General features: G+C 37.5%; 73 protein-coding genes (1 of these 73 running past the window's edge). 3 read left to right on the top strand and 70 right to left on the bottom strand.

Annotated elements, in window-relative coordinates:
- From QZ055_RS00670 to QZ055_RS00365, 62 genes are all read right to left on the bottom strand, one after another.
- On the bottom strand, positions 1-218 hold the beginning of the coding sequence (locus tag QZ055_RS00670; RefSeq protein ID WP_295823976.1) for an ABC transporter permease. Its footprint begins 994 nt before the window's first position; the window shows 218 of its 1,212 coding nt (coding positions 1-218); the start codon lies at positions 216-218; its stop codon lies off the left edge, out of view.
- A complete protein-coding gene (locus QZ055_RS00665) occupies positions 211-933 on the bottom strand; it encodes an ABC transporter ATP-binding protein (protein WP_295823974.1) in 723 nt (240 codons plus the stop codon). Before QZ055_RS00665 ends, QZ055_RS00670 begins: the two co-directional genes overlap by 8 nt.
- 12 nt (positions 934-945) lie before the next feature.
- On the bottom strand, positions 946-2,028 hold the full coding sequence (locus tag QZ055_RS00660; RefSeq protein WP_295823972.1) for an efflux RND transporter periplasmic adaptor subunit: 1,083 nt from the start codon (positions 2,026-2,028) through the stop codon (positions 946-948).
- Positions 2,029-2,195: 167 nt separating this feature from the next.
- On the bottom strand, positions 2,196-3,110 hold the full coding sequence (locus QZ055_RS00655; RefSeq protein WP_295823987.1) for an ATP-dependent 6-phosphofructokinase: 915 nt from the start codon (positions 3,108-3,110) through the stop codon (positions 2,196-2,198).
- On the bottom strand, positions 3,082-3,996 hold the full coding sequence (locus QZ055_RS00650; RefSeq protein ID WP_295823970.1) for a shikimate kinase: 915 nt from the start codon (positions 3,994-3,996) through the stop codon (positions 3,082-3,084). The genes QZ055_RS00655 and QZ055_RS00650 overlap by 29 nt, the downstream gene beginning before the upstream one ends.
- Positions 3,997-4,121: 125 nt before the next feature.
- A complete protein-coding gene (locus QZ055_RS00645; RefSeq protein ID WP_295803888.1) occupies positions 4,122-4,550 on the bottom strand; it encodes a hypothetical protein in 429 nt (142 codons plus the stop codon).
- Complete coding sequence (locus tag QZ055_RS00640; protein WP_295823968.1) at positions 4,519-5,109, bottom strand: fimbrial assembly protein; 591 nt, start codon at positions 5,107-5,109, stop codon at positions 4,519-4,521. Before QZ055_RS00640 ends, QZ055_RS00645 begins: the two co-directional genes overlap by 32 nt.
- Positions 5,093-5,947, bottom strand: coding sequence for a hypothetical protein (locus QZ055_RS00635; RefSeq protein ID WP_295803893.1), 855 nt, complete (start codon positions 5,945-5,947; stop codon positions 5,093-5,095). The genes QZ055_RS00640 and QZ055_RS00635 overlap by 17 nt, the downstream gene beginning before the upstream one ends.
- Before the next feature lie 9 nt (positions 5,948-5,956).
- Complete coding sequence (locus tag QZ055_RS00630; RefSeq protein ID WP_295823966.1) at positions 5,957-6,310, bottom strand: hypothetical protein; 354 nt, start codon at positions 6,308-6,310, stop codon at positions 5,957-5,959.
- A gap of 34 nt (positions 6,311-6,344) precedes the next feature.
- Complete coding sequence (locus QZ055_RS00625; RefSeq protein ID WP_295823965.1) at positions 6,345-6,809, bottom strand: hypothetical protein; 465 nt, start codon at positions 6,807-6,809, stop codon at positions 6,345-6,347.
- A 107-nt stretch (positions 6,810-6,916) separates the two neighbouring features.
- Positions 6,917-7,273 carry a hypothetical protein gene (locus QZ055_RS00620; protein ID WP_119206199.1) on the bottom strand — a complete coding sequence of 119 codons (357 nt, stop codon included), beginning with the start codon at positions 7,271-7,273 and terminating at the stop codon, positions 6,917-6,919.
- 7 nt (positions 7,274-7,280) lie between these two features.
- Positions 7,281-7,742 carry a hypothetical protein gene (locus QZ055_RS00615; RefSeq protein ID WP_295823964.1) on the bottom strand — a complete coding sequence of 154 codons (462 nt, stop codon included), beginning with the start codon at positions 7,740-7,742 and terminating at the stop codon, positions 7,281-7,283.
- A complete protein-coding gene (locus tag QZ055_RS00610; RefSeq protein WP_295231119.1) occupies positions 7,697-8,278 on the bottom strand; it encodes an A24 family peptidase in 582 nt (193 codons plus the stop codon). Before QZ055_RS00610 ends, QZ055_RS00615 begins: the two co-directional genes overlap by 46 nt.
- 191 nt (positions 8,279-8,469) lie before the next feature.
- Positions 8,470-8,640 (bottom strand): hypothetical protein, encoded by a 171-nt coding sequence (locus QZ055_RS00605; RefSeq protein WP_295793294.1) that lies wholly within the window; start codon positions 8,638-8,640, stop codon positions 8,470-8,472.
- A gap of 177 nt (positions 8,641-8,817) precedes the next feature.
- Entirely contained in the window at positions 8,818-8,985 is a 168-nt protein-coding gene (locus QZ055_RS00600) for a hypothetical protein (protein ID WP_295823962.1), read from the bottom strand.
- 64 nt (positions 8,986-9,049) lie between these two features.
- Complete coding sequence (locus tag QZ055_RS00595) at positions 9,050-9,535, bottom strand: hypothetical protein (RefSeq protein ID WP_295823961.1); 486 nt, start codon at positions 9,533-9,535, stop codon at positions 9,050-9,052.
- A 97-nt stretch (positions 9,536-9,632) separates the two neighbouring features.
- Entirely contained in the window at positions 9,633-10,292 is a 660-nt protein-coding gene (locus QZ055_RS00590; RefSeq protein WP_295823960.1) for a hypothetical protein, read from the bottom strand.
- A gap of 5 nt (positions 10,293-10,297) precedes the next feature.
- Positions 10,298-10,489 carry a hypothetical protein gene (locus QZ055_RS00585; RefSeq protein ID WP_295823958.1) on the bottom strand — a complete coding sequence of 64 codons (192 nt, stop codon included), beginning with the start codon at positions 10,487-10,489 and terminating at the stop codon, positions 10,298-10,300.
- Entirely contained in the window at positions 10,486-11,031 is a 546-nt protein-coding gene (locus QZ055_RS00580) for a hypothetical protein (protein ID WP_295823956.1), read from the bottom strand. The genes QZ055_RS00585 and QZ055_RS00580 overlap by 4 nt, the downstream gene beginning before the upstream one ends.
- Before the next feature lie 2 nt (positions 11,032-11,033).
- Positions 11,034-11,519 (bottom strand): hypothetical protein, encoded by a 486-nt coding sequence (locus QZ055_RS00575; protein ID WP_295823955.1) that lies wholly within the window; start codon positions 11,517-11,519, stop codon positions 11,034-11,036.
- Positions 11,519-13,996 (bottom strand): glycosyl hydrolase family 28-related protein, encoded by a 2,478-nt coding sequence (locus tag QZ055_RS00570; RefSeq protein ID WP_295823954.1) that lies wholly within the window; start codon positions 13,994-13,996, stop codon positions 11,519-11,521. Before QZ055_RS00570 ends, QZ055_RS00575 begins: the two co-directional genes overlap by 1 nt.
- Before the next feature lie 61 nt (positions 13,997-14,057).
- Positions 14,058-22,142: a hypothetical protein gene (locus QZ055_RS00565; RefSeq protein WP_295823953.1), complete on the bottom strand. Its 8,085-nt coding sequence runs from the start codon at positions 22,140-22,142 to the stop codon at positions 14,058-14,060.
- A gap of 8 nt (positions 22,143-22,150) precedes the next feature.
- Positions 22,151-24,319 carry a C40 family peptidase gene (locus QZ055_RS00560; RefSeq protein WP_295823951.1) on the bottom strand — a complete coding sequence of 723 codons (2,169 nt, stop codon included), beginning with the start codon at positions 24,317-24,319 and terminating at the stop codon, positions 22,151-22,153.
- Positions 24,319-24,939 (bottom strand): hypothetical protein, encoded by a 621-nt coding sequence (locus QZ055_RS00555; protein ID WP_295823949.1) that lies wholly within the window; start codon positions 24,937-24,939, stop codon positions 24,319-24,321. The genes QZ055_RS00560 and QZ055_RS00555 overlap by 1 nt, the downstream gene beginning before the upstream one ends.
- Entirely contained in the window at positions 24,932-25,414 is a 483-nt protein-coding gene (locus QZ055_RS00550; protein WP_295823948.1) for a phage protein Gp13 family protein, read from the bottom strand. The genes QZ055_RS00555 and QZ055_RS00550 overlap by 8 nt, the downstream gene beginning before the upstream one ends.
- The gene (locus tag QZ055_RS00545; protein ID WP_295823946.1) at positions 25,404-27,722 is read right to left on the bottom strand and encodes a hypothetical protein; all 2,319 of its coding nucleotides are present in this window, start codon (positions 27,720-27,722) and stop codon (positions 25,404-25,406) included. The genes QZ055_RS00550 and QZ055_RS00545 overlap by 11 nt, the downstream gene beginning before the upstream one ends.
- Before the next feature lies 1 nt (position 27,723).
- Entirely contained in the window at positions 27,724-28,317 is a 594-nt protein-coding gene (locus tag QZ055_RS00540; protein ID WP_295823944.1) for a hypothetical protein, read from the bottom strand.
- 50 nt (positions 28,318-28,367) lie between these two features.
- Positions 28,368-28,595 (bottom strand): hypothetical protein, encoded by a 228-nt coding sequence (locus QZ055_RS00535; protein WP_295823938.1) that lies wholly within the window; start codon positions 28,593-28,595, stop codon positions 28,368-28,370.
- A gap of 10 nt (positions 28,596-28,605) precedes the next feature.
- A complete protein-coding gene (locus QZ055_RS00530) occupies positions 28,606-28,959 on the bottom strand; it encodes a hypothetical protein (protein WP_295823936.1) in 354 nt (117 codons plus the stop codon).
- A gap of 21 nt (positions 28,960-28,980) precedes the next feature.
- Positions 28,981-29,976 carry a major capsid protein gene (locus QZ055_RS00525; protein ID WP_295823933.1) on the bottom strand — a complete coding sequence of 332 codons (996 nt, stop codon included), beginning with the start codon at positions 29,974-29,976 and terminating at the stop codon, positions 28,981-28,983.
- Between the two features lie 16 nt (positions 29,977-29,992).
- Positions 29,993-30,628, bottom strand: coding sequence for a hypothetical protein (locus tag QZ055_RS00520; protein ID WP_295823931.1), 636 nt, complete (start codon positions 30,626-30,628; stop codon positions 29,993-29,995).
- A gap of 5 nt (positions 30,629-30,633) precedes the next feature.
- On the bottom strand, positions 30,634-30,939 hold the full coding sequence (locus QZ055_RS00515; protein ID WP_295823929.1) for a hypothetical protein: 306 nt from the start codon (positions 30,937-30,939) through the stop codon (positions 30,634-30,636).
- Positions 30,940-32,661 carry a portal protein gene (locus tag QZ055_RS00510; protein ID WP_295823927.1) on the bottom strand — a complete coding sequence of 574 codons (1,722 nt, stop codon included), beginning with the start codon at positions 32,659-32,661 and terminating at the stop codon, positions 30,940-30,942. It lies immediately after the preceding gene.
- A 2-nt stretch (positions 32,662-32,663) separates the two neighbouring features.
- Complete coding sequence (locus QZ055_RS00505; protein WP_295823926.1) at positions 32,664-32,846, bottom strand: hypothetical protein; 183 nt, start codon at positions 32,844-32,846, stop codon at positions 32,664-32,666.
- A 4-nt stretch (positions 32,847-32,850) separates the two neighbouring features.
- Positions 32,851-34,320 (bottom strand): terminase, encoded by a 1,470-nt coding sequence (locus tag QZ055_RS00500; RefSeq protein WP_295823924.1) that lies wholly within the window; start codon positions 34,318-34,320, stop codon positions 32,851-32,853.
- Positions 34,292-34,744: a terminase small subunit gene (locus QZ055_RS00495; protein WP_295823922.1), complete on the bottom strand. Its 453-nt coding sequence runs from the start codon at positions 34,742-34,744 to the stop codon at positions 34,292-34,294. Before QZ055_RS00495 ends, QZ055_RS00500 begins: the two co-directional genes overlap by 29 nt.
- 289 nt (positions 34,745-35,033) lie before the next feature.
- A complete protein-coding gene (locus QZ055_RS00490) occupies positions 35,034-35,234 on the bottom strand; it encodes a hypothetical protein (RefSeq protein ID WP_295823920.1) in 201 nt (66 codons plus the stop codon).
- Positions 35,235-36,274: 1,040 nt separating this feature from the next.
- On the bottom strand, positions 36,275-36,733 hold the full coding sequence (locus QZ055_RS00485; RefSeq protein WP_295823918.1) for a hypothetical protein: 459 nt from the start codon (positions 36,731-36,733) through the stop codon (positions 36,275-36,277).
- A 1-nt stretch (position 36,734) separates the two neighbouring features.
- Positions 36,735-37,409, bottom strand: a complete 675-nt coding sequence (locus QZ055_RS00480) for a hypothetical protein (RefSeq protein WP_295823917.1) — start codon at positions 37,407-37,409, stop codon at positions 36,735-36,737.
- A complete protein-coding gene (locus tag QZ055_RS00475) occupies positions 37,406-37,621 on the bottom strand; it encodes a hypothetical protein (protein ID WP_295823915.1) in 216 nt (71 codons plus the stop codon). The genes QZ055_RS00480 and QZ055_RS00475 overlap by 4 nt, the downstream gene beginning before the upstream one ends.
- Positions 37,618-37,875: a hypothetical protein gene (locus tag QZ055_RS00470; RefSeq protein WP_295823914.1), complete on the bottom strand. Its 258-nt coding sequence runs from the start codon at positions 37,873-37,875 to the stop codon at positions 37,618-37,620. The genes QZ055_RS00475 and QZ055_RS00470 overlap by 4 nt, the downstream gene beginning before the upstream one ends.
- A 44-nt stretch (positions 37,876-37,919) precedes the next feature.
- Positions 37,920-38,156 carry a hypothetical protein gene (locus tag QZ055_RS00465; RefSeq protein WP_295823912.1) on the bottom strand — a complete coding sequence of 79 codons (237 nt, stop codon included), beginning with the start codon at positions 38,154-38,156 and terminating at the stop codon, positions 37,920-37,922.
- Positions 38,156-39,514: a YadA-like family protein gene (locus QZ055_RS00460; protein ID WP_295823910.1), complete on the bottom strand. Its 1,359-nt coding sequence runs from the start codon at positions 39,512-39,514 to the stop codon at positions 38,156-38,158. Before QZ055_RS00460 ends, QZ055_RS00465 begins: the two co-directional genes overlap by 1 nt.
- Positions 39,515-39,551: 37 nt before the next feature.
- Positions 39,552-39,989: a dUTP diphosphatase gene (gene dut / locus QZ055_RS00455; RefSeq protein ID WP_295823908.1), complete on the bottom strand. Its 438-nt coding sequence runs from the start codon at positions 39,987-39,989 to the stop codon at positions 39,552-39,554.
- Between the two features lie 8 nt (positions 39,990-39,997).
- Positions 39,998-40,267, bottom strand: coding sequence for a hypothetical protein (locus QZ055_RS00450; RefSeq protein WP_295823906.1), 270 nt, complete (start codon positions 40,265-40,267; stop codon positions 39,998-40,000).
- 1 nt (position 40,268) lies between these two features.
- Positions 40,269-40,613, bottom strand: coding sequence for a hypothetical protein (locus QZ055_RS00445; RefSeq protein WP_295823904.1), 345 nt, complete (start codon positions 40,611-40,613; stop codon positions 40,269-40,271).
- Entirely contained in the window at positions 40,613-41,083 is a 471-nt protein-coding gene (locus tag QZ055_RS00440; RefSeq protein ID WP_295823902.1) for a hypothetical protein, read from the bottom strand. Before QZ055_RS00440 ends, QZ055_RS00445 begins: the two co-directional genes overlap by 1 nt.
- A gap of 7 nt (positions 41,084-41,090) precedes the next feature.
- Complete coding sequence (locus QZ055_RS00435; RefSeq protein ID WP_205112357.1) at positions 41,091-41,483, bottom strand: hypothetical protein; 393 nt, start codon at positions 41,481-41,483, stop codon at positions 41,091-41,093.
- A 2-nt stretch (positions 41,484-41,485) separates the two neighbouring features.
- Complete coding sequence (locus QZ055_RS00430) at positions 41,486-41,947, bottom strand: methyltransferase domain-containing protein (RefSeq protein ID WP_295823896.1); 462 nt, start codon at positions 41,945-41,947, stop codon at positions 41,486-41,488.
- 9 nt (positions 41,948-41,956) lie between these two features.
- Positions 41,957-42,343, bottom strand: coding sequence for a single-stranded DNA-binding protein (gene ssb, locus QZ055_RS00425; protein WP_295823894.1), 387 nt, complete (start codon positions 42,341-42,343; stop codon positions 41,957-41,959).
- An 11-nt stretch (positions 42,344-42,354) separates the two neighbouring features.
- On the bottom strand, positions 42,355-42,534 hold the full coding sequence (locus QZ055_RS00420) for a hypothetical protein (protein ID WP_095066081.1): 180 nt from the start codon (positions 42,532-42,534) through the stop codon (positions 42,355-42,357).
- Between the two features lie 11 nt (positions 42,535-42,545).
- Positions 42,546-42,764 (bottom strand): hypothetical protein, encoded by a 219-nt coding sequence (locus QZ055_RS00415; protein ID WP_295823882.1) that lies wholly within the window; start codon positions 42,762-42,764, stop codon positions 42,546-42,548.
- A complete protein-coding gene (locus QZ055_RS00410; protein WP_295823880.1) occupies positions 42,765-43,409 on the bottom strand; it encodes a hypothetical protein in 645 nt (214 codons plus the stop codon).
- Positions 43,384-44,178 (bottom strand): hypothetical protein, encoded by a 795-nt coding sequence (locus QZ055_RS00405; protein ID WP_295823878.1) that lies wholly within the window; start codon positions 44,176-44,178, stop codon positions 43,384-43,386. Before QZ055_RS00405 ends, QZ055_RS00410 begins: the two co-directional genes overlap by 26 nt.
- Positions 44,160-44,390, bottom strand: a complete 231-nt coding sequence (locus tag QZ055_RS00400; RefSeq protein ID WP_295823875.1) for a hypothetical protein — start codon at positions 44,388-44,390, stop codon at positions 44,160-44,162. The genes QZ055_RS00405 and QZ055_RS00400 overlap by 19 nt, the downstream gene beginning before the upstream one ends.
- A complete protein-coding gene (locus tag QZ055_RS00395; RefSeq protein WP_295823873.1) occupies positions 44,383-44,658 on the bottom strand; it encodes an HNH endonuclease in 276 nt (91 codons plus the stop codon). Before QZ055_RS00395 ends, QZ055_RS00400 begins: the two co-directional genes overlap by 8 nt.
- Entirely contained in the window at positions 44,639-45,190 is a 552-nt protein-coding gene (locus QZ055_RS00390; RefSeq protein WP_295823872.1) for a hypothetical protein, read from the bottom strand. The genes QZ055_RS00395 and QZ055_RS00390 overlap by 20 nt, the downstream gene beginning before the upstream one ends.
- Positions 45,187-45,810, bottom strand: coding sequence for an ERF family protein (locus QZ055_RS00385; protein WP_295823869.1), 624 nt, complete (start codon positions 45,808-45,810; stop codon positions 45,187-45,189). Before QZ055_RS00385 ends, QZ055_RS00390 begins: the two co-directional genes overlap by 4 nt.
- 7 nt (positions 45,811-45,817) lie before the next feature.
- Positions 45,818-46,306: a siphovirus Gp157 family protein gene (locus QZ055_RS00380; RefSeq protein WP_295823866.1), complete on the bottom strand. Its 489-nt coding sequence runs from the start codon at positions 46,304-46,306 to the stop codon at positions 45,818-45,820.
- A 62-nt stretch (positions 46,307-46,368) separates the two neighbouring features.
- Positions 46,369-46,584, bottom strand: a complete 216-nt coding sequence (locus QZ055_RS00375) for a hypothetical protein (RefSeq protein ID WP_295823863.1) — start codon at positions 46,582-46,584, stop codon at positions 46,369-46,371.
- Positions 46,577-46,879, bottom strand: a complete 303-nt coding sequence (locus tag QZ055_RS00370; RefSeq protein ID WP_295823862.1) for a helix-turn-helix domain-containing protein — start codon at positions 46,877-46,879, stop codon at positions 46,577-46,579. The genes QZ055_RS00375 and QZ055_RS00370 overlap by 8 nt, the downstream gene beginning before the upstream one ends.
- A gap of 34 nt (positions 46,880-46,913) precedes the next feature.
- Complete coding sequence (locus QZ055_RS00365) at positions 46,914-47,108, bottom strand: hypothetical protein (protein WP_295823860.1); 195 nt, start codon at positions 47,106-47,108, stop codon at positions 46,914-46,916.
- 160 nt (positions 47,109-47,268) lie between these two features.
- Between QZ055_RS00365 and QZ055_RS00360 the strand changes: the two genes are divergently transcribed.
- The 3 genes from QZ055_RS00360 (at position 47,269) to QZ055_RS00350 (ending at position 49,304) form a co-directional block, all read left to right on the top strand.
- Entirely contained in the window at positions 47,269-47,622 is a 354-nt protein-coding gene (locus QZ055_RS00360; protein ID WP_295823859.1) for a helix-turn-helix domain-containing protein, read from the top strand.
- A gap of 345 nt (positions 47,623-47,967) precedes the next feature.
- Positions 47,968-48,225 carry an ImmA/IrrE family metallo-endopeptidase gene (locus tag QZ055_RS00355; RefSeq protein WP_295823856.1) on the top strand — a complete coding sequence of 86 codons (258 nt, stop codon included), beginning with the start codon at positions 47,968-47,970 and terminating at the stop codon, positions 48,223-48,225.
- 8 nt (positions 48,226-48,233) lie between these two features.
- Positions 48,234-49,304, top strand: coding sequence for a tyrosine-type recombinase/integrase (locus tag QZ055_RS00350; protein ID WP_295823854.1), 1,071 nt, complete (start codon positions 48,234-48,236; stop codon positions 49,302-49,304).
- Here QZ055_RS00350 and QZ055_RS00345 read toward each other — a convergent pair.
- The 8 genes from QZ055_RS00345 to QZ055_RS00310 all read right to left on the bottom strand — a co-directional run.
- Positions 49,297-49,671, bottom strand: coding sequence for a prepilin-type N-terminal cleavage/methylation domain-containing protein (locus tag QZ055_RS00345; protein WP_295823852.1), 375 nt, complete (start codon positions 49,669-49,671; stop codon positions 49,297-49,299). The genes QZ055_RS00350 and QZ055_RS00345 overlap by 8 nt on opposite strands.
- 52 nt (positions 49,672-49,723) lie before the next feature.
- Positions 49,724-50,899 carry a type II secretion system F family protein gene (locus tag QZ055_RS00340; RefSeq protein WP_295823850.1) on the bottom strand — a complete coding sequence of 392 codons (1,176 nt, stop codon included), beginning with the start codon at positions 50,897-50,899 and terminating at the stop codon, positions 49,724-49,726.
- 8 nt (positions 50,900-50,907) lie between these two features.
- Positions 50,908-51,927, bottom strand: a complete 1,020-nt coding sequence (locus QZ055_RS00335) for a type IV pilus twitching motility protein PilT (protein ID WP_295823849.1) — start codon at positions 51,925-51,927, stop codon at positions 50,908-50,910.
- Complete coding sequence (locus QZ055_RS00330; RefSeq protein WP_005386289.1) at positions 51,911-52,921, bottom strand: GspE/PulE family protein; 1,011 nt, start codon at positions 52,919-52,921, stop codon at positions 51,911-51,913. Before QZ055_RS00330 ends, QZ055_RS00335 begins: the two co-directional genes overlap by 17 nt.
- 187 nt (positions 52,922-53,108) lie before the next feature.
- Positions 53,109-54,392 carry a phosphopyruvate hydratase gene (gene eno, locus QZ055_RS00325; protein WP_024065658.1) on the bottom strand — a complete coding sequence of 428 codons (1,284 nt, stop codon included), beginning with the start codon at positions 54,390-54,392 and terminating at the stop codon, positions 53,109-53,111.
- A gap of 114 nt (positions 54,393-54,506) precedes the next feature.
- A complete protein-coding gene (gene gpmI / locus QZ055_RS00320) occupies positions 54,507-56,033 on the bottom strand; it encodes a 2,3-bisphosphoglycerate-independent phosphoglycerate mutase (RefSeq protein ID WP_295823846.1) in 1,527 nt (508 codons plus the stop codon).
- Between the two features lie 13 nt (positions 56,034-56,046).
- Positions 56,047-56,817, bottom strand: coding sequence for a triose-phosphate isomerase (gene tpiA / locus QZ055_RS00315; protein WP_295783879.1), 771 nt, complete (start codon positions 56,815-56,817; stop codon positions 56,047-56,049).
- 1 nt (position 56,818) lies between these two features.
- Positions 56,819-57,671, bottom strand: an 853-nt coding sequence (locus QZ055_RS00310; protein ID WP_295823844.1) for a phosphoglycerate kinase, incomplete at its 5' end; no start/stop codon positions are given.

Genomic DNA, 57,671 nt, shown 5'->3' with positions numbered 1-57,671 from the left:
CGAACCCCCGGTGTACGCGGTGCACCAGGCATAACCATCAATAGATTAGAGCCTAAGCTAGAAATAGAATTTTGGATATCTTGCTTTACACCATTACCAATAGATACTAAGGCAATTACGGCAGCAACACCGATAATAATGCCTAACATGGTTAAAATGGATCGCATTTTATTAGCAATGAGGGATGCCCATGCCATTAAGAAACTCTCTTTATACATGTGGCACCTCCTGTACAGGCGTCATATTTAGGTTTCGGGAATCCTCTACAATTAATCCATCACGCAATACTACATTACGACTTGCATAGGTTGCAATTTCAGGTTCATGTGTAACAAGGATGATGGTACGCCCTTCATCGTAAAGGCCTCTGAAAATATTCATAACATCAATAGTTGACTTGGAGTCAAGGTTACCTGTTGGTTCATCGGCCATGATGATGGCAGGATTATTTGCCAACGCACGAGCAATGGCCACACGTTGACGTTGACCGCCAGACAACTCAGATGGCAAGTGATCCATACGTTCGCCAAGGCCAACGGAAGATAATAATGCAGCAGCTCGTTCATTACGCGATTTTTTATCCATCCCTGCATAAATCATAGGGAGTGCTACATTTTCTAAGGCTGTTAATTTTGTTAATAAGTTGAAACTTTGGAATACAAAGCCTATTTGTTTATTTCGCACAAAGGCCAATTCATCATCGGATAAGGTAGCTACCTCATCGCCATTAAGGCGGTATGAACCTGTCGTTGGTCTGTCTAAACAGCCAAGAATGTTCATAAATGTAGACTTACCAGAACCAGAAGGACCCATAATAGATACAAATTCGCCTTTATTGACCTGTAAATCAATACCATGTAAAACAGGCACCGATAATTTACCATTTACATAGGTCTTTGTAATCCCTTGTATATCGATTACTGCTTGATTCATATTCACCTACTATTAGAATGGTCCACGGCTATTATTCTTAGGTGCCGTTACATCACCGCTTACGATGATTTCATCACCTTCAGATAAACCTTTTAAAATTTGTACATTAGTATCCCCAGTTACACCTGTAGAAACAGCTGTACGTACTGGTTGACCATCTTTAATAACATATACGTATTCACCTTGCTTATCTGTACGCACTGCCGTAAGAGGTACTACTAAGGTGTTTTTAATATCTTCACCAAAGATGGTTGCACGAGCCGTCATAGATGGTAAGAAGTTGTTGGAAATATTTTCAGGAATTTGAACCTTTACAGTATAGTAAACAACACTGTTGCTTGTAGCACCCATGTTACCTTTTGTACCCTTTGCGATTTCAGATACATAGCCTGTGAAAGTTTCACCTGGTTTAGAGTCTACAGTAAATTCTACTTTAGCACCTTGTTTGATACTACCAATATCTGTTTCATCTACAGTTAAGTAAATTTCTAAGTCACTTAAATCTGCAATAGTAGCGATAATCATTTGTGTAGAAATACCAGTACTGATAGTTTGACCAGCTTTCAATGGTGTGCCTATAACAGTGCCAGACATTGGTGCTGTAATTGTAGCATCACTTAAATCTGCTGCTGCGCGGTCATACGTAGATTTTGCACGTTCATAAGATGTTACAGAATCATCATAGGTTTGTTGAGCGATAGCATTTTGTTCTGCTAATGCTTTATAACGATTCATATCAAGTTCTGCCTTAGCCAAAGCTGCCCGTGCATCATCTGCAGAGGCTTGCAATTGACGTGTATCAATATAAGCGATAACTTGACCAGCTGTAACTTGATCATTTTCTTTTACTAAGACTTTTTCAAGCTTACCAGCCACATTCGTAGAAACGTCAACATAATTAACAGGGTTAATAGTACCAGTTGCACTAATACTAGTTTTTACATCACCCTTTTCTACCTTACCAGTAGTATATAAGTTTTGTGTTTGCTTAGAACCTTCGCTATGCATGTAGTAGTATGTACCACCACCAAGAACACAAAGAACAACAGCACCTGCAATAATGCGTTTACGATGCTTTTGCAAAAATTCTTTCATTATAATCTCCTTATATTAAAATGAAGATATTGGCACAACATGTATCGTTCCTAACAATACTATTAGTATTGTTAAATTATACAGTACCAATTACTTTTATGCAATATAATTTCATTAATGAATAATTGATGATAAAAGAAAATGACCCTTGCGGGTCATTGATAGTTTTAACTACTTAAAATGGATAACAATGTATAATCCTTTTCATTAATAGGAAATACAAGACTTTCAGCCTCTTGATAGGAAATAGGACGAATATGACCATCAATATATCCAATTAGTCGATTATCAGTACCATTCATCAATAACTCAATACAATTTTCACTCATACGCGCCGCTAAAATAGCATCGAATGCAGAAGGACCTCCACCGCGTTGTAAATATCCTAATACAGTCAAACTGGGATCAAATTCCGTATGCTCCTTAATAAAGGATTTTACTTCTCCACTATTATATGCACCTTCAGCAACGAGTATCACACTATATTCTTTACCACGTATCTGTGTTTCCTTTAAATGACGACAGACCTCATGTAAAGGCATAGGATTTTCAGGAACGAGTACAATTTCAGCACCACAGGCAAGGCCAGCTTTAAGTGCAATATGACCTGCTTTACGCCCCATTACCTCTACAATGGCTACCCGTTCATGTGAATTAGATGTATCACGAATTCTTCCAACAGCATCAACCACAGTATTGAGAGCCGTATCAAATCCTAGCGTATATTGAGTGCCACCCATATCATTATCTATGGTGCATGGAATTGTCATTGTAGACATGCCAAGCTTAGCTAAACTCGTAGCGCCTCGCATAGAACCATCGCCACCGATAACAATAAGGTGATCAATATTATGAGCTTTCAAAATATCGTAAGCTTTACGCTGAACATCTTCATTTTGAAACTCAGGAAAACGAGCTGTTTTTAGCATGGTACCGCCTTGAGTAATAATACCACCTACAGAACGGTTTGCTAAAGGAACAAATTGTTCTTCCATAATACCTAAATAGCCACGTTCAATACCGAAAACTTCAAAGCCTTCATGAATGGCTTTTCTAGTTAGCGCTCTTATGGCGGCGTTCATTCCAGGTGCGTCTCCGCCGCTTGTTAGTATTGCGATTCTTCTCATATCCATTACCCCCTTGTGGTGTACGTTGTTTGGATATAGTTTCTTTCTTATGTCCTGTAACCGCTTGATTAGATTTCTTATGTTTGCGATGTTTGTCATTACCAGCTTTATAAGAAACTGCCTTATTAGATGGTTCTTTTTTTAAGACTATTTGCTTAGTTTCTGTATCATTAGAAATCCTTTTATTAAAGCATTGTGTTTTAGATAAGCTGGGATTATCTAATTTATTTCTTAGAAAATTATTAAATTGTAATTCTTGAGATGGCTCTTTACCATCTCTATTTTCCGTATCATTGGGTTGACGTCTTGCTTTAAATTGAACACCTGAGGTAACTAACTCATCCTCAATACGTTGCATAAAATCATAGGTCCGACCATTTGTTGTATCTAGTACAAAATCACACTGCTTATACACCGGTTTCCAGGATTGTATCATAGCATGTACAAAGGCATGAACATTGTTATAATCCATGGTTGGCCGTTTCCCAATACGGCGATTCACACGACTGACAATGCGAAATTGTGCAGCTCGGATACCAATGATATAAGAATATTTCTTCAATATCTTTAATGTGCGATGTTCAATGGGAAAATTACCACCTACGGAGATGACTGCTTCGTGATATAAGCAAACCTTTTTCAGTACATCCATTTCTGCACGTCGGAATGCTTTTTCCCCAATTTTCTTGAATATTTCAGCAATAGGCAACCCAAAACGACTTTCTAATACGCGATCGGTATCTACAAATTGCCACCCCTTGCGTTCCGCAAGATTACGACCGAAATGGCTCTTGCCACTCCCCATAGAACCGATGAGCATAATATTTCGTTTTATTATCATGTATTATGTGCCCCTTATTATTTCATATCCTTCATTGTACTATAAAATGTCACAAAAACAAAGACAGACTATAGAATAACAATCTATAATCTGTCTCTATTAATATTACTATATAAGAATATATATTAAGACCTCATAATCGGTTTTACTGCACAATGTACATACACTACATTGCCTTTCCGTTCTATGTCCTCGATTTCTATACGGCGTGAAGGGTCTTTTGCTTCAACAGTATTAACCCAGTTGATAAGACGTTCTGTACTTCCTAATACATTTAACTCTAATACCCCTTCATGCTCATCAGTACTAACAATCATTAATGGTTCTCCTTGCAAAGACTCAAAAATACTAGTATTAGAACTCGTGTTCGATAGCTTGTTTTCTGTAAAAGACGCTAGTAATTTCGCTTCCTTAGATGCGATATAATCTGACTCAGCCTGCATTTGGATAACATAGTTTTCTTGTCGTTCTTTCAAATGAGTCGCTTTGTGATTTAAGTTAATATACCCATATAGTGAAATACTAATGATGATACCCCACACTAGTATGATCATTACTATCTTCTCTACTGGATGTGTTGTGCTCTCCTTTAGATCCTTCCATATGGAATGTATATATACCTTGATCTGCTTTAACTGTTCCATGACAATCCATTCCAATTAACCTTTGTTGAAGACTAGCTATAAATTTACGGCATGCTTCATCACTATGGCCTATACCATCTACACTAATATGTTCATCTTTTATATTGAGGTGTTGTAAACTAATTCCTTGCTCCATAGCTATATCAAGGACATATAAAACGATAGTATTTTGAAAAATAGGTTTTTTATTTTTCCCCGAACTATTCTTAAGTATTTTATTTTTAACTGATGCTATATCCTCATACTGTTTTTCAATTGACTGATACTGCGGATTTTCCAATAGCGTCAATAGTTCTGCCTTTTCAGTCTTATATTGTTCATAGTTCGACAAGCAACAACCAATTGCTATTAATCCTACTATTCCGTATACAATACTCATACCATATAGATAATAACGATATTTATGCCATAAACTATGCCAACGTAACGATCGAGGCATTAGATTAATATATCTACCATCCCAAGCCAATCCATTTAAGCCCCCTTGCGGCCATACCAATGGCCATATCCCAATCTAATTGTCCTTGCTTACATCGATTACGACCACGTCCTAAGAATAATAATGGAATATACTCTGTTTCTCCATATATAGAGATAATAGCTTCCATATCCTTTTGTTCCTCATCGGTTAATTGATCTAACCCATACAACTTAACCCCTTGTATTTCATCTACACCAAATTCTTGCAATCTAGATTCTAGTACCTCCATAGCTTCTGATACATCACTGCTACTAATAGGGACAATCCGTTCTTGAATACATATATCATTCCACCATAGCCATAAGTGTAGATGATCCTTTTCTACGACTCCAGTCACGGTACCACTACGCCGCATCAAGCTGTAACAAATAGGAATAGGCCAGAAATCGATTACGTCCACCGGTGCATAGGTGTCTCGTATACCTTGTTTTAAAAGTTCTAATGAATGACGCTCTACAGCAACCATAAACATATGGTAATTATGCCTTGGATATTCCCTACGACATGCATCCATTTGGAAACTGTCGCCATCAAAGGTAAAGTAATCCTCTACATTCCATTTGATGAACTCCTTCATATCAAAATCGTGAGGATCATAAGGTGCTACATGCATTTGTGTATCAATATTAGCTACAATGCTGTAAGCTCCATCATCTAAATCATACATTTCTATAAATTTTCTAACATCCTCATCAATAGATGCACTGCGTTTCATTTCTAGTGCATCGGTAATGACCATCGTTTTATTTTCTACATGAGCTGTTACACATACAATACGTTCATCTGTAATACATACACCAGTATGTATTTTCTTTTTCCGTTTCATAGATTCACCTCAATATGGTTTTATCTTCATAACATGCATAGTATGATCTGTATCTACTGTCACATACATATGTACACGACTTACTATTTCCTGATGTTTCAATTTTCCATAACTCATAACATGACGAGGATTCTCACGGGATGGATCGGCCTCAATAGTAATTTCCACATCCGCATCATCAGCTACAATTAGCTTTCCTTGAAAGTCCCATGTATTACCGGCCTTACAGTAGCCTACAAACCAATGTGCTCCACTTTGCGCTGCATAATGAGCCTCTTCTAAATGCAATTCATCTACTGCATTACTTTCACAAATTTGACCAATACGCAATCCCATAAAGGCTAATACTAATAAAAAGGACATTGTAAATATGGCTACATATGTAATAAACCCAGCATTATGGGCTCCCATGTTCATGACTTGTTTCCTCATTATCTTTATACCAATCATATATACTACTTTGACCTATGGCGACTTCATATATAGCTAAGCCTCCATATCCAGCAGTATATTTTTTATCACCAGTAAATCGATTCGTAATATACCAGCGCATATGGACTACTCCGCTCTCATCCATACTAAATGGATGTTCTTGTGTGTACCCAACATTTCGTTTATCCTTTGTGCCGATAATACGGCTGCCGCTAACAGGTTGTAAACTGCCATCTGTAAGCTTTCTATACAAAGCATGGCGTTGTAATGTTAGTGTAGTCCGCTTAGTGTCGTGAATATATAAGGTACTATTTCGATCCTCTACCGTTATCGGTACAGGATTCCATATGATTTGAGCTACCACCATGCGCCGCGTATAACGACCATCCTCCATCATAGAAACGCTATCTACAAATTTTGCATTCCACATAACCCCATAAAAAACTATACCTAACAATAACGTTAAAACGATGGTAGAAATAGTTATACTGATGAGTGTGGAATACAAAATAAAACCTCTTTGTGCATCATGAGTCCTCACCGTATTTCCTCCAAGTCGAGAGATAAGGTATACACAACAGATTCATTATCTATGGCCTGCACAGTTAATCGTTGTAGGACAATGCCATTTTCTACGATAGGCTCTACATGTGATTTATATGTAATCGATTCACTGGGACTCATAATAAATTGAGAGTTATGTATACCTTCTTGAATATGTCCCGTTTGATAATACGTAGACTTACTTTCTTCTACATATGTTATGGTATCTTGTAATATATGATCCCAATAGTAAGCCTTATAGATTGTTAAGGTAGCCATCCAAAATACAGATAATATAACAGGCAAGATAAACATAATAATAGCTGTTGATACTAGGGCATCTCCATACATAAAGCCCTTAGTGTACTTCTTCCCATCGAATACGTCCCGTTTGTACAGATATCCATATACGATTTCTCTCACCACTTTCTCGATCCCGTAAAATAAGTTCCGTTCCATCATAAGGTAATCCTAGAGAAGAAAAAGAGATAACCGTTAAGGGTTGTACATTTTCAATCCCTACAGGTAAGGAAATATTAACTGTATGATGATGAGCATCCTCCTCTAAGGTATAGCTGTCTTTATTTAATATGAATAACATACGCCCTTTTCCATTAGACTTATGCCCAAGCATAGACCAAAGTTGAACCTTTTTTAACATATATACTACTTCTTCAGTACTTCCATTTAGAGTATAGCGGCTAGGCGTTGTTACAATGGGCAAAGACATAGAAATAAGAAGTAAAAATAAGCTAATTGCAATAATCCACTCAGCTAACAAAGAACCGTATTGATGATGTATAGGTTGTGCCTTAACCATTGGTACAACACCTCCATATAGGATCCGCCATGTAAGGCACACCAACCACCAAAGCATAGAAAGGGACCAAATGGAATGTATCGATTACGATAGCTTGTTAGTAAGAGATAGAGAGAACCAACACAAAAGGCTACGTAAAAGAAGCATACAATCTCCCACGGCGTAAGCCACATGGCAATAGCAGAAAACCATTTCACATCGCCTAGTCCAAAGCCTTTATGACTCATAAGACGAAGTCCATATGTAATAGCACCTACACTCATAACACTTATAATCGTTATAAGCATAGACTTATCATTTATAAGGCTATACACTATACCACCTAAAACAAGCACTAACGCCCCTTCATCAGGCAATATATAGTAATGCATATCGATGGTAGCACCTGCTATGATGATGAGTGAAAATACAGCATACAAAGCAACGTGAATAAAGGATATTGCTCGTGATGAAAGTATAATAGGCAATACAATGGATGCTAAATACACGATCAGTGCTATAACATAATGAGTCCCTTTCATACCTTTTCCTTCCATAAAATCAACTGTACATATATTAATGTAAATATAACTACTGTATAGCTATTAATATAACTACATATGTAAATGCAAATATAAATTTACATTCCAATCATCAATCCATGCACATTAACTATTAAGACTTAAATATTAAATAATAACTATTAAGTATTAAATATTAAGTACTAAATACTAGATATCAATTACGATTAAGGTGCATCAGGGGCTTTAACTACAACTGCCTTCGCAGTACCACCATTAACCGCTTCATAAGTAATGGTATATTCCTTATCTTTTGCAGTTTTAACATGTTCTGTAAGATAGCCTTCTTTATATAGATTTTCTACAGTTGGCGGTGTATCTACATTCTTGTCAATCATAAAAGGTTATATCTTATTAATTTATTTCAAATTTCAAAATACGTTGTAATAATCAAAGTTTTGTATCATGGTTTAATAAAACCACTTACACAAAACACAATATTTAAAATTCATTTTTTGACGAATTTTTGACGGCAATAAAAAAGAGGGTAGCAATTACGCTACCCTCTTTTTGTTTTATTTATCTAGTTCTACTAAGCGGTGCAATTCACCATTAACAAACCACATTTCACAACGCACGTTGTCTTGGTCAACCAAAGTTGCCATATATAACCCCTCTTGATTTGGTTGAATATCTTCTGCGAATTGATGTGTTTTTCCATCGAATGTAAATACTTGTGCCATAATGTTTCCCTTTCTTAGTGAATAAGTAGTTGTTACAAGCCGTGTAACTCGGAGATAGATTAGATCACCATGCCTTTACTGTATAAAGTACACTACCACCTTTAAATTGTGTTCCCTCAAAATGCCCTAGCATTTCAACTCTACCAGCTTGATAGCCGATAGTTTCATACATCTTTTTATCAATCACAGTAACACCAGCTTTTATCTTATGTTCTTTATTTAGATTTATTTTATACACATCAACTTTTTGTTCCTCTGTATTAGCAACTACAGCCGTTCTATCAGTTTTTTCAGTCGCTGCTTTAGGTAAATTAGGGTTGCTATGTGCAATATCCTGTTTAACCTTTTCTGCAGCTTTTTCTACAGTCGGTGCTTGTGTGTAATAAGTCGCTACTGGTTGAGTTTTTTCCCTAATGGAAATAACTTCTTTTGCTTGTTGTTCTGTAACATGAATTGCCTTGGCCAATTCCTTTGGAGATTTAGATTGTTGTTGTGTGATTACAACTGGTTTTTCAACCTGTTTCTGTTTATACAAATGATAGCATCCCATACACACTAACATAAATACCAACATAGGAATTAGCACCTGTGCGGTGCGTTTATGTGTTTTTATATAAGTTAGTACCTTACGTAGATAAAACATTCACCTATGCCCCCTCTACCTCTTCCATTAGCATTTTTAAAGCCTTAAACTTTTCATCAGCAAATCGATTATTTAGACTTTCACGTAACACGCTACTATTCCATTCAAGGCTCATGCACGTATCATAGATACCAGCGATAAGGTCATAATCAAAACGCTTATCATCGATATAGGATAGATTTGTTAATTCGATATCTAATGCTTTTTCCATTAACTTCAACGCATCATTGAACATATTAACGATTTCACCAGTACCATACTGTACCGCTCGACTCCACACTACATCCTTTAATGCATTGGAATGTTTTTCCACATTAAACATATTCTGTCTTAGGTACTCACACGCTACATCATAGTAAGCACTTTTAATATAGTCATGCTGCATTTTCTCAAAGCCTACCGCATCAAGCGTACCCAACTCTTGCCACTTAGCAATAAAGCCATCAGAATTGATTTCACCACTATCAATCAAGGCTCTTGCGTAGTCCTTGTAAAAGCCATCTTGCTTTAACCCCCATCCAAGAAATGCATCAACACTACCACAATTACTTGCTAGTTGGTATGTACCATAAGAGATACCGCCAGCATCATTGATGCCACTAGATACACACGCTGGATCACCATTACTTTCATATTCAGCACTCAACTGTCCTAATTCAGCCATTGTAATTACTCCTTTTCTTTGTCATTGCTGCCCCCATTCATATATTGGGAACGCTTAACACCACCAGTAGCACCGATATAACCGCCTAACACACCAACTATTACACTTGCCAAATCTTTCTGTTCAAGATAAATAGTCATGATTAATGCAGTCGCTAGTGCTACTAAGGTTATAGTATCCTCATAATGTATCTTCATTTAATCGCATCCTTTATTGATTTAACGAACGCTATCAACTCTTTAAACAAATTCATCGCACGTTGAAACCATATACTTTCCACAAATTCAAGTTCAATCATGTTTTCAACTATACTTGCTAACTCAACCACGATAGGTACTAGATATATTAAGGTGGATAGAAATACATCAATTCTGCCTAATACAGGAACATCTACATCAGGCAATATCAACATGATAAATGACAATAAGAAAAGCCAAGGATAAGATTTAACTAACTTCTTAGTCATATCTGCCCTTAGCTTTCCGCTTACTAAAAATCTATGTATCTTGCCATTGATTTCGACTGGCGCCCAACCTCGCCAAATGATGGCCATGAAAGTATTCTTTAAAGTACACTCTCTATTCGTGGCTAGATTGTAGTTACGTGCCTCAACTAAGACACGCAACAATGTATCAATAAAAACCAACACAACACTCGTAAATATAGCTAGTGATATTCGCACCGCCTCTACTACGTTAAACCCCTCTGCTAAAAAAGGTGATAATACAACTTCAATCATACTTACTCCCCAATTCGTTCTATCTTAATTTTTAGTAAATGCCTAGTGAGGTACACCCAATCTCTCCACCCATTAACATTAAATGTTGCTTTTTGTGCGCCCTCTACGTTATTACCTAAACTTACATTAACTTCAATATCTGTTGATGTAGCAATCGTAAATTCATTTGTTTTATCATTTTGTCCATTAACAGTCGCTCTATACCTACCTTTAGGTAAGTACACAAACATTTTTTCTGTACCCCTAATGTCTGCAGGGTACTTTTGCCAATTCCAAGTAGTAAATAAAATAGGACTTGTTTGAACATAACTCTTAGCACCATTAGATGTGCGTTGCACCACAAGGGCGGTTTTATCCGCCCCTAATCGTGCATAATATGTTTTACCATTAATAACTATTGGTAGTCGCTTTTCGCCTACATCACGCAAGTTATCAGTTAGTTCAAATGTTAGTGTATCGTTCCATTTCTTAACTTTTAAGTTAGGCATTATTCAACATACACCTCATTTCCACCATTAGCACTCCACAATTTCAATCGGCTATTTAAGGATGTTTGAACCCTGCCCCAAGACTTCCATGTGCCAGCCATGAACATACGATGATATGTTTCACCATTAAACGCATGGAATGTTTGGTCTATCATCGCACCTTTGCCAAAATTCATTACGATTAACATGCCTTGTTTATGGCTACGTGGTGGGTTGTTAGCACCGCCATCAAAATTGATTTCGATTGCACCTTGTGTTGTGAGTGTGTTCCAGTCTGTAGCCGCCTCAATTTTCGTATATGGAAAACCTAATTGGTCTACTTCTGTTTTCTTAACAAAGTTATCGTCTATATCCTTTTTCTTATAAATTGCCGTTCCGTAATGTTTGGTGGTAAGTACTGTGAAACTATCTGTACCATCATAGTGCTTAAATTCCTTACCTTTAATAAACGTATTAACGGAGTTATCGCCAAGTTCTACGTTACCAGCGGTAGACACCTTAGCCATACCAACACCATGACCATCAGGTTTATAACCCTCAATCAAAATGTTATTAGCCATTTTAAGTGCGCCATTCAATGTACCGCCAGTTAGTTTCAAGTAATCAAGCGTTGCCAATCGTGCAGTATTGATAGAGTTTTGATAATCTTTATTTGGATCACCAACATAAATATCAACTTGGTGTCTCTTATTAGGTTTTTCTGTTAAGACCGCAAAATAGAATTTTCCGTTGTAGTAAGCTATATCTTCAATTTCAGTAGTTCTATTGATTTCAATAATCTGTTTAACTGTGCCAAATGGTGTACATTCTACTAAACTACCCAAAGTAGCACTCATAATGCATCCATTTAACATGAAAGCACCATTGTTATTAAAATCATCGTATTGGTAATCAACTTGATATGTTTTCATTTTCACAAAATCATCATTGTATAAGTTGATTTCACGCAAGCGTTGTTGACCGCTAATAGGTACGATACTTACATAAGTACGTGTGATTGGGTCATAGCCAATATTAAATACACGTTCATTCAATGTGATAGTACGTTCATATTGCATTGTGTCTGCATTAAGTACTGTTAGGTTATTACCATTTTTTAAGCCATTGGCAAGATAAATTTTGTTAGTGTTCTTGTTATAGCACATAGTGTTACAATGCCCCATCTTATCTGGGTCATTAAACTTATACGTACCTACAATTTCAAACGTGGATGAATTGAGTTCGTAGAGTACTTGATTAGTACCATCGCTATTGATACAAGCTAATACGAACACGTTCTTTTTATCATTGTAAGTGAACCCTTGGCATTGGTTCACCTCATCGCCGTATTGGATGTTTTTTACAAACGCAATGTTATTTGCACCTTTAAGCATTGGTGTTTCAGTCGGATAGAACGGCTTGATATTGCTATAAGTACCCATATCCATTACGCTATCGACTGTGTTAAACGATAGATGCTCATTGATTTTGTAGATGCCATTAGGTATCAACAAGATTTTATTTTTTAGATTATCGTTAGCACGTTTAAATGCTGCGGTATCATCTGCTACACCATCGCCTACCGCCCCAAAGTCTTTTACGGAAACAATGCCATACAAGCTATCTTTAGGAATAAACTTTGTATCTGCCTCTGTTTTTGTGATTAAGCCACCGCCATTAGGCAATGCAATTTGTTCTGCTTTAGCTGCTGCGACTTCAGCACGTTTAGCAGCATCTGTTGCCTTGATAGCATTACTTGCTATTGATGTTTGTTTATTATCAATGTCATTCTTTAAGGTCTTAGCTTGGTCTACAAGATTATTAATATCTCGTTTATCAACGGTTGTTTGACCTGCATAAGCCTTTGCATCTCTGACTAATCGTTCTGCGGTCGCAACATTAGTTGAGGATGTATCAAGTGCGGTATTAGCCGTGGCCAATTTATCATCAACAGTCGATGCTATTGTTTTGATTTCTTCGCCCAATCGGTTGATTATATCTGCGTTAGCATTAATTTTATCGGACTTTTCAGAAATAACATTCATTGCATTAATTGCATCATTAGCAGCTTTTACGGAACGCTCTACAATATCTTTTGCAACTTCATTAGCGTTTTTGTCGCTATCCACTCGAATTTTTAAGGAGCGGTCTAGTTCCGCTTTCATTTCCTGTAAAATGAGTATGATCTTATCGGTTGCGTGTTCGATATTCTCGAATGGATACTCATCAGGCAAGTCCATATCTTGTGAAATTGGTGTTTTACGTTCTAGGATAACCTTTTGCCCTACGGCTAGTGCATCCCCATTAGCTGGGTAAATTACCGATTTGGTGTTTTCGTCATAATCGATATTGCCTACTTGTACCGCCTCTGTACCATCTTCATCAACGATAGTTAGTTTAATATCCTCGATTTGCACGAAATCATATGGGAAAATAAACTTCTTATTTCTCCCATCACATTGATACACTACAGATGGTTTTAGTACTTCTGGTGTCAATTTAACATCCCCTTTCAGTTGTATATAAATAGGACTACCCATTATGGATAGTCCTTATTTATCAATGTTTCTTTTTATCTTTTTTAGTTTTTAATCTGCGGTCAAATGCAATAGCCATGATTACATCTTCTAGTTTTGCATCGGTATCGGTGAACGCATATTTAGCTAATGTCCATAGTCCATCTGTAACAGTATCACTAAAACCAGTTGCCCTGTTCGCTAACTGACTAAGACTTCTGCCTAAATCAACACCATCTTTCTTGTCTGACATAATAGCGTTTCCAACATCGTAGAATTTTTCTGCTATGCTTGTAGCTAATACTGTGTTTCCTTTATTATAAGGTCTTTCTCCCAATACAAACTTCATAGCCATATTGGTTATATCCCTAACCAAAGGAATACCCATAGTACCTTGTGCAACTAATTCTTCGATAAATGACTTAGCTAAATCTTCAGGCTTATCATCATCACCATTTGTCATAGCTTTGTAAGCCATCATACCTACTGCTTGTGAAATCAATGTCCACCACAGCATTTTAACGAACCTTGCGTAATCACCTGTATCTTTCCGTGCGTAGTTACCCTCCGTAATAATGTTATAAAGCGTATTAGCGTAGGAATAGAATGGTACGAACATTTGCATAACAGAACTTCTAGCACGTTGAATAGCAGCAGCATCTTTAGTATCACCACTACCAAATATATCTCTGACTGCTCTATCGCCAGCCTCGATAGATTGTTGTTCTATCCATTCAGGGCTTACACCCTCTTTACCAATTAGTTCCGCTTGCTTTTGATCATATGCAAACTTCCATACTGGGATAGATAAGGCAAAGTCTGTTTCCGTAAGCAATCTGAAACCCATTTGATTTATATCATCTCGAATATCTGCTAGTTGTTCTGCTCTATAATTAGCAATGTTAGTGTCATTAATACGAATGCCTTTACCGCCAATAGATAAGCCTTTTTTCAAGTCTTTATCCAAAGTTTGAACACGCTCACGCATGAAGACTGATTGTGCTAACACAAAATCTCTAGTGTTGTTATACGTAGTAGTTCCGTGTCCATAGAACCCTAAACCAGCATGATTGATTGCTCTAATCGTATTGCCTACACCGATACGATAAAACGCCACTGGTAAGTTCAACGCATTTTGTAATGCTACCGATACTCTACCAGCCATGACTGCGGTTGATGTATTTTTCTTTAGTGTAAGTACTAATCTATCAAACGCACTAACCTTTGCTGGTTCATCTTGCCAGTTATCTCTAACCCAAGTTCGTAAGAATTGGTAAGTATCAGCACCGAATTTATCTACAATGTAGTTTTGCAATTCTCTGTTACTGATTAGCTTATTAACATCAGTTACCGCTTTACGCATTGTAACGTGGTTAATAGCCTCTGTAATAGCATTAGGAATTACATCAAAGTCAAGTAACAATGATTTATCTTTGACTACATCCAAACGTGATTTAGTGGCGCTCATACCAGTACCCCATACTGCATTACTACTTACCATAGTTTTAGCAATATCTTCAACTTGGTTATCACTAACGGATGCATTGACTTTAGGGTTGTACACGATTGGGAAATATTGCCCCTCAATGTTTCTACCACCGATAGTAAATGTTAAACCTTTTACTTTCTTCAATGGGTTTCCGTACAATTCCTCTTGTACTCGGCTGCGTTCTTCATAAAACGAATTGATATGATCCCATGTACGAATAACAAACTCCCAGTCCTTATCAGTCATGTGTTCTTGGAATGCACGTTCAATTTCAACCTCATTTGCTTTTGTGGTTTCCATTACACGTTGCCTATTGCTCTCTGTACCCCAGTTAAGGGCAATCATGATAAGTTGCTCTTTGGTTAAGCCGTATAACTCACCAACTGTGTACAAGTGGTCATTACGCATATCAAATAATTCACGTTTGGAATATATCCCTACATCTTTTGCCAATCTACGCATAGAGATTTCTTTACGTTCGTTGAATGCTTGTGTCGCTCTACTGATAGGGTCATATATGTATTTAACTGCGAACCCATTTTTACCGCCACCCATTCTACGTAAGAATGTTTCAACTTTCATTAATGCTAAATGGAAACCATATAGCTTACCGCTTACTGCATCCATCTTAGTTTGGTTGTTGAGTTTGTTAAACACATCACCCTCTGCACCACCAAATGTTTCTGTAGCCTCACCAATAATATCTTGTACTGCATTTTCAAACGAAACACTATCACCAGCATCATTTAAGATTGTTGTACCCTCATACTCATTTCTGCCGTTTTTGTACATACCAGTCATGAGTTCTTCTAAGGTTTCTAACTCATTCATCGTGATAGAACGGAATGGTTTAGGTGTTTTAGAGTAGAACATCTCAACTATCCAAGGTTCTAATTGAACCATAGATTGTTGATTTAGAATACCAACATCAGGATCTAATGCAGCTAACACACTATCCATATCAAAACCATCAGTAGGTGCTAGTCCATCGTACTTAGTTAAACCCATTTGGTATGCCATATGTGCGTAGAAATAACGCATATTAGGTTCAATAGCAATAGGGTTCTTAGGTCTAGTCATGCGTTGTAATTGTTGTTTCAATTTCAATCGCAACTTCTTGGACTTTTCAAAGTTTTCAAACGCTACCCTTGCTCTTGCTTGTTGTAGCATCTGTTCACGCTTAAAGCCAAGTGCCTTATCAACATCACCTACCGCCAAGGCTCTATCTGCTTTCTTACCAGCAGTAACCGCTTTATTTTGATACGTTTTAAACTGAATAGCATTAGAGATAGGCAATGCACCTAACTCTTTTCTTGCTCGTTCCATGTAGTCTGAAATTGTACCAAGTCCAGCACCACGGATAGAACGTACATTGTTGATTCGGTTATTTAACATATCTTGTAAGCGTTTGATACGTTCTTCTGCTTTTTCTAATTGCTTAGTAGTATCAGTCAATGCAGCATCTACTTTTTTCTTATCAGATTTTAACTCATCGTATTTAGTAGGCTTAACCTCTTTTTCGATTTCGTCTAATTCTGTATCGATAGTTTCTGCGTTAGCATCTAACTTACGAATGCGTTCTAATAAAGCCCAGTTCTTGGCCAATTCACGATTAGTAGATTGTTGGATAATCTTACTTTCTTCTTCGGTGAGTTTCATTTGACCTTGTGTACTAAGTAAGATTTCCTCTGCTATCTGTTCATTAGTTTTGCCTACGTTGTTATCACTCATAAACTCTGCTTTCGCATTGTCCATTTCTTGATTGATAGCATCGTTAAATGTAGCGCCAGTTTGTTCTACTTCCGCTTGCTCCAACTCTTCAACAGTTTTGTACTGTGTATCTTTCAACGCACTTTCACCAAACACATTGTATCGTTGATGCTCTTTGTAGATAGGATATTGCTCAATCAATCGTTTTTCGATTTCGATTTGTATTGCATCCTTTTCTTCATCCCATTCCTTGATAGGTCTATTATCAAGTTCTTTCATGAGTTTTCGCATCACACGTTCTTTTGCTTTTTCTTTTACATCTGCAATGTAAGACTGCATACGTGCTTGGTCTTGCTCTGATAATTGCTTATACAGTTCGGTTTTTTCAAACTGTTCTAGTTGTTGTTGTTCTGCGTATGCCTCAATATCCTCTTGGGTTGCGATCATACGTGCCATAACATCTTTAATATCAGATGGTACTTCACCACCTAATCGTTGAACGCTACGATAAATGTATGTTAGCCACTTGGAGAATTGACGGAATACTCTTTGCAATGCACTTGTTGGTGCTTCACCACTTCGCAAATAGCTTTCCCAACCTCGTGCAAATTTCTCATGTGCTTTCGTATTGTCTACGTTTTCACCATCAACCCAACCGCTCCACTCTTTCAACTTGTTCCAATCTGTTACAAGTTGCTCAGGTGCGTTTTCCATAGATGCTAGTTTTTGAATATCATCAAAGAATACATGACCCATTTCATGTAAGAATGTACTTCTATCTGCGGTTTTGAAAATGCTGATAATGCGCTCACCATCTTTCATGATCTCTGTCATGCCGTTAACAGATTGGTTGTACTTTTCAATGACTTTAATTGCCTTGTCATCGAACACTACATAGCATCGTCCATCTTCTATGCCCTCATATGTGATACCTTTTATACCATGTTCATTCAAATATTCAGATGCTAGTTTATCACCACCTAATGCAGTCGATAGTGATTTATAGATATTTAAGCCAAACGAATTACCCTCACTAAAAAGATTATTTATGTTATCTTTATAGCTTATAACTTTTTGGTTATCTTCTTGTGTTAATGCATCTAACTCAATTCGTGCTTTTTCTAAATTATCACCAATGATAGCTTTTAACTTATTTTTATCAGCACTACCCCAATCATCAAAACCATACTTTTTAGCTAGTCTATCAGCATTTCTCTGTACAATTTTATTTAATGTTTCTTTTTCTTCATACTTGCCAACGTAATTTAAATCAGTCTCTAAGCCTTGGTAAATATCATTAACTTCTTTAACGTGTCTATTACCATTATAAGAATGATCAGAACGATAAGCATTTATAAATGCATCTTTCTGTAATGTATCTAAACTGTTTATAGCATCAATAATTTGTTCTTGAATTTCTTTTGGCTGAATGTTAAGGGTTTGATTCCAGTCCAACATTTTATTGCTTTCAGGAATATCAACCTTAAATAAAGATGATTTATCAGTTTCATGGACATTAGATAAAACCTCTTTGTAGTTTTTTGCCATTTCTTTATTTTTAGCAAAATACAAACCCCAACCATAAAATTGTGCGCCCTCACCGCTACCAATAGCACCTAAATCAAACTCATCAAAGTCATGTGGCGAACCATGCCATGCAGTTTGATAATACTGATAATTATGTTTCTTTCGGAGATTGTCTAAATCATTTTCGTTTGGTATACTATTAATAAATGAACGACTTAGTTTAATCCCCCCAAGCCATGGTGGCTGGTTTTTTGGATTATTACTAAGTCGTTCTTTGTTTATATATATTAAATCCCCACCCAATAACAAATCGTAATACGCTATATTGGTATTTCTAGCATAATAAGATTGTACAACATGATAATCACCTCTATTATTATATTTGTTCAATAATATCGGCATCATTATAGGCTTTCCGTTTAAACCAATCACTTCAGTTATAATGATAATTTTTTGACCATTATCTGCACTAAATATTGCAGATGGATTTGCAATGGTATTAGGTAACTGTTTCAACATATCAATGGAAACTGTATCATTATGTCCAGATAAAATTCTTTTACCGTTAGAATCAAATACAGGAGCACGCAATATTTTATGCAAAACACCGCCTGTAATTTTGATTCTTTTTAAGTCAAGATTAATTAAGTCAAAGACTAATGGTGAATCCATTATATCTATTGTTTTTTTACTTCCTATATTATTAGCATTATCTACATTGTTAGCCCAATCACTTAATACTTTATCTAGTTTACTTTCCCATACTGCTTTTGTATTTTGATTATAACCTTTTTGATTGTCATACTTAGCATTCATGTTGATTCGCACGCTATCACGGAAATAATCCATAGCAGTATAACCGCCTTTACCCATTTGTCGCATATATTGTGCCATTATATCAGCGTGTTGTGCCATCAATAATGCATTTGCTTTTGCAGTTTCACGTTGTTTTCTATTTGTGCTTTCACTAATAGCTTTAACTACTTCGTTATACACATCATATCCGCTTTTTGACAACTGCATTCGTAACGCTATGTCATTGTTCGCCAATTCAAAGACTTTATCTTTCATAGCCTCTAAACTTTCGATTTGCATCAACATATGTTCCATATCAGCATAATGTGCATCAGATTGTGCTAGTGCATCAGCGTTACCATCAAGGCTTGCAGTTGTAGTTGCTCGGCTATACTCATAAGCTGCTCGTCTACGTTCTGCATTAGTTCGTGGTGCTTTACCGCCATTGTTAGCTTTATAATCGGTTAGCCATTGTGGTTCAATACTAGTACTTACCGCATCATTGATAGATTTATCTGCATTGTCAAAGTCGCTTGCATATGTTTCTCTATACTGTTCTTTTAACGTGTGCAACAAGTTATTAAAATTACGTTTAATATTCGTAGGGTCAGATAGTACCTCATTAAGTACTTCACGATCTATATCAGATGCCCCCTCAAATTCATTACGAATAATATCATCCTTGATACGTTCCGCACGTTTAGAGGTATCATCTTTCAATACAGATTTTGCTACATCTACTTCTTGTTTTGCACGTTCTAGCGTAGCTAATGACATACCGCCTCTAGTAAAGTAAGAGGTTTGTTTCAATGCATCTACAGTTTCATCGGATAAATTCATGGATACTTGTGCATAGCTACCAATAGGAATTTCAACAGGTGCATCCGCCTCAATAGCTGCTTTTACTTCCTCTTGTGTAACTAAGCCGTTATCGACCATATCACGGATAGCAAGTTGTCCGTTTTCAGATTGCACTAATTCTGCTACATCTACATATTGAGTTGATACTCCAACCTTATCGCCCTGTGCTTGTACGATTTTTCCGTAGAGTTCAGGGTTTTCTTTTGCGATTTTATTGGTAGTGCTATCCTTACGTACATTATCCATAATGACTGCGCCATTGCGGTTTTGTTCTGCGATGATAGCTGCTTGTTGTTGCTCTGGTGTTAGCTTTTGAAAATCACGGAAAGCCTTTGCAGTACGTACACCACCTACTGCACCACCGATAGCACCAAAACCTATTACCGCTGGTAACGCTTGTTTCATAGCATCTAGCGAACCGATAGCAATATCGCCAACGCTATAATAACCCTCTGGGTCATTATCTTTACGTGTTAGGTTGTGTTGTACCTTTTCGTTTACGTCTTGCAAGCCCTCTTCAAAGAGTTCAGGTACACCAGCTTTAATAGAGTTTTTAGCCATCTGTGCAACAGTTGTTCCAATACCTCTATCAAATGTTTTAACTGTATCACCAACGCCAGCACTAATAGCTTTTGCAATCATGCCTTTAGGTGCTACCGCTTTAAACGCTTTACCCATAGCTGCGGTTGCTGCAAACTCAATACCAGCATCAATAGCAGCATAAGACATAGCGTATTGATTAGCCTCTTGGTCTGTGTATACACGATTGCCATTTGCATCTTTCTTTTGGATGAGTTCGATGTACTTGTTACCGAATGACATTTTATACATATTGTATGCCATGTCAGCACCGCCACCCCATTTAGCACCAGTAGCAGCACCAGCACCTACACCTACACCCTCTGTAGCCAAGCCACCGATTAATGCACCAGCAACTGCACCAGCTACCGCACCTATACCGCCTTGTTTAGCCATCATATAGCCTTGCCCTGCGGTTTCACCAATTACGGCTTGTGCTATATCTAGTCCATCTGCATGACGATAATTTGAAAGGTTAGTTTGTAATCGTTGAATTTCATTTGTTAATTCTTCGATTTTCTTAGGGTCTGTAGTGTTGGATAATTCATAACCAGCATCGCCCAATTTCATCTGATCATTGATAGACCATACATTCTGTTGGATGCTATCCCATATACCATGAGTAGATTTGATAGACTGTAAATTCTCCAAACCATAAATAGCCTCGGACTGTGAACCATATTTTATTTTATATAGTTCAGGGTATTCATCATACAAAGACTGTACTGTTCGACCTCTATCAACTTGATTAGCAAGATAAGCTGCTCTCGTGAACCCTGTTTCACCACTATTCAAAATAACATCTGCACCGATATTAAGTTTATTCGCATAGTCTAATGCTGCATTAGCTTTTACCGCATCACTAGATGCATATATAAAACGTGCGGATGCAGCTTGCAAGGCTGGGTTATTTATAATAGGGTTTTCCTTTAAAGCCTCGCCAATAGTAGATACAGTTTGTAAAGTTCTATCCTTACCGCTACCAGTTGTATCGACTAGATAAGGTGCATCCGATAAACTTCCTAATGCATTCCCTACTTGCTTTACCGCATCTACCGCATTACCTACAACTCCATTAACAGGTGTGCCTAACTCTCCATGATCGCCATCCTTGTTAATAAATGGGTTGATTTTCTGTTGTTCAATTTTCCATGGGTTATTAGACATATTTCCACCTATCCCTCAATATTATACCTAGCATGGAATGTACCCTCATCTATATCTTCAAAATCACCATTAGATTTATAAAGTCTTATATAGTGTGTATCTCCAAGTACTTTCCAATCAACCACACCATCACCAGCCAATATAGCCATTGATGTATTAGTTTTATAATTATCTCCATTTTGCCAAAAGTGTTCTACGTTTGTTGTTTGAATTACTGTTTGACCAGCTATTTCATGTGCAGCCCAATCTAACTCACCAGTTGTTGGTTCTCTTCCCTCGGCTGCTACAAATTTAGCTTTCCACGCACCCATCTGTTGTTTAAAGCCTATCCTTGCTAACCCTTTTTGTTGTTCATTCATATTCTCTAAACTATCATTAAGAACATAATTCACACCAGCTAACTCTGGTGCATAATCACCAGTTCCGTTATCACGGTCATTAAGAGTTTTACGCAATGAGTTGTATTGCTCTAATGATAAATTAATATGGTTATCATCGATAAACTTAAAAATTTCTGATTGAGGTCTGTTATTTCCAAGCATAGAACGAATTTCATTCATTCCCCAAGATTGGTTAGCAGCTTGTTGTTCTCTTTCATTTGCTCTCATGAATTGGTTTCTTTGTGAACCAAACGCTAAAGTTAGTTCTTTATTATCACCAATAGCGTTATCTAAGAAATTAGCCATCTCACCACTAGATGCACCATTCTTACCCATTTCAATTAGTTGTAACTGGATAGCCTCTTTTTGTCTTGCTAGTGCCTCAGCCCTTGCTTTTTTGCGTTTACTCTCTTCGATATTGTACGCTTTCATATACTCTTCTCGTTTTTGTAAGAGTTCGCCGTCGGTATATCCTTTAGCACTACCGCTAAACTTACCTACACCAACGATTGGATATATATCAGTACTTACGATAGACACACCGCCACTACCAGCTTGTGCAACTTTACCATCACCCATATAAACACCTACATGAGTTACACCTTTATAGGCTTTATCGTCAGAATTAACTGCACTTGGATCATCACTAGTTGCCCATCTAGCCTCATTACTTGGAACGTGCCAAAAGACTAAATCGCCCTTTTGTGCTTGCGATATATCATGTATAAGTTTACCCTCTTGTTCAGCTTGCAAGTACTGACCATCTGCGGTGCGGTAGTTAAGAGTAACACCAGCTTTTGCGGACACATCAAGCGTAAATTTACCACAGTCGGTACTTTCACCACCATCACCACCAAGTAGATACGGCTTACCTAACTGTTCATTAACCGCACTATCAAGCGCAGCTATATTTAAATTTCCACCTTGTCCAGCTTTAGGTAATGTAGCAATATATGCATCGGCTGCTTTTTCTGCATTACCCTCACCAAAGGTATCTACATCACCTACAATACGTTTATCGATTGTTTGTTGTGTATTTACCTTATCGATTGCTACCGCAGCTTTAGACAATATCCCCTCGCTTACACCCATTTCTCTTAGTGCTGCGATTGTTTGAGGTCCAGCAGTAATATCATTACGTGTTACTGTTTCATCAATAATTGCACCACCTACTCGGTCTGCTACTTCTTGATATTTAGCTTTTACAAACTCTTCACCTCTATCACCATACATAGTTTCAATACTATTCTTAATGGTGTTAAGAGAATTAGATACAATGTTAGGGTTGTTATAACCTAATACCGCTATTTGTTCAGATGATTTCACATTGTTATTGAATGTTACATCTTTGTACTTTTCACGTTCAGAACGCTCATGCACTTGTACACGCATATTATTTGCGTGATAGTCTTTATCTACCATTTGAAGAAAACGCTCACGCAAGCGGTTGTTATTAGGCAACTTACTTAACACATCGTCTCTAATGTTACGTTCGGCTTCATTAAACAGTTGTGTTGCATTAGCTGCACCATCTAACTCCTTGTGTAAGATGCCGTTTTCCTTGTTTGTTAGTTCATAAGATACTCTGTTCTTATAGTCTGTTTCAGCGTTCATGTAGGCGATATTTAAATCTTCATCAAGTCGCTTTTGCATCTGTGCATTAATATTATCAATGGCATTAATTACACCTTTTAAACCTTGTTGATTACCGCCAAACGCTAATTCATTTCCAGTAGCTTGAACACCACCACTTATGGTATTTAGTTTTTGTTCGCCATTGTAATTAACTAACTTCATTAAATACCCCACCTATTATTTCTAACTGCACCTCTTGTAACAAACTTAACATTTGATACACCAGCCGCTTTCAATGCACTTTCATTTGGTGTGTAGTAGTTTGTATTAGCTTTAATATTACTACCGCCATATTGCCCTTTAAGTCCATAGATACTAGATGCACCACTCAATATCGTTCCTAGCATTGCCATTCTAGTTTGTGATTTAGCGTTACTTGCTGCTGCACGTGCGGTGCTTGCCTCGTTGCGGTAGTTCATGCCGTTAAGATATTCATTGTATATACTGTTGTTCTTATTAGTTTCCCAATTCTGAATGTCTTTGTTGTATTCGTCATAGCTAGATGCCATTAACTGTAATGGTGTACCACTCATCGTTAAGCCACTAGCACCAGTTTCCGCTACGTTCTGCCCTTGGATAAGTCGCATCTTATCGGACATTTTATCTCGCTCTTGCAAGGCTTGGTCTGCTATTTGTTCTTGCTTGCGATCACTAATTCGTGCGTTAGCCTCTGCCACCCTTGCCTGTTGATTATACATTGCAGCTTGTGCCTTACCTTGTTGGTGTTGCGTAAACAATGTACCGACCATACTCGCTGCGGTTAATGCAATAGGGTTACACATTCGCATCCCCCTTTCTCAATGTGAATAAAACCATATCCCCATCGTTAATATCGTAATGAATTACCGCACCTAATGACTTTAGCCATCTAATGGTGCGGTGATTTTCTTTGTGTATATAGTTAAAAAGTACTTCCCTAGTTTGTAGCCATTCCCCAATGATATTTCTACTAACTTTTATAAATTGTTTTTGTAGTGTTAAACTACTTTCAAATTCTTTACTCCCCAAAAAGTAAATGCAATGCATCCCATTTAATGATGTGTTAGATACCCCATACACACACAATGGCTTGTCATTATCAATAACAATGCGACTTTGATAATCTTCCCCAAGAATATCGTTCACAAAGTCATTTTCGCCGTAGTTTGAATTTTTTCGATTGATATATTTGACCTCTAAGGCATCTATTGAACGTAAGTTGATATATAACTCACGAATTAACGAAACGTGCTTAGAACGGCTAATTTTACATTCCATGAACATTTGGGAAACCACCGCCAATTTCTACCTCTCTTGTAACCGCTAACAGGTTAAATGGGAAAGGTTTTGAGTGTTTTATACAGATTTCTGTATTTGTATTAACGCTAGTTGCTATCTTAGGTAACACAATTACAGTATCACCAGTAAATAGCGTTTTAGGTTTTAAAATCAAATCGTCTACATCATCAAATGTTCTACCTACGCTACCACCATATGAACGATATAACCGCAACGCAACTCGTGATATAGTTATCAATCTGCATTGCAATGTGCCATCGTTTATTTGTTGCTCTACGCTAGGTATTTTGATTTTAGTAGTGTAAGGTAGCCCAACAGTAATTACATTTGCTTTACCATCTAATTTAATAACACCAGTAGGTGGTACTTCCCTAGATGGCATCTGTTGTCCATCAACTACTATGTCTACCATTTGTCCTACTAAATGAGGTGCGTTGATGTAATCAGTCTTAATCGAATTAGCCACTTTAACATAGCAATCTAGGAACACATCGGAGTTATCCTCTGTGTACAATGGAATACTACGTTCAATGCATTTAACATTCTTGTTATTGATAACACGATCTACAACAAAATAGATTGTGTCTTGTTCGCCCTCTGCCACGCTCTCTACATATCTGTATTTACCATTCGTTACAAAGTGCGACCAACCATACACCTTTTGTTCTGGTATATAGGTTAAACAGTTGAGTTGTCCATCATCTCTTACATAGTAGATGATAGAGTCTGGGTCTTGTGCATAAGCACTTGTAACCGCTACATGACCTTTAACCAACGTTTTAACAAACAATGTAAGGTCTTGCCCTGTGTAGTTATCGCTTTCGTAAGAGTAACCCATATCACGAACAGTACCGCCACGCTCTTGAACGAATACGCATCGGTTACCGATGAATTGCGGTTCACATTTCAATGCACCACGTTGTGTTTGTGTTTTCAAATAACAGTTAGTAGGTGTGATAGTCTTGCTCCCATCGACTATCCATTCATTACCGCTAGTAAGCACGATTAGGTCATTAGCTGGTACTAGATGCCTAATCTCATACATTTTGCGGTTGATTACTGGCAATGTGATTGCGCTATCATCTGTGATAGTACCGCCTACTTTTTCCACCCCAAAGTTAGGGTAATCACCAGTTCGACTAAACCAGATGAAGTTAGGCTTGCTATCAGTAGCAGCCACCACAAATCGGTCTTGATAGAATGTACAAAGTTTCGGATAACCTCTGCCTCTATTCCAACTCCCCAACTTCCATTGGTAACTAGGCTCACCCTCTTTAATACCATTCAGAATATTAACTTTTGCATTTTTAGCATCGGTTACACTTTTAATCTCAACGATACCATATTGAGTAAATGGCATAATGGATAAGTCGCAATTCACAGAACCACCTTTAATATCAGATACATATTTAAGCCTTGCACCAGTTTCTATCTTACCTGTATCAGTTACGTTGTAGTCATTCTTTGATGTGTACGTTCTGTAGTCTTTCCAAGTTTGACCATCATTGTTAGAAATCTGTAACTTAACTGTACCTTCCCATGTACCATGTGTAGTGAATTTCCATGATAACTCGGTATCAGTACTAAATGCTCCAACATTATGATTGATATTGTTGTATGTCTTTTCGATGGTTGGTGCGCTAACAATACCATGTCTTACTTTTTTCTCTACAACTTCGCCAGCGGACTTAGTGTGTACCGCCTCAACGTAGTAGGCAATTTGAATAACGCTACCTACCATATCTTGTGTGAATATGTCTTTAGTTGATGTGATCGTATCACCACTAACAGTCAATGTATGACTATTATCTGTATTAATATCCTCGTAAGGTTGCTCGGTTAGCTTGTATGCATCCAATCGCCAGTCAGTATCACTATATCGTGATAGCGTTTGAATAGGGTACTTACCACTACAGATGAACATTACATCGCCACTTTGGATGCAGTTTAATTCACCTACAATGTCCGCCTCAAATGGTGTTTCTACTTCAACATTTGTATATACACCATTCCGCCATACCCTAACGTATCTTTCACCAAATTCAAGCATGAATGATTGGTTCTTATTCGTGGTAAACTCAAACAATCTAACAGGCTTATCATGGTGTTTAGCATATCCGATAAACTGTGAACCTTGCCTACGTGCTACCGCTCCATAAGGTCTAATCACCGCATTTTCAGCAAGCAATAATGCACTTTTATATTGTTCTAAGTCAAATCGACTAGATACATCTGGTGATACTTCGCCTGTAGTAAATGCGACTTGCCCTATATACATCGGTTGCATATTACCAACTCCTTGCCTTGATATAGTTAGAAACATAAGGCATATCTAATCTGCGTTCTTTTGCACTCATAGATTTAGCCTCTTGTAATGCAGCTTGATATAACTTGTATGACTGGTCGAATAAACCACTATTACCAGTCAATGGCATTGCTAAATCAGATGCCATCTTACACACCAACGCTTTAACGAATATAGGGTTCATTACATCAGCATCGGTAATATCGTACACATAATCAATGTGCATCAATGGTACATCAGATACGATGTACTTTGTATTGTTATCAGTCAAATAAACATCGTATTCACGTTGCTTTTCTGCTCGGTATCTATCACCCTGTGGAATTACCGCAAGGATGCGAACACACTTTTCAGGGTAAGCATAGACATAACCCCAGCCGTCTATCTTATGTTCCGATAGCACCGCTCGTTCACGCTTACGTGCAAAATTCCATTCAAACTGCTCTAACAATACTCTACGTGTTAGATCATAATGCAATCTGCATTGTCTAGCAGGTTCTGTTTCTTCCGTCATAGAACGGATGCGCCCTGCATTGATAAGCGATAATGCTTGATTACAAATATCAGTAGGTGTCATGTTTCCACCTTTCTATAAAAAAAGAGGGGGCAAAATACCCCCTCGTTCAATTATTCAGCAGTTTCTTCCGCTTTCTTACCACGTTTCTTTGGTGTAGGTTCTGCCTCTTCGACTTCCTCTACTTCTGCGGTTTCTTCTGCACCAGCAGTATCAAACAAATCTTTGAAGTAGTCTTTATCGTATTCGGCTACTTCATCTTTTGTAAATTCAACTGTTGCGCCCTCTTCAATTAAACCCTTTGTATTATGGTACAAAGTTACTTTTGCAATATACAACATATTAGCCACCTTATTTAATATTAATGCCACTTGTTAAGAATGCGGAGATAGTACCGCCAGTCATATTATTTGCGTTTATTCTAATATATTTTTTACCGCCATTAGCTAAACGCACTTTGTATTCTGTGCCAGCTGGTGCATTAGCTACCATTGTAATGCCATGCAACAATACCGCATTAGCCATGTTATCTGTATCAGATGTATACACATTAAACAATGGAGTACCAGTAACTGTTTTGTCGATGCGAATTACAAGGAATAAGTTAGGGTCTGCATCGCCTGTACCACTCATAATTACATCGGAGTTAGTGTTTGTTGTAATATCTTTTTTCCAAAAGAAAGTATTTTGAGTATCAATAATCATATATGTTTATCCCCCTATTAATTAAGCAGTAACTCGTGCTTCTGTGGAAAGCAAAGCATCAATTTTACGTACTGGAATGCCATTAGCACGTGTAACCATTTTACCCATTTCCATATCTTCTGTGATTGTAGAACCATGTACTTTGTTCTTTTGTAAACGTAAGAATGTACGCAATTCTTGGTTCATGTACCATACTGGACGGCAGCCTGTAAGAGATTGCATTCGTTCTTCTGCACGGATCATCAAGTTAATCAAGTTAGGACCTGCGGAAATATCTTCTTTAATAGCTTTCATATCGATATTAGCGATACGTACTACATAGCGCCAATCACGAACGCACAAACCGATGTTTTGTTCAAAGTGAGTACGATATGCCTCGAATAAAGAGCCATCAGGTTTAGTAATTGTTGTTTTGCCTTTATCTTCTTGTTGCAAGCCAGCCTCTGTACCACGTGGATAAATACCATGTACAGTAAGAGGACCCCAGCCTACAAGCCACATAGATGCAAGGTTTGCAGTACCACCAGCATCGATAATGTTTTTAGCGCTATCAGCTTTCTTAGGGTCTAATGTATTGAAACGTGCGGATAAACCAACAAATTTTTCAGGTGTAGTTTCATCACCATAGAAAATAGTACGTGCGATTTCTTGACCCATAGCCTCAACGAATGCAGCATCTTCTGTAGCACGGAACGCTACAGGGTCATTAGACAATTTAACCAACTTAGCATCTACTTCAGAGTAAGCCTCTAACATACCGCAAGTATCTGTGATTTGTTTTGTAGTAGATTTAGATGGTTGTACACCGCCATAAAGCATACGCCATGTAGCATCTGGCAAGCCAGTACGTACTGTTGTTTTGTTAGATGTGCCATCGTTACATTCAATCATTGTCATATCTTGAATGATTTCGTTAGATTGGTTTAATTGTTCAATGATTTGTGCGATTTTTCCGTTAGGATCCATACGCTTTTGCAAATCAATTAAAGTAGGGTTTTGTGTTCCGATTGTAGCCATAAATTATTTTCTCCTTTTATTTTTTGAACATACTCGGATAAAGATTGCGTCTGATTGCCTCTTCTGACTGCGTGCCACTAGTTGGTTGACCGCCACCTGCGTTACTATCTTCTGCAGCCATATCAGCGATTTTTTCAAACACACGGATAACTTCGATACGATTACCTAAGCCGTTTTCAGCTAGAATTTCACGAATATTAGGAATTGTTTTTTCAATCAACTCAATACCTGCACCTGCTTTAGCCACAGTTTCATCAAATTTATTTCCTAATTCTTTAATTGCGTTTTCCTTGTAGCTTTCGTATTGTTCGGCTAACTCTTGTTGCTTTTGTGTTTCGTAAGCAGTTACAAGGTCAGTAGCATACTTGTTACCAAATTTAGCTAACTCTACTGCTTGCTCTTGCGTAGCACCTACGCCGTTAAGCATTTTAGAAAACTCATCTGCGATTGATTTGTCTACTTGACCGCTATCAAACGCTTTCGTGAAGTCATACACAATTGGTTCTGTAGGTGGTTCTTGGTTACCGCTTGTGTCAGTACTACCGCCTAAGATTGTGTCTTGTTGTTGGTCTTGTGTATTCGTATCTTGCGGTGTACCACTTTCCGCACTACCTGTGTCAATATTCGTGCCTTGTTCTAATTCTTCTGCCATGTGGTTTATTCACCTTTCTCTTCTAAATCTTTAAACAATTTCTGTTGATTGATATATTCAAGTTGCGCTTGATGGTATTTAAGTACACCCTCAACACCATCACCGATAGCGCCAAGCATTTGCATATACTTTAGACCTACACTTCTTTTACCCTCATTGAAAAAGGTTTCTGAATTGCCAGTAAACGAACGCTTTAGAATGTCCGTATTGTCTAAAAGCCTACAAAAAAACCACCTACCAAGTTCAGTACTTAGTACGTGGTTCAACGCATCAATATCACGATCACGAATATAATCTTGTTTTGTTTTCATCTACACCCCCATACCCATTAACTGTTGCATTACTGGGTTTCCGTCATTGGCTGCATCTGTTGCTTGTTTAGCAGCACCAGCCATTTGAGGTGCTAATTGTGCCATTTGTAATGCTTGTGCTTGTTCCTCTTGCTCTTGTTGTGCTTGTGCTTGTTTTTCCATAAGTGCTTTATACTCATCATTGGAACGAATAACCTTAATCGGTACACCAAGATTAACACCATAGATGTCCGCCGCCTCTTCAAAGTTGAATTTCTGAACGATGTTAGCATTGCCCTGTGCTAATGACATAATGAATGCATAGTACTGTTCGATATTCACCAATGAAGACATTTTCTGTGCTTGTGCTAATGGTGAGATGTATTCAATCTTCACATCTAACCCATTCAGCATTTCTGCTACATCATCGTCAATCGGTGGAAATATTCCAGCTCTATCCAAGATGCCATAAGTACGTTCAATGATTGGGTTTAAAAACTCACTTTGCAAGCGTTCAACTACAGGACCTAATTGTTGCATCTTTTCTTGTGTACGTTCCATAACCTCACGTGCGGTCATTTGCCCTGCATCTAGGTTATCAAGCATCAAGAATAAATCAGCACTATAGGCACGTTTGATGCTTTCAGATACAAACTGTATCTTCGCTTGTACATTCGCTACATCAATTCCTACATTGAATATTGGTTCAACCTTACCGCCAGTATCAACTTCCGTTACACCGCCAGGGAATAGATTTACACTACCAATCACATCGGATGTAGCGCTCATAGGTGGTTTAATACCCAATTCAATAGCGGTTACTAAGTCCTTTTCAAGTAACTGTAGCATTTGTGCATCTGATTGTGCGAACCATGCACACCCTTTACCATAACCACTTAGATCATGAGTGGTGTGTCTTGCAATAGGTATCGCCCATTCTTCAAAGCCACTATGTCTTAACACTTCATCTATGTTACTACCCTCTACCCAATAGATAGATGAATAAGGCATATTCTTATTGCCTAGTTTTCCGTTGCGGTCTTTGTTAGGCATTACTAACCAACAAACAACAAAAGTACTTGCATTACCTTTGCCATCGTCAAACGCACGTTTAACTTTATCAGGGCAAGCATCATAGCCAAACTCTTCCACTAATTGGTCTGCCGTCATTCGATACTTGCGACCAAATGTATTTACATCACCATTACTGCCACACTCTAATGCGTATGTACCGATTGGATATGATGTAAATCGTACACCTACTTTTGCATCAGGCATAATACTCATAGGTGCTTGACCAAATGGCAACTCCATATAGGTTTGATGTACTGTGTTATAGAAGTTAGACTTAGCAAATACTGCATATAGTATCTGTTCCCTATCGTCTAACACTTCCGCCACTTTACTATTAGCAGCTAGTTCAGCGTTTTCTAACGTGAGCTTAAACCATTTACGGCTAGGCGGTGTCATACCGCTCATTACACCACTAGCGAATATCTGGCAACTTTCCCAAGCTACGCCATTATTAATCTTATCGGTGTAGACTTTCGATTGGTCTTGCTCATCGTCAAACACACCTAGGAAAGGTAGTTGATAATCTCGGATATCTTTCCATCTTGAAATGTACTTTTGACGATTATCAAACATCGCCTTAAACTTCGCCTTAATTTTCGTGTAATCACGTTTTTTAGGTTCTGTATTAGTCGGTTGTCTAGCAAGCGTTGATAGGATAGTTCCTTGCATATCTAACCCCCTAATGTGTTTTTAGTGCCAGTTGCCGTAGATAAGATAGTACTTTCAAAGCCTTTCTTACCTTTCTTTTTCTTCATATACCAATCTTCACCAGTTGTTGTAGTAGCATCATCTGTTTGTACAGTTGGTGCTGGTGCTGGCATTGGTGTGTTAGGCATCTTATTTTTCATGCACATTTAATCACCCCTTATCTCGTTTAAATGGATCATACTCTGTGTTCGCATGAACCCTACTCCCTACATTCACTTTTTTATTGACCCTGAACGCAAAGGTCAAGGCTAATGCATCGCCTTTATTTGGAGATGGTAACCCTCGTTCTTTCATATCTTTCTTGCTTTCAAGTTGTATTCGCCCATTCTTATCGATGATAGCCTCTGGACTTGTTAAATCGTCATACAAGCCTTGGTCATTAGGTGGAATAGAACCGCCCTCTTTTAGCCAGTCTTTCATTTCTCCCCACATATACGCACGCATATTAAGGTACATATTATTAGGACTAGCGCCACCAAAGGCAACTAACCGCCATCGTCTACCCATTGATTTACCGATACTATAAATACCAGTTCCGTAGCCTTGGTCAATGAACACCGCATCTGCTTTGTACTCTTCCTCAAATTGTGCAATGAGGTTAGCCATACGCATATCATCGTCATTCTTTTCGATGGTTGCCAAGCACTTCATAGAGTATCCTTGGCGCATTACGATTTCTAACGTATCGCCACCAGTCCACGCTGGGTCAACACCGATAATTGTCGGTAAGTTACTAAAATCAGTAGGCTTATATACTCGCTTTTGTGCTTCATCAACGATTGATGCGGATATAAACTGTGTATCGGATGCACTAGGAAATAACCCTCTTACACGAACCTTTACAAAGTCGCTATCCTCACCATGAATATCAACCCATTCTTGCAACTTAGCTTTGTTTGAGATTTTAACAGTACGGCTATCAATTTGATATGTAGTCCAATAGTTACGATGCTTTCTAAAACATTCTCTAAACCTGCCACTATTACGTGTAGGGTTACCAAACACACACCAGATAATCTCGGTTTCCTTATCTGTTAAAGCCCCCTCTGTTACTTCCCATATCTTATCGGATATTGCGGATGCCTCATCAAAGATTATTAGTATTCGGTTACCTTGATTGTGTAAGCCTGCGAATGCCTCTGGGTTACTTTCACTCCATGGAATAGCATCTATCCGCCATGTCTTTTCGTACTGTTTATCAGCACTAAATAATGCCGTAGCGGTGTAGGTGAATAACTCTTTACCTATAAACAGGTTGTACCATTTGTTAAGTTCCGCCCAAGTCTTAGACTTTAACTGTGTATCAGTATTAGCAGTTACTACACCTCTTGTATTCTCATGTGTAGCAATAGCAAACAAAATCAACAATGAAGAAAAGGCTGACTTACCAATACCATGACCAGATGCAACTGCAATTTGTATTGCCTTAGCTAATGACTTTCCCTTGCGTAGTTCTTCACCTATTTTCTTGAAAGTCTTAACTTGCCATTCGTCAGGACCATCAAAACTTTCTAAAGGTGTTCCTTTTTCACCCCAAGGGAAAGCAAAATATACAAACCCTAATGGATCATGAGTGAACGAACCCAACGCATCAATCAGTTGTGCCTTGTTGTACTTCATCGGACTTCACCCTTGCTTGTTTCATGCGGTCTGATATATCAATCTCTATTTCTGCATCAAGTTTCACCTTGTCAGTAAATAGCATATGTCTTTTACCTAAGAGTTCAGCTGCTTTCGTTTTATCGGCAACAGATACATCTAAACCAAACGCATCTTTTTCTTCACCACGCACAACCCTAGTCAGATATTCCAACACCTCATCAGCCGTTGCGATTGTGTCTTTGCTACGTTCGTTCATGACTGCCTCTATATATTGGCGCACGTTTATTTTTGTTAACAACTGACTACCTTTACTTCTTGCGGTTTTTTCTGAATACCCAGCAGTAATTGCACTTTGTGTTCCGTTGGTGGTCTTAACGTATTCATCAGCGAATATGCGTTCTTTCTTAGTTAGTTTTTGTGCTAATTCTTCTATATTCGTCAATGTTACTCACCACCTTTATATGCTTTAACTAAAAAAAGTAACACCTCGTGTTGCTTGGTGCTACTGTACTCACTTTCTTTTTTATATAGTTGTCCTTGTTTAAAGGTCTTACCCTTTTTGTACTTATGAGGAAATGTTAGTTTGTACTCTTCCTCTGTGTACATTCGACTAACAATATATATTTTGCAAGGCTTATCATATTTACTCCATGATTGCCTTACATCAAGTGTATATCGTCTACCATTCATCCGTAATGCGGTTAATAGTTTCTTTATCGTTGGTTGATAATTCACATCCAACACCACACAATACCAATTAAGATTAGTACCGCACATAAGATAGCTAAACCATCGATGAGTGTAATCATTGTATCGCCACGATGCTCATATGCGTATTTTGCTTTAGCTTGTAGTTCTTTATCGTTTAAGTTCTTGGCTGCTTGTTTGAACAGTTTTCTATCTTCAATGAATTGTTTAATTGCTTTAATCATTTAAGTACTTCGCCACCTTTCCTTTTTAATTTCCCATGTGATCTAACACATAAGCCGTAATTACCTTTACTTGCACCGCCACAGGTTATGTATGTTTGACATAAACCATCGTACTCTATCACGTTTGCGGTACACACTCCATTTTTGTTGTTTAAGCATTTACTTTTACAACACCTGACCTCTGTCATAATCTCCCCTTTATGATAGATTTATGCAAAAAATGAGATATATCCACGTAGATATACCTCATTTTATGATAGTTTTATTCATTTTGTTTGTATTGATTACTCAAAACCGAAGTTATACCATCGCTCTCTTGTCGATGTAACACATAGGAATTAGCATTTCTTCTAAAACTCTATATCGTGTGTTAAGTACCTAGGAAACAAATATAACTCCAGTTTTCAATAATCACTCAAAACTAGGTGTGTTGATGATATGACAATTTATACTATTTTCTGAGGTTCAACTATGAATAAGAAAAATACAAAGTTGGAAAAGAGAAACACACCTAGTTTTCAATAATCAATTACACACTCAATACCAACAACTAACAATTTGATGGATCGTAATCGTGTTAGGTTAAGTAACAACAAGAATATGAATAAGTTTCTTTTGGAGGCTGCTAGTTGTCAGTATTCAATGTGTATAACCAATTAGGGCAGGTTCATATCTTTAAGGTTAATAATGTATAAGCTATATATTGTGAGGATATTCGACCCACCCTTATCAGTTAGCAGTAAATTTACATATAAAGTTTTTGTCTTAACACATACTTTCAGATTGAAATTAGAAAAAAGTATAGTGTTGTTTCCTTAGTAATCAATTATGGTTGCGCTGCTACTCTGCGACCGTTAGCGCTATACGTTCCATTTCGCCCATTACAACAAAGGCACGCTCTTATATGGGCGTGCTTGTTGTTGTGTTTGATTTTTCCTAAGGAAAGAGTGAGTAGTAGTCGCTTAGTGGCAACTTCTACATATATATTATACCTAATAGCAAACTATAGGTATATGGACATTAACGGACATTTGCGGACATTACTGGACAAGTTTTAGCCCAAACTCCAATAACGCTTTTTGCTTGTATCGTTTCGCCTGTTTTGTCGAATAACACCCAATCATTTTATAAGCATCTTCTGTTGTATTGTTGAGTACAAACTCATAACGCAAGATGATTGCCCCTAGTTTTTCATCTAGTGCATCTATCTTAGTGATCGCATCGCATTTTAACTTTGATAACTCATCAATACGCTTATCACGTTCTGCGACTGTATCAAGAAATCTTGCTACGCTCCCCTCTAAGCCTTGCGGAGTTCCACCGCCTGTTACTCGGTCTTTTGAGTAATCAATAGCACCTATGGATGTAAGGTTTGCTCTTAGTTGATTGATTTCTTCCTTGATAGATGCAATCTGTACATCAATTAACTTAACAGGTTGTAGGTACTCTACCGCCATTTCTATTAGTTTCTTTTCGTCATATTCTCCCAAACACTTCACCTCACCCTTTAAACGCTAGTTCAGCATACCCCCAGGCAACAGGTCTATCAGACACTACATTGCTCCAAGATGTCTTTCCATCACGCCACGTATACACTTTTCCATCTTCATATTCGGCAAAATACCTACACTTCCACACTTCGGCAATGCTATTTCTTACAAAAATCGGTGTATCAACTTCTACTTTCGACCAATCAACAATACCTAATTCTTCTGCAATGTTTAACACTTCATTCCGCTCTATTTTAGGCATTATTTTGCTTATGTTATTAATACACTTTACATGACCGCCACTATTTATATCTAATATACCGTCATTCATAACTGGTCTTTTTGTTGTTACAAATGCAGTATCACCGATATTCTTAACATAATATTTCCAGCCATCATCATATAACTTTTGAAGTAACCACTCTCTACCTTGTTCATCTGTGATCATACTTTTTTCACTCTCCTTTATAAAGAACCCTTTGGCAAATCGTTTGATACTTTCCACCTTTTCATCAGTTGCATTTTCAATACCACACAACAAACACTCAAATCTAACCCACTTTTCTTTGTGTTTATAGAAGAAGATACACTTACACACATCTTCTTTTATGGTTGGTTTACATACTTCACCATTAATGTCTATTGCGAATTTATTGTTATTGAAAAAAATTCTATCTCCAATCAATCGCTCACCCAATCTCCGTTTTCTTCATTCCAAACAAACATCACTTCATCTTCCAAGTCAAAATCATATCCATTATCTACAACTTTACCGATGTAAAATGTATTCTCTTCACTCTCTACCGCAAGCTGGCACAAGAAATTAAACGCATCTTGATAGCCTTGAGGTGCTATGTAAAAATCGGAGTGTTCAACGTAACCGCTATAGTTTGTCATCTAACAATATACCTTTCTGACATAGAGTTGTAGATTTGGTGTTTTATTTTAAGAGTAACTTTTTCAACAAAGAAATCTAATCTAAAACATTGTTCAATCTCAAATATTGTTGATAACTCTGTAATAGTAAAACCAGAAAACTCATATATGATTTTTATACTACCATCATTAACTTCAATTTTAGGTTTGATTATCGTATCAGCTATAACTATTGTTAATGCACTAGCTAATAAATCAAAATCAACTCTTCTCACGCTCACCTCTTATGATAGGGCGGATATTTCACCGCCCATATCCTTTACTTAAACAATGGTAAAAACATCATGATTGTTATGCAAATCAACAACACAAAAGTCCATATCAATAAACCTGTTGACAAAATCGAAAACAAACTATCATTTCTACACTTTCGCTCTGCATCAAGCATTGCTAAATGTTTTGCCATTGCAAGTCTTGATATCCTACGTTCATTTTCGTACCTTGCGATTTCACATTCAATCTTTCTTCTTTCTATATCTCGTTCAATCTCATTCATTATTTATTCGCTTTCAATGTTTCAACTTCTGCCACTAATTGAGTAACCAATGTTTCAAGTTCTTTGATTTTGCCTTTATGGTTTAACTCATATTCAGAACCTTTGCCCAATCTAAAATTCACACTAGCATTTACCATTTTTTCAGAACCAAGTGTACCACCTACGCTAAACATTACGTGTTCATTTGGTGCGTAGAAAGCGCCTAACGCTACTGCGCTGTGCCCTTTGTAATGACCATAGCCTACGGAGAATGTCATTTTATCGTCTTTGTTATAACCAAGATAATGCAATGCGGATAATGCTGCATTAGCTGCACCAACCTTACCAATTTCTCGGTCTACGTTTCGTGTCATGCCACGTTCCAAACTTTCAATTCGATTTTCATGGTTTTCCAATACGTTTGCATGGTCTACTAAAGTTTGTTCGTGAGACTGTAATTGTTGTTCGTGGTTATTAATGATCGTTGTGTGATTATTAATTACTGTTCTATTTTCTTGAATAGCTTTAGAATTTGCACCTACACGCTCGTTTGTTGCGTTGATAGAGTTAGTAATCGTTGTGTAATTGTTATCAACCTTAGCGGTTAAATTTTTGATGTTATTTACATTGCGGTCTACACGGATATTCAAGCACTTGATATCTTTATCGTGTTTCGCAAGTTTTGCACCCATAGATGCGATTTCATCGTAGGCAGCGTATAGCTGACTGCCGTTTACTGCATCGGTAGATGCTGCATCAACTTGTCCAGCTGCTACATTTGTAATTTGGCGGTTGTAGTATTTAACACCACCAAACCCTGCTCGACCTTTAGAACCAACACTCACTACAGATTGAGGGTTTTCCCCTGCAAATACATGGGTTACACCATTCAATACTACTTGTTTTGTTGGTACTGGGTCATCCGTTACGGAATTAGTGCCTAGTGCCACGCTGTTACTTTTATCTGCAAGTGTGTTATTACCAATAGCGTATGCATCCCATGCAGTAGCCTTGCCATGTGTGCCAACTACTGTTGCACCTTGACCAGCAGTTTCGGAGTTAGCACCGATTACTACTTGTTCTTGGTTACTATTGGTTTTGTTGTTGTAGCCGATAATTGTAGTTTGGTTTGCACTTACTGTGCCATTGTTAGCACCGATAACTGTTGTATCGCTACCGCTAACTTTATTATCTCTACCCAAAACGATTGTACTTGTACCTGTAACTACTGTATTTACACCTAATGCAGCGGAATTGTAACCGCTAACTACTGGTGCAGTAGTATTTGGTTCTACTTGACCTACTACTAAACCATTTGCAAATGTGCTACCTGTTACTGCTGCCATAACCATTGTTGCTAATACTAATTTTTTATTCATGTTAATTTCTCCTTTTATGTTAATTAATTTAGATAACTTATTTACCAGTACTGCCATAACCACCAGTACCACGTTCTGTTTCGCTTAATTCATCTACCTCTACTACATCGACCAATTTAATCGGAACGATGATTAGTTGTGCGATGCGATCACCTCTATTTATTGTGTAATTTTTGCAAGATACATTTTCATATACAATGCTAATCTCACCTCGATAATCTTCATCAATTATTCCAACACTATTGGCACATCGTAGCGGTGTTTTACTCATACTACTTCTTGGCGCTAATAACCCCATGTGATTAGGTGGAATTTCAACTGTTACACCTAATGGAATTTGTCGCTTACTATCCGCTGGTATAGTTACACTAAACGGACAATATAGGTCTAACCCAGCGGACACTTGCGGTAAATCGGAGTTCACCTTTCCTCGTGTTGGTAGTTGTGCGTATTCACTAACCAACTTCACTTTCATTTGTTCTCTCAAAACTCCACCCCTAACATAACTAACGCTTTTTTCACCGTTTTATAATCTGCTCCTACTTGATAACTAATTGCCCTTAATGACATTCCAGCGTTATGCATTTGCAATAAAGAATTTCCATCTAACTCACTTGCACGTGTATATGTTTTCTGTGGCTTAGTGCCTTTTAAACCTAAACAACACAATGCTCTACCAGCACTTATATCTCCATATACACAAGCTGCTAGTGCTAACCAGTTAAGGTTATTATCTGGTACAAACTCACTCATATTAACCATTACTCCACTCACTTTCCTTATAGATGTGGAAGAAATCATCCGCACTTAATACTACTAACCAAGGTTTATTGCTTTTCTTCCAAGCTACAATAGGTATATCGCCATTGTTTGCTTGTTGCGCATCGTGTTCCGCTTGTTCATATGCTTTACGGACATTCAAGTTTTCAACAAATTTGACTTCTTGATGTATGTTAGGTAGTCCTACACAGTCCGATGCATCGCCTGTATTTCCGCAATATTGTGCAGTTCTACGGACTTTATCAAACCCATTGGCTCTACACACATCACGCCACATTCTTTCACCACGTTTACCTTTATCTTTACTATTTATTGGCATTATCTATTCACCCATTTCATACACCCAATTCTCATATAGTATTCCTTTTCCTTTTCGTTCAATTTAACAGAACCTTTTATTCGTTTTGCTCTCTTTACAAAACCGCCAAAATCATAAAGATTACCTCGAAAATCAAATGTATTTATTTCATCGATTAAGATTAAGCCAGCATCACCAAGCATTTCATCAATTACTTCATAATGATCATCGTACAAATCTCTAGGTAATGCATAATACAAATACATAACATTGTGATTGTCATGGTAACGTGCTTTCTTGAAATCATTCTTAAAATCGTTTATATCAGTTTTGATTTCAACTTCTGTTAAGTGCAAAGTGTTTAAGTTGAAGTAGATGAAATCAGCCTCATAAGGTGGTTTCCCACTATCCCTCATCATCACATTTGGTATACATATATTTTTAAGAAATAGATGCCGTCCTAATGCATCTTGAATATCTCGTTCTGTCATTATCGTCTTATTTGCTTTCTTTCAATCTGAAACTTTCCGTAATAGGCACACCAGCCTCTGTTGGAATATAGATGATTTGGTCTTTACTATCTTTCAAAGTATCAACCCATAACCAATGGATGTATGCCTCATTACCTTTTAATGATTGACCGATGATTTGATTTGCTTTTGCAGTACCCTCTGCACGTTTAACTTCTGCTTGTGCTAGGCTTTCAGCACTATCTAGTTTTGCCTTAGCCTCTAATACCGCAACTTGTCTATTCTGTTCAGCTCTAGCAAGTTCTGCCTCGCCTGCTTTTTGTTGCTGCCACACCATATACATTGGAACACCAAACGCAAAACTCCAAACTACCGCACCAATCATAACTACTACCAATAAAGCGGATACAATCTTATTCATGTTTATTTCTCCTTTTCCTTAAAAAACACTAACCATACTGTTTTACCTCTACGTTGGCCAAATATTGGCTCACTAGGAAGTAACCCTTTAACCATTGGTAACTTGATTTGTTCTTCATTCCATTTAAATATCATCGTTCCATTTGGTTTTAGTACTCGCCAACACTCAGATAACCCTTGTTTAATATCCTCTTGCCATGTTTGCTCTAATCGTCCATATTTCAATGCTAGGAACGATTTATCACCAGCCTTTAATAAGTGCGGTGGGTCAAACACTACTAAGTGAAAGCTCTCATCTTCAAACGGCATCTTACGGAAATCTGCGATCACATCAGGTTTTACGATTAATTTCCTACCATCACATAGCGTTGTGTCTAATGTTCGGTTATCCATATATGCAGTTTCTTTGTGTTCTTTATCAAACCAAAACATTTTAGAACCACAACAAGCATCTAATATTTTCACATTGGCCACCTAGAACGGAATATTTTCATCTTGATTTGTGTTTTCAAAACTTTCAAAGTTACTTGGTGCAGTTTCATCATTTATTAAAGATGTACCTACAAAGTTTGCTACTACTTCTGTTACATATCGTTTTTGACCGTCAGCAGTTTCATAAGAACGTGTTTGAAGTCTGCCCTCAACAAACGCTCTATTGCCTTTACGCAAATTACCGATGCTTTCACCTAGCTTTCCCCATGCTACACAGTTGATGAAAGCGGTTTGTTCTTTTGTTTCATTATTGCTATCAATGTATGTATTGCTCGCTGCTACTGTAAATGTGGCTACCGCTTTTCCAGATTGTGTATATCTAACCTCTGGATCACGTGCCAAGTTCCCCATAATTTGTACTGTATTCATCAAATTCTCCTTTAAATCTTTTGTTCGATGCACATCGTACCTTTATACACCTTGATAATTTCCTCTAGGCTTTCAAAGGTTCGTGCATCTGCTTTCATAATCATTTGCATTTGTTGAGTTGCCTCTTCTTGTGTGTCCACGTTTAGAGGTATCTCAATGGTGATTACCATCTTTCTTTTTTTACTTAACAACTCATCACCCCTTACCAATAACTGATTTGATTTAATTCAGCATCTACTTCATCAACAAACACATCGTAGTTTTTGTGAATGTGGCAATCGACTGTTGCCTCATTCCTCATAATTTCAAGCAAGTTTTCAATCTTTACTCTTGCTTGTGCCTCGCTAGTTGCCAGCACTTGAAAGCTAATATTGAAATTGACATTCACGCTGACATCAAATTCTTTCACTCTTTCTTTCATTTATCCCCCTATTGCTTGTTTCAATAACTCTTTCCCTTTATCTGATATTTTGCTTTTGTTGATTATTTCTGTTACATCAACTGGTTCTTTTGCTACCTCTACCAAGTTTCCTGTAGAGGTCATTTCGATTTGCTTTTTACCAGCATTTAGCAGCACTCGTTCACGTTCTGCTTTTTCTCTTGCCTTTAACAACAAGTGATTATCTTTAATCGAATTAGACAATCTCAATCGCTCACGTTCCCTTGTTTCTTGTACTTCGTAGTTCTTAACAAACTGCGCCCTACATGATGTTTCGTTGAAGTTATCGCCGTTTTGAGGGTCGAACGATTTCCAAATTGCCCTGGCACATTGTTTTGTTAAACCCTCTAACTTTTCTAAACCTTTTTCATAGCCATATGATCTAGCTACTTGATACACTCTTTCCCATGCATCTTGTGCAGTCGGTAGTTCCTCATGTGCATTTACAAAGGCACTTAATGCGGAACATTCCTCTCTGATTTCTGCAATCGTTGGTAAGAATTTACATCTATCAATTAAATTATTCACCGCTTGTTCTAACGTAACTGGGTTAATATCTGATAGCTTATAAACATATAACTTCATGCGTTCCTTTGGCATATCAGTACTGTACGCTAGCTGTAACATCGATAGTGCTTTCACTATCTGTTGTTGATTGTTCATTTGCACCCCCAAACTCTTGCATTAAATCATTAACAACATCAATGGCTTGTTGTTTCTTACTCACTTTTAGATTTCTGTATTCACTACGCTCCCATGTTCTGACCGCTGCTTTCCAATCTTTCATGGAATTTTTGCCTACTTTCCAACCATTACTTTCGTAATAGTCATAAAATTGTTCAGCGTTTACATTGTTGTTTCTTTCAATGCAGTAGTCTTGTATTTCATCAATAGTAGGTTTAGTAAAAGTTTTACGCTTTGGTGAATGTGGTTTCTCACATTCGCCCTCTATAGTCTTATCTAACCTAACCTTACCTATACTAGCCTTACCTAACCTTACCTTACCTACGGATACATCTTGTATACATTCTGTATCCAATGTGGATACATGGCTTTCATTCAACTGATACTCTTTGTTTGCAGTAATTTCTAATAACTTTCTTTCAGGTTGTATACTTGGTTTGTAACGATCACTTTGTATGTAGTTATGTATCTTCCAATGTTTGATTACGATAACACCACTACCAAAACTTATTACAAATTGTTTAGCTACTAACAACTTCATATCATCATCTTTAGCACCAACTATACGCATGATAGATTTAGGCGCATTTACAAACCCATCATCATCTGCATCTAACAACATATGAAAGTATAGGTTTTGTGTTGTAGCTGGCATATCAAGGAATTGGTCTGATTTAATAATGGACTTTGCCATCATTCTTCTTTCTGCCATGCACTAACCTTTCCTAACAATTCATCAATCGCTTCACGTAAAAGAGGATTTAATGCAGCACACACAACATTTTCTAGCATTTTATATTCATCGATTATGTCTTGATGGTAATTTTTAGCCCCTTGCTTATTCTCAAAGTACATAATTCTAGCACTAATCAATGCTCTTAACATTTCTAGTTTTTCGTATTCACCCAATCGGTCTTTATTCATAGTGTTTCATCCTTTCCTTAACAATTTCTTGTAATCGCTTTCTAGTTTCTTTAGCAAACACCCCATGTGCTATTGGTATGTGGCAATGCACACACAAGCAAGCTAGGTTATCCATCGTGCTTTTACCTAACTGTGAACGGAATACAATGTGATGTATCGATATACCCTCATGACCGCCACACAGTACGCATGAGTAGTTATCACGTTCAAGCACTTTAGGTCTATTTTGTTTTAGTAGCTTTTCATCTTCACGTTTCCGTTTGTTCACTCTCCCACCCCTTAACTAACGATTGGACATAATCGCTATCATCACGTTTTATTCCAAGCTGGTTGCACTCATCAACTAAGCAGTCAATAAGCCGTTGCATTTCTGCAGTTGTATATACCGATGAGCCGTGGTAACACATTATGTTGTGATACCCTTTTAGGCTCTGACATTCTCCAGCATCTTCCGCCAGCCATCCGATACCATGTGCTTGCCATATTTGAATATAGCGTTCGACTGCATCCTCACGGACTGGAACATATGTGAAATGTCCACAGTCCTTTATAGCTTTTTTGTATACATCTTCTTTTGTTGTGTAGCTATGTTTACTAAGTTCAAGTGCTATATTTTGACATAACACCCAGCAATAAGAATTAGCATTTAGACTTCTTGATTTAGTTTTACGTTTAATTTCTACTATGTACTCTTTATCAGTAGTAATCTTTGATAGATCATTGTCATGTGGTGCAGGTATTACTACCATTACACCTAGTGGACTTCTTAATGTTTCGATATTATTTGTTGTCCACTTCATCGTTTAGCGTACCTTTGGGCATTCACCCAGTTGAACGCTTGTTGATAAAGTTCTTGTGTCATGTCTTTTGACTCATTAACTTTTAGCGTTTCTTTTAGATAATGTTTCAAATCATCTTCGCTAATACCACCTTGTGTGGCTCTAGCTTTTAGTGTTTGCCAGTTGTAAACAGTTTCTTGTGTTTGTTGTGCAGGCTTTTTGCTATTATCCATTGTGTCAGCATCTTTTGTATCATCGATACATAACAACGCATTGAGTGCGTACTTTCTAGCGTAAGATGATGTGGCACCTGTAATTTGACTTTCATCCATACCTTTTTTTGTATCAGGTTCTCTTGCATATGCAGTCGCACTTACAATCTCTCTACCATCCGTAATTTTTGCGGTAGCTTTCACATAGTATCGATCACCAATTTGTACGATTTCATCATCAATAAGAAGTGCTAAGTTGTGTTCTTTTAACAACGGTTTAACACCCTCTAAAATATCTTCACAGCTGCGATAGTTATATTTACCAAAGGAATTGTATTGTCCTTTAGGTGCTTTCAACTTATGTTGAATATCACCAACCCTTTGATTTAAAACTACTTGGCTATCAGTTATTTTTTCTATGTTTTCCATGTTTCACCTAACCAATCTGTAAATTCATGTGTGTTTCAATTCTCGCACCAGCTACTTCTTGTTCTGCTTTGATTGCTTTTTTGATTGCCACTTTATCAGCAGTAATTGTTGTTTTTCTAAATTCATCAGGCAATGCATACAAATCATCAATTTCTACTGTTTCGCTTGCTTTGTAGTAGCATTTGAATTGTCCAACTTTCTTTTCTGTTAATTGGTTTTCTTTCATGACATGATCTATGTTATTCTTCAATCGTTCTGTCATATTTTCCAAAGTCTTAGCTTTAGCACTTAGCCGTTTGGACTCATCCTTAAACGCTTGAATATCACCTTTTAGGTTACGGATAAACATTGCAGTATTTTCGATTTTCTCATCGATGCTGCAGTCTAACATATCCAAAGTATCTTGGATGGCTTGCATATCCTCTTCGGTTTCAGCCACCTCTAACATTGCTTGCAACTCTTTATAATCTTTATTTAGTTCATATAAACTTGGCATTCAAAATCTCCTATGCTAAAATACAAGTAGAGTATTTTCTAATACTCCTTACACTAAGTCCGCTAAACTTCTTCTACACTTTTCACTAGCGGACTTTTTTTCTTTTCGTAATATTGGATATCGTCTAACCAATATCCAACTAATATCCACATCACCACTCCTAGCATTGATTGACAAAAGAATGTCCAAAAGTCTATTGTGTCTAACTGTAGACTTCCCATTCCACCAACAACTAATATCGCTGCAATGGTGCGTAGTGCGTAACATAACTTAATCATTCAAATCTTCTCCTACAATCACTAGCATTTGGCTGGTGATTTTTTTTATTTCACTCTTTAACTTACGATTTTCTTTTCTTAGGCTCTCCACCTCACTTTGTAGTTTTCTGTAACCGATTGCGTTGTATTCATCCTCAACACCTGCTAGTGCTTCAACCTCTCTTTTGCTAAATTTCACACCACTTATATTTGGTAGTTGTGTTAGCGTTCCATCATTTCTTAGGTTGTAAACAGATGTTGTTGAGATTTGTAACAGTTCGGCTACTTGGTCAACTGTATATACAAGGCTCTCCATATCTCATCCCCTTGTGTGAATTTAATTCACTATTTTATTTAAAAAAAATTTCCTTAGTTTCTTTGCTGGTTAATCTCAACATATCAACCAATCGTGCAATTTCACTAGCTTTAAATTCGCTATCACCTCTCAACTTCTTATATAAAGCCTTTCTAGTGATGTTTAACTCACTAGCTACAAAATTTAACTTAAAACCTTTAGCATTAATAATTTCTTTGAGTGTGTCCATTCTACACCCCCTTTCGTATTTTGTTATGTGTGAATTTAATTCACACTCATAATATAACATTATGGTGAATATGTGTCAACACTTTTTCCTAAAAAAGTTGATTTTTTTTCACGTTACATTTAAAATCATAATGGATAATAGCGTTAAGAGGTGATTTGATATGACACTATATGACAATATAAAAACATTAAGAGAAAACCTGAAAATGTCGCAAGATGAGTTGGCAAGAAAAGTTGGTTATAAAGATAGAACCAGCATCGCTAAAATTGAAAGCGGTAAAATTGATTTGGCTCAATCTAAAATATTTGCATTCGCTGAGGCTTTAAATACAACACCAGAAGATTTAATGGGTTTACATTATTACAATGATCAAAAGGTGTCAGAATACGCACAAGCAGTAAAAGATAACCCAAACCTTAAATTACTCTTTGATGCAAGTAAGGATATGTCCAAGGATGATATTGATTTTGTAATCAACACTATTGAAATGTTAAAGAAACGTGAGGGCAAATAATATGGAACTACTATTCTCTGTTATATCTATAGTTGCTTATTTCTTTGGTTATCCTACTGTTGCAGGTGTTGTAGGTATCATAGCCACTATATTATTTATATTATTCTATTCTAAGCAAAATAAACCTTATAGCGTTTTTGTTCCGTGGTTAATCATTTCAATTCTACTAAACGTATTATTTATTAATTACAAACCTAACTTTGTATTAAGCGTAGGTATAGTATCGTCAATGTCTATATGGCTAACATCTGTACTGGTTTGGATATTCCACTCAATCACAAATAAATAATGCGAAAAATTATACACATTATTTTATGTACAATACTCCCATAAGGGGGAATGTATATGAATATAGTTTTAATCTACACAAAGTTAAGACCATCTCAAAATGCAGTACTTACTTTAAACGATGATGGCACTTACACCATTCTAGTTAATCGTGATAAACCTATTGATGTACAACGTAAAGGAATACTGCATGAGATAGGTCATATATTAAATGATGATATGTTCAGCCACGCTAATATTGATTTATTAGAACGCATGGCACACGCAAGGGAAATTGAGTTCGAGGGAATAAATTTCTACACGCATATATTGTGAGGTATACCATGCAATACAACTTTACAATAAGAAAAAAGGATAAAGGGTTTCAAATCATAGTCGCATACAAAGACGGCTACAAATGGAAACAGAAGTCTAAACAGGGTTTCAAAACTAAACGTGAGGCTAAGGAATACGGACACGTTATAGTTAAGGAATTAGACAAAACCGCATTACTCACAAAAGATACAGAATTAAAAGAATTAACATTCAAGGAATTTGCGGATATGTTCCTTGAAATAAAAAAGGCACACGTCACGCATAATACTTTGGTTATGTATCGTCATGCGGTGTGTGCTTTCAAGTTTATCCACGATATGAAGTTGTCAGATATTAAGCCGTTACACATTCAAAATGCGGTAAATAAAATGGCTAACTCACCTACTACTATCAATTCGTATTATAAGGTAGTGGAAAGGATATTCTATATAGCTATCAACCCATACAAGATAATTAGTGATAACCCATGTACTGGTGTTAGGTTGCCACGTGTCGAACGTAAGAATATGATCCATACAATAACCGATGAAGATTTAAACCAGTTTGCAAAATATATGCGTGAGAAATATCCACAAGCCTATTACTTTTTACAGATAGCTAGATATACAGGAATGAGGTTTAGTGAAGTATATGGTTTAACTTGGAATGATATATCCATAGAAAATCGCCAAATTCACATCAATAAGCAACTTTCTTTCCGTAAAGGTGTTATCACCTTTGAGAAAACTAAAACCGCCAATTCGGTGCGAATTTTGCCAATTCCGCCTATATTAAAAAACATACTTATAGAGTACAAATCACATGAGTTAGAGTTTGAACATGATTTAGTGTTAAACCCATACAAGAAAAATGGTGTTAAATGGCAAATAAACACATACTTGAAACGCTTTGGAGATAACCTATCAGCACATAACCTTAGACACACCTACGCTACAAAACTATTAGCTAACGGACTTGATGTGAAAACTGTATCATCTTTACTTGGTGATACACCACAAATGGTTATGAAAACCTATGTGCATTATAACGATGAAATGAAAGCAGCAGCATCAAATGCAGTTGCTAATATTTTTAAATAAAATTTTTGACGATTTTTGACGAATTGAAAGTATTATATCTAAAAGATACATTAAATAAGCACTTCTTTACACTTACATCTTTAACAATCATATAGAGCTGTGTTGCATTTTTAATAATTTGAATATCTGCTGTTTCCTTCGCAGTTCGCGCTCTATCAGCAGCCGATAGAAATTGTGGCATCGCAATGGCCGCTAATATGGCAATAACTGCAACGACAACCATTAATTCTACAAGAGTAAATCCACCTTTTCTCGATTTTTTAAGGTTTTCTCGAACATGATTAATTTGTAGATGTTCTACAATCCATTGACCACATATTTCTAATCTATGATTTAATCCATGAACTAGGTGCATAACAGAACTCATAATATCCTCCTTTTATCATTATTAATCCTGTAAAATAGCTTGATAACAATGCCTACTGCCCTCCCAATTTAGCAATAGACGTAAACAACGGATACATAACAGATACAACCAAAACGGCTACACCGATTCCCATCAAAGTCAGTAATATCGGTTCTAATAGTCTCTCAAGACGGGCAATATATTTTGAAAGTATAGATTCATAATAATGTCCACAATGTTCTAACATCTTTACGAGTTCCCCACTTTCCTCTCCAATAGAGATCATTTGCCATATAAAGGAATTTCCAATATTCTCCGTTCTTAGGCTCTCTTCAAAAGAATGGCCTGATAATAATTTTGCTTCTACCTTTTCACTACATTCGGCACCATACATATTGCCCCATAAAGGTCTTGTAATATTCACTGTGTGAATAATAGAAATTCCAGAATCTAACAAAAGCGCCCAAACTTTCAACATACTTGTATAGTAAATGCAGGTCATCCATTGGTATCGGTGAGCCAACTGCCAAAGCCAACGATGTACTTTGCGTTTTATACTATGTTGATGATATGCAAAGACCATAGCTCCTAGGCCTACACAATGCAGAATAACAACCACTATGGGATGATTCTTTAACCCTTGTCCTAATGCAAAGAGGGCTCGCGTCATCACTGGTAATGTAATATGCATGGTGGTAAAAACCTTTTCAAAGGATGGAACAATAAACAAGATGGTAACAAGAAAAAAGATATTCATTAATACAAGTAAAAATAATGGATAAGAAATAGCACTGATAACCTTTTGCCGTAGCTGTCGTTCCCAATCATAGTGACGTGATATATATTGCAAGCTTTCTCCTAATGTACCTGCGGCCTCTCCACTTTCTAATAAAGCCAGTGCAATGGCAGGACAACCTTCACTTCGCAATGCTTGAGACAACGTTTGACCACGCTCAATCGATTCATATAAGGCTGTATATAAAAGGCCTCGCTTTCCCTGACACAATAACTGTAATGCTCGTCGTAAAGGCACGCCAGATTCGATGAGTAGTCCTAATTGATAGGTTACATCTACCACCATAGTATGATTCCACTTATGTTTCTTCTTATTTACTTGTAAGGTAATTTTATAAATCTTATATCCATCTCGCTTTAACCGTGTGCCGACCTCCTGTTCTGAATCCGCCCATATTAAACCTTTGATCGTTTCATTATTCTCATCTTTTACGACATATTCATAAGCCTCCATACCTTCACCTACGATAATTGTTGATCTAATAATGTATGTAGTTGTTGCTGAGAGCCATATTGTACCTTCGCATCTCGTACGGCCATCTCTAGTGTTTTCATAGGTAATTGTGTTTCTTGAATAGAAATAATCTGTGGTTCCTTACGAGTACGTATCAAATTCGCTACCGCATGCGTGTTTAGCAAAATATCCCGAATGGTAATGAACTTTTTATTCCATCGAAGGAGCCGTTGACATATAACGGCACGTAGTACTTGAGATATTTGACTACGCACCTCCTCTTGTTGTTCACCAGGGAATAGTGAAATCATACGGTGAACAGCCATTACAGCCCGCTGTGTATGCATGGTTGCCATCACAAGATGACCTGTTTCGGCTGCATGAAGAGCAGCCTCTAAGGTTTCTCGATCTCGGAGTTCTCCTACCATAATGACATCTGGATCCTCCCTCAATGCATCTCGAATACCATCAGACATAGACTTAATATCTGCACCTAATTGGCGTTGATGAATTAACGATTTCTTAGGTTTAAACTCAAATTCGATGGGGTCTTCTAAGGTGATGATGTGACGCTCCATTGTTTGATTGATATAATCAATACAGCAAGCTAAGGTAAAACTTTTACCACTGCCTGTAGGGCCACAGACGAGCAATAAACCATCATGAGATTCACATAATTTTTGTAGGAGTTGACCTTCACTATTATCATCCAGTTTAAGTTGTTGATGACACAATAAGCGAAGTGTGCCACATATAGTTTGATTAGCTCGATACAGATGAACACGAATACGTACACCACAACAGGAACAAGCTTCATCAATAGATTGCCATTCATACGATGCTATACCACAACGTCGCAAAATATCTTCAATCAACGTAGTGGTACATACAAATTGAGTGGCCTTTAATCCATCACCATGTCTCAAATAGATAGGCTCGCCACATTGTAGATGAATATCTGTTGATGATAAGTGTATAGCCTCTTCAACAATGGTTTCTAAACTTTCACTATTACAGCATGAGTCCACAACGATGCACCTCCTCTATAGATGTAACATGTTGAGCTACGGCTTCACGGGCGGAATCTTCTAAGGACAGTAATACATGTGCCTCTAATTGATCCCACTGAGCCGAATTAATAGGTATCTCTAAGTATTCAAACAGAGCAGTCCGTCCGTGATACGATGTACCATCAAATTTTCTAACTAGACGTTGTGCAATGGCCCCCATCAAGGTAGCCCGTATTAAATACGGTTCTACCCCCATATCCATGAGACGCGTTACAACACCAAGTGCTGTATTTGTATGAATAGTGGATAGTACACGGTGTCCGGTTAAAGCTGATTTAACAGCCAGCTCTGCCGTCTCCTTATCCCGAATCTCACCGATCATAATCGTATCTGGATCTTGACGTAGCACAGATCTTAACCCTTTGGCAAAGGTAAAGCCGATTTTTTCGTTAATACCAATTTGAATGGCTCCTTTTATTTCAGCCTCTACAGGGTCTTCAAGGCAAATTAGCTTTGTTTCCTCTAAATTCAACATGCGGAGCATCGCATATAAGGTAGCAGTCTTGCCGCTTCCCGTAGGTCCACAGATAAGTAACAATCCATAAGGACGTTTTAATAGCTGTTCAATATGATCAAAAATATCTGCACGCATGCCTAACGCTTTTAGATCCTTATGACTACCTTCATTCCCCATAAGACGACACACCAAAGTTTCTCCATATAAACTGGGTAATGTAGATACGCGCATCGTTACCGATGTATCCTTATGACTCCATGCCCAACGACCATCTTGAGGCAATCTCTTTTCACTAATATCTAACGTACTACATACCTTGATACGGTTAATAATAAGATCTGCCTCTTCGTTTGATACAGTCATATGCGTCTGTAATAATCCATCTTGTCGTAATCTAATTTGTACACCATTTTTAGTTGGATCAAAGTGAATATCGCTGACATGATGCTCTAATGCATACAGAATAATATCGTCTAATGTTACATCTACATACATGGTCACCTCCTATACCTTGCGGTATGTTTTTACCTCACACTAGCGTATGGCGTTATATGGTTCGACATCACATCTTTAATTCCTCTTTTATGTTTAAAAATCCACGAAGCGAAAACTTTTTTATTTTAGGCATACAAAAAAGGCGCCCCGAAGGGCGCCCTTATTGAACTTTTAGCTAAGACGATTTTTATTTTAAGTTATAGAAAACGTCATTACCTTTATATTGTGCTGTTTCGTATAACATTTCTTCAATGCGAAGCAATTGATTGTATTTAGCTACACGTTCAGAACGAGCTGGTGCACCAGTCTTAATTTGGCCAGCATTTACAGCTACTGCAATATCAGCGATAAATGTATCCTCTGTTTCGCCAGAGCGGTGAGATACTACACATGTATAACCTGCGCGTTTAGCAAGTTCCATAGCGTCGAATGCTTCTGTTAAAGTACCGATTTGGTTAACTTTTACAAGAATGGAGTTACCTACACCAAGCTCAATACCACGAGCTAAACGTTTTGTGTTAGTTACGAATAAATCATCACCAACAAGTTGTACGCGATCGCCAAGGCGTTCTGTCAACAATTTCCAGCCATCCCAATCTTCTTCAGCAAGACCATCTTCGATGGATACGATTGGGTATTTACCTACTAAGTATTCGTAGAAATCAACCATTTCAGCAGCTGTTTTAACTTTGCCTTCGCCAGCTAAATTGTATTTGCCATCTTCATAGAATTCAGAAGATGCAGAATCAAGAGCTAATTTGAAGTCTTTACCAGGTTCATAACCAGCCGCTTTAATAGCTTCACAAATTACTTCTAATGCTTCTTCGTTAGATGCCAAGTTTGGTGCGAAACCACCTTCATCACCTACGGCAGTGCTAAGGCCTTTATCATGAAGTACAGATTTCAATGTATGATATACTTCTGCACAGCTACGAAGAGCTTCAGCAAAGGATTCCGCGCCTACAGGCATGATCATAAATTCTTGAATATCTACGTTATTATCCGCATGTGCGCCGCCATTCAAGATATTCATCATAGGAACTGGCAATTCTTTTGCGTTGAAACCGCCAAGGTATGCAAACAATGGCAAATCTAAGGATTCAGCTGCTGCACGAGCTACTGCCATAGATACACCAAGAATTGCATTAGCACCTAAGTTAGATTTATTGTCTGTACCATCTAATTTCAACATCAAGTTATCGATAGCTACTTGTTCAGTCGCATCATAACCAATAATGGCAGGACCGATTTTAGCATTAACATTGTCGATAGCTGTTAATACACCTTTACCAGAGTAACGGGATTTATCACCATCACGTAATTCTACAGCTTCAAACTTACCTGTAGAAGCACCAGATGGAACTGCAGCTGTTGCAATAGTGCCATCTTCTAAACATACTTCAACTTCAACAGTTGGGTTACCGCGGGAATCTAAAATTTCTCTTGCAATGACTTGTTCAATTACTGCCATTTCTTCACCTCATAAAATCTAATGGAATGACTGTCATACGACAATCATTATATATTGAGCTAAACCATATAGGTTATAACTCTAATTAACTATAAATATAGTGAAAACTCTATATTATGCTTTTTTTACCAAACTATGCCCAGTCATAGATTTTGGTTGATCTATGCCAGCCAAGTCTAATAATGTTGGCGCAATATCACATAATTTACCAGATTCTAATGTAGCTGATTTTAGAGTATCACTCATTAAAATTAACGGTACCAAGTTCGTTGTATGTGCTGTATGCACCTTACCTGTTTCATGGTTAACCATAAGCTCTGCATTACCATGGTCTGCGGTAATCAACAAATGACCCTTTTTATTACGTATAGCCTCTACGATTCGACCTAAACAAGTATCTACTGCTTGCACTGCTTTAACAGCTGCTTCAAAGCTACCTGTATGACCGACCATATCTGGGTTTGCAAAGTTCAAGATAATCATGTCATATGTTTCATCTTGAATAGCTTGTACAACCTTATCAGTCACTTCATAAGCGCTCATCTCAGGTTGTAAATCATAAGTTGCCACTTGAGGTGATTTTACAAGGATGCGGTCCTCGCCTTCAAATGGTTCCTCTTTACCGCCGTTGAAGAAGTACGTTACATGGGCATATTTCTCTGTTTCAGCAATACGCAATTGACGATAGCCACCTACACTGAGTACTTCGCCTAATGTTTCTGACAAGATGTCTTTTTCGTACACAATATGAACTGGTAAGCCATCTTCATATTTGGTCATGGTCGCCATATACAAGGATAATGGTTCACGGTTAAAGCCATCAAATTCTGGCAATACTAAGGCTTTTGTAAGTTCACGCCCACGGTCTGGACGGAAGTTACAGAAGATAACAGCATCACCATTCTTGATAGTTCCTTCAGTGTCAATCACTGTAGGAAGAACAAACTCATCAGCTGCATCCTTATCATAAGATTGTTGTACCGCTTCACAAGCTGATGCGGCACTTTCACCTTGACCATGTACAATAGCATTGTAAGCAAGTTCCACACGGTCCCAACGATTATCCCGATCCATTGCATAATAGCGACCACTAACGGTGGCAATTTTACCACAGTTTAGCTCTGCCATATATGCTTCTAAATCTTTGATATAACCTTGTGCGCATTGAGGTGCTACATCACGACCATCGAGCAATGCATGTACATATACATGTTCAATACCATTGTCATGAGCGCCTTTAATAACAGCCTTGATATGTTCTAAGGAGCAATGCACATTACCATCAGAAACTAGGCCGATAAGATGTAAGCTTTGTTTTTTGCCTACTTCATATATTTCCTTTATAACAGGGCGATTATAAAACTCACCAGACTCAACGTCTTTAGTAATACGAGTTAAATCTTGGTACACAATGCGACCAGAGCCCAGGTTTAAATGGCCAACCTCAGAATTCCCCATTTGGCCTTCTGGAAGGCCTACCGCTAGTCCTGATGCTTCTAATTTTGTATGTGGATACGTATCCCATAATTGATTAAAACAGTGCGGCTTCGCCTGTACTACAGCATTGGTTGTATCTGATTGATCTCCCATGCCAAAGCCATCTAAGATGACTAGCATTACGGGAGCCTTTAATTTAGCCATTTTTAACCTCATATTAAGCGCTTACTTGATTTGCCGCTTTAATGATATCAATAAATTCATCAACTACTAAAGATGCACCACCTACGAGTGCCCCATCAATATTAGGTTCTCCTAGGATTTCGAGAGCATTTTCAGATTTAACACTACCACCATATTGGATACGCACAGCATCAGCAGTCTCATCATCGTATAAAGAGCGTATGTAATCACGAATTTCTTTACATACTTCTTCAGCTTGATCAGCAGTTGCTGTTTTTCCTGTACCGATAGCCCAAATTGGTTCGTACGCAACAATCAATTGGCTAACTTGTTCCTTCGGAACATCAACCAAAGCACCTTTAAGTTGAGACGTAATCCAGTCAAGAGTATGACCGGACTCACGTTGTTCTAAACTTTCACCAACACAGACAATAGGTGTCAAATTATGATGGAATGCACTTTTAATCTTTGCATTTACCGTCTCATCTGTTTCACCATAATATTCACGGCGTTCAGAGTGACCAATGATAACATAATTGACGCCTACCTCTGTAAGCATAAGTGGTGAAATTTCACCAGTAAATGCACCAGCATCATGATAATCCATGGTTTGTGCGCCTACTGCAATAGCTGTATCGCGTGTTAATGCTACTGCACGTTCAATAGCTGTAAAAGGCGGGCAAACAACTACATCACAGGATAATTCCATATCTTGTAACACGCTGTTAAACGCTTCGATCAGGATAGATCCAGACGCAATGGTGCCATTCATTTTCCAATTTCCTGCAATAATGGGTTTTCTCATATTATGCCTCAGACAATGCAGCAATACCTGGTAGGATTTTACCTTCTAAGAATTCCAAGGATGCGCCACCACCTGTGGAGATATGGCTAATCTTGTCTGCTAAGCCACTTTTTTCAATAGCCGCTACAGAGTCACCACCACCAACGATAGTCATCGCATCGGATTCAGCTACAGCTTTTGCTACCGCATTTGTACCAGCTGCAAAGTTTTCCATTTCAAATACGCCCATAGGACCATTCCAAATAATAGTCTTCATTGGCGCCAATGCTTCTACATATAGCTCACGTGTTTTAGGGCCGATATCTAGAACCATCCAACCATCTTCAATATTTTCAACGTCAACGATTTTAGTATTAGCATCGTTGCTGAAAGCATCAGCTACTACAGCATCGATTGGAGTCAATAATTTAGCCCCTGCTACACGTGCTTCCATAACAAGATCTGTAGCGATAGCTTCTTGGCCTTCTTCGAATAAGGAGCTACCAATGTTACAGCCTTGTGCTTTAATGAAAGCGTTAGCCATACCGCCGCCGATAATCATGACATCAACTTTAGGTAATAAATTAGAAATTACAGAAATTTTATCTGTTACCTTAGCACCACCGATGATAGCTGCCATAGGTGTTTTAGGATGTACAACCGCTGCACTTAATGCTTCAATTTCTTTTTTGAGCAAGAAGCCTGCTGCCATAGGAATATAGTCAGCAATACCGACTACGGATGCTGCATTACGGTGAGAAACACCAAACGCATCATTAATAGCTACATCAGCAAGAGATGCTAATTGTTTAGCAAACTCAGGGTCATTTTTAGTTTCTTCATTGTGGTAACGCAAGTTTTCAAGCATCAATACA

Source organism: uncultured Veillonella sp. (assembly GCF_905209685.1).
In the GTDB taxonomy this organism is placed as follows: domain Bacteria; phylum Bacillota; class Negativicutes; order Veillonellales; family Veillonellaceae; genus Veillonella.
Note: the sequence above shows the minus strand (reverse complement) of the source record. Positions and strands in the feature narration are given on the sequence as shown.

Excerpts from the sequence above, each read along its gene's own strand:
- QZ055_RS00665 (WP_295823974.1), bottom strand. The coding sequence starts at position 933 with ATGAATCAAGCAGTAATCGATATACAAGGGATTACAAAGACCTATGTA.
- QZ055_RS00660 (WP_295823972.1), bottom strand. The coding sequence starts at position 2,028 with ATGAAAGAATTTTTGCAAAAGCATCGTAAACGCATTATTGCAGGTGCT.
- QZ055_RS00655 (WP_295823987.1), bottom strand. The coding sequence starts at position 3,110 with ATGAACGCCGCCATAAGAGCGCTAACTAGAAAAGCCATTCATGAAGGC.
- QZ055_RS00650 (WP_295823970.1), bottom strand. The coding sequence starts at position 3,996 with ATGATAATAAAACGAAATATTATGCTCATCGGTTCTATGGGGAGTGGC.
- QZ055_RS00645 (WP_295803888.1), bottom strand. The coding sequence starts at position 4,550 with ATGATCATACTAGTGTGGGGTATCATCATTAGTATTTCACTATATGGG.
- QZ055_RS00635 (WP_295803893.1), bottom strand. The coding sequence starts at position 5,947 with ATGAAACGGAAAAAGAAAATACATACTGGTGTATGTATTACAGATGAA.
- QZ055_RS00630 (WP_295823966.1), bottom strand. The coding sequence starts at position 6,310 with ATGTCCTTTTTATTAGTATTAGCCTTTATGGGATTGCGTATTGGTCAA.
- QZ055_RS00625 (WP_295823965.1), bottom strand. The coding sequence starts at position 6,809 with ATGTGGAATGCAAAATTTGTAGATAGCGTTTCTATGATGGAGGATGGT.
- QZ055_RS00620 (WP_119206199.1), bottom strand. The coding sequence starts at position 7,273 with ATGTATGGAGATGCCCTAGTATCAACAGCTATTATTATGTTTATCTTG.
- QZ055_RS00615 (WP_295823964.1), bottom strand. The coding sequence starts at position 7,742 with ATGGTTAAGGCACAACCTATACATCATCAATACGGTTCTTTGTTAGCT.
- QZ055_RS00610 (WP_295231119.1), bottom strand. The coding sequence starts at position 8,278 with ATGGAAGGAAAAGGTATGAAAGGGACTCATTATGTTATAGCACTGATC.
- QZ055_RS00605 (WP_295793294.1), bottom strand. The coding sequence starts at position 8,640 with ATGATTGACAAGAATGTAGATACACCGCCAACTGTAGAAAATCTATAT.
- QZ055_RS00600 (WP_295823962.1), bottom strand. The coding sequence starts at position 8,985 with ATGGCACAAGTATTTACATTCGATGGAAAAACACATCAATTCGCAGAA.
- QZ055_RS00595 (WP_295823961.1), bottom strand. The coding sequence starts at position 9,535 with ATGGGATGCTATCATTTGTATAAACAGAAACAGGTTGAAAAACCAGTT.
- QZ055_RS00590 (WP_295823960.1), bottom strand. The coding sequence starts at position 10,292 with ATGGCTGAATTAGGACAGTTGAGTGCTGAATATGAAAGTAATGGTGAT.
- QZ055_RS00585 (WP_295823958.1), bottom strand. The coding sequence starts at position 10,489 with ATGAAGATACATTATGAGGATACTATAACCTTAGTAGCACTAGCGACT.
- QZ055_RS00580 (WP_295823956.1), bottom strand. The coding sequence starts at position 11,031 with ATGATTGAAGTTGTATTATCACCTTTTTTAGCAGAGGGGTTTAACGTA.
- QZ055_RS00575 (WP_295823955.1), bottom strand. The coding sequence starts at position 11,519 with ATGCCTAACTTAAAAGTTAAGAAATGGAACGATACACTAACATTTGAA.
- QZ055_RS00565 (WP_295823953.1), bottom strand. The coding sequence starts at position 22,142 with ATGTCTAATAACCCATGGAAAATTGAACAACAGAAAATCAACCCATTT.
- QZ055_RS00560 (WP_295823951.1), bottom strand. The coding sequence starts at position 24,319 with ATGAAGTTAGTTAATTACAATGGCGAACAAAAACTAAATACCATAAGT.
- QZ055_RS00555 (WP_295823949.1), bottom strand. The coding sequence starts at position 24,939 with ATGTGTAACCCTATTGCATTAACCGCAGCGAGTATGGTCGGTACATTG.
- QZ055_RS00550 (WP_295823948.1), bottom strand. The coding sequence starts at position 25,414 with ATGGAATGTAAAATTAGCCGTTCTAAGCACGTTTCGTTAATTCGTGAG.
- QZ055_RS00545 (WP_295823946.1), bottom strand. The coding sequence starts at position 27,722 with ATGCAACCGATGTATATAGGGCAAGTCGCATTTACTACAGGCGAAGTA.
- QZ055_RS00540 (WP_295823944.1), bottom strand. The coding sequence starts at position 28,317 with ATGACACCTACTGATATTTGTAATCAAGCATTATCGCTTATCAATGCA.
- QZ055_RS00535 (WP_295823938.1), bottom strand. The coding sequence starts at position 28,595 with ATGTTGTATATTGCAAAAGTAACTTTGTACCATAATACAAAGGGTTTA.
- QZ055_RS00530 (WP_295823936.1), bottom strand. The coding sequence starts at position 28,959 with ATGATTATTGATACTCAAAATACTTTCTTTTGGAAAAAAGATATTACA.
- QZ055_RS00525 (WP_295823933.1), bottom strand. The coding sequence starts at position 29,976 with ATGGCTACAATCGGAACACAAAACCCTACTTTAATTGATTTGCAAAAG.
- QZ055_RS00520 (WP_295823931.1), bottom strand. The coding sequence starts at position 30,628 with ATGGCAGAAGAATTAGAACAAGGCACGAATATTGACACAGGTAGTGCG.
- QZ055_RS00515 (WP_295823929.1), bottom strand. The coding sequence starts at position 30,939 with ATGAAAACAAAACAAGATTATATTCGTGATCGTGATATTGATGCGTTG.
- QZ055_RS00510 (WP_295823927.1), bottom strand. The coding sequence starts at position 32,661 with ATGCAAGGAACTATCCTATCAACGCTTGCTAGACAACCGACTAATACA.
- QZ055_RS00505 (WP_295823926.1), bottom strand. The coding sequence starts at position 32,846 with ATGTGCATGAAAAATAAGATGCCTAACACACCAATGCCAGCACCAGCA.
- QZ055_RS00500 (WP_295823924.1), bottom strand. The coding sequence starts at position 34,320 with ATGAAGTACAACAAGGCACAACTGATTGATGCGTTGGGTTCGTTCACT.
- QZ055_RS00490 (WP_295823920.1), bottom strand. The coding sequence starts at position 35,234 with ATGATTAAAGCAATTAAACAATTCATTGAAGATAGAAAACTGTTCAAA.
- QZ055_RS00475 (WP_295823915.1), bottom strand. The coding sequence starts at position 37,621 with ATGACAAACTATAGCGGTTACGTTGAACACTCCGATTTTTACATAGCA.
- QZ055_RS00465 (WP_295823912.1), bottom strand. The coding sequence starts at position 38,156 with ATGAATGAGATTGAACGAGATATAGAAAGAAGAAAGATTGAATGTGAA.
- QZ055_RS00460 (WP_295823910.1), bottom strand. The coding sequence starts at position 39,514 with ATGAATAAAAAATTAGTATTAGCAACAATGGTTATGGCAGCAGTAACA.
- dut (WP_295823908.1), bottom strand. The coding sequence starts at position 39,989 with ATGAAAGTGAAGTTGGTTAGTGAATACGCACAACTACCAACACGAGGA.
- QZ055_RS00450 (WP_295823906.1), bottom strand. The coding sequence starts at position 40,267 with ATGAGTGAGTTTGTACCAGATAATAACCTTAACTGGTTAGCACTAGCA.
- QZ055_RS00445 (WP_295823904.1), bottom strand. The coding sequence starts at position 40,613 with ATGCCAATAAATAGTAAAGATAAAGGTAAACGTGGTGAAAGAATGTGG.
- QZ055_RS00440 (WP_295823902.1), bottom strand. The coding sequence starts at position 41,083 with ATGACAGAACGAGATATTCAAGATGCATTAGGACGGCATCTATTTCTT.
- QZ055_RS00435 (WP_205112357.1), bottom strand. The coding sequence starts at position 41,483 with ATGAATAAGATTGTATCCGCTTTATTGGTAGTAGTTATGATTGGTGCG.
- ssb (WP_295823894.1), bottom strand. The coding sequence starts at position 42,343 with ATGAATACAGTACAAATTATGGGGAACTTGGCACGTGATCCAGAGGTT.
- QZ055_RS00415 (WP_295823882.1), bottom strand. The coding sequence starts at position 42,764 with ATGAAAGAAAGAGTGAAAGAATTTGATGTCAGCGTGAATGTCAATTTC.
- QZ055_RS00410 (WP_295823880.1), bottom strand. The coding sequence starts at position 43,409 with ATGTTACAGCTAGCGTACAGTACTGATATGCCAAAGGAACGCATGAAG.
- QZ055_RS00405 (WP_295823878.1), bottom strand. The coding sequence starts at position 44,178 with ATGGCAGAAAGAAGAATGATGGCAAAGTCCATTATTAAATCAGACCAA.
- QZ055_RS00400 (WP_295823875.1), bottom strand. The coding sequence starts at position 44,390 with ATGAATAAAGACCGATTGGGTGAATACGAAAAACTAGAAATGTTAAGA.
- QZ055_RS00390 (WP_295823872.1), bottom strand. The coding sequence starts at position 45,190 with ATGAAGTGGACAACAAATAATATCGAAACATTAAGAAGTCCACTAGGT.
- QZ055_RS00385 (WP_295823869.1), bottom strand. The coding sequence starts at position 45,810 with ATGGAAAACATAGAAAAAATAACTGATAGCCAAGTAGTTTTAAATCAA.
- QZ055_RS00380 (WP_295823866.1), bottom strand. The coding sequence starts at position 46,306 with ATGCCAAGTTTATATGAACTAAATAAAGATTATAAAGAGTTGCAAGCA.
- QZ055_RS00375 (WP_295823863.1), bottom strand. The coding sequence starts at position 46,584 with ATGATTAAGTTATGTTACGCACTACGCACCATTGCAGCGATATTAGTT.
- QZ055_RS00370 (WP_295823862.1), bottom strand. The coding sequence starts at position 46,879 with ATGGAGAGCCTTGTATATACAGTTGACCAAGTAGCCGAACTGTTACAA.
- QZ055_RS00365 (WP_295823860.1), bottom strand. The coding sequence starts at position 47,108 with ATGGACACACTCAAAGAAATTATTAATGCTAAAGGTTTTAAGTTAAAT.
- QZ055_RS00360 (WP_295823859.1), top strand. The coding sequence starts at position 47,269 with ATGACACTATATGACAATATAAAAACATTAAGAGAAAACCTGAAAATG.
- QZ055_RS00355 (WP_295823856.1), top strand. The coding sequence starts at position 47,968 with ATGAATATAGTTTTAATCTACACAAAGTTAAGACCATCTCAAAATGCA.
- QZ055_RS00350 (WP_295823854.1), top strand. The coding sequence starts at position 48,234 with ATGCAATACAACTTTACAATAAGAAAAAAGGATAAAGGGTTTCAAATC.
- QZ055_RS00345 (WP_295823852.1), bottom strand. The coding sequence starts at position 49,671 with ATGAGTTCTGTTATGCACCTAGTTCATGGATTAAATCATAGATTAGAA.
- QZ055_RS00340 (WP_295823850.1), bottom strand. The coding sequence starts at position 50,899 with ATGGAGGCTTATGAATATGTCGTAAAAGATGAGAATAATGAAACGATC.
- QZ055_RS00330 (WP_005386289.1), bottom strand. The coding sequence starts at position 52,921 with ATGTATGTAGATGTAACATTAGACGATATTATTCTGTATGCATTAGAG.
- eno (WP_024065658.1), bottom strand. The coding sequence starts at position 54,392 with ATGGCAGTAATTGAACAAGTCATTGCAAGAGAAATTTTAGATTCCCGC.
- gpmI (WP_295823846.1), bottom strand. The coding sequence starts at position 56,033 with ATGGCTAAATTAAAGGCTCCCGTAATGCTAGTCATCTTAGATGGCTTT.
- tpiA (WP_295783879.1), bottom strand. The coding sequence starts at position 56,817 with ATGAGAAAACCCATTATTGCAGGAAATTGGAAAATGAATGGCACCATT.